The sequence below is a fragment of the Pseudoalteromonas sp. McH1-7 genome, assembly GCF_013366255.1.
GTDB lineage: Bacteria > Pseudomonadota > Gammaproteobacteria > Enterobacterales > Alteromonadaceae > Pseudoalteromonas > Pseudoalteromonas peptidolytica.
The window spans coordinates 57,672-115,342 of record NZ_JABWPQ010000019.1 but is presented as its reverse complement, the minus strand read 5'-3'; the positions used below and the strand labels follow the sequence as shown (position 1 = coordinate 115,342).

The 57,671-nt window shown below is 41.3% G+C and carries 57 protein-coding genes (2 of these 57 cut by a window edge); 43 read left to right on the top strand and 14 right to left on the bottom strand.

Annotated elements, in window-relative coordinates; genetic code table 11:
- The 4 genes from HUZ36_RS14425 to HUZ36_RS14410 all read left to right on the top strand — a co-directional run.
- Positions 1–577, top strand: partial view of a hypothetical protein gene (locus HUZ36_RS14425; protein ID WP_128731795.1) — the 3' portion only. 125 nt of this gene lie to the left of the window's left edge; 577 of the gene's 702 nt are visible here — the last part of the coding sequence; its start codon lies beyond the left edge, outside the window; it ends in the stop codon at positions 575–577.
- A gap of 1,391 nt (positions 578–1,968) precedes the next feature.
- Positions 1,969–3,066, top strand: a complete 1,098-nt coding sequence (locus HUZ36_RS14420) for a hypothetical protein (RefSeq protein WP_128731794.1) — start codon at positions 1,969–1,971, stop codon at positions 3,064–3,066.
- Between the two features lie 220 nt (positions 3,067–3,286).
- Positions 3,287–3,478, top strand: coding sequence for a hypothetical protein (locus HUZ36_RS14415; protein WP_176033213.1), 192 nt, complete (start codon positions 3,287–3,289; stop codon positions 3,476–3,478).
- Positions 3,479–4,063: 585 nt separating this feature from the next.
- A complete protein-coding gene (locus HUZ36_RS14410) occupies positions 4,064–4,651 on the top strand; it encodes a Fic/DOC family protein (protein ID WP_125251962.1) in 588 nt (195 codons plus the stop codon).
- A gap of 2,168 nt (positions 4,652–6,819) precedes the next feature.
- On the opposite strand, the gene HUZ36_RS14405 is transcribed toward HUZ36_RS14410, so the two are convergent.
- Both HUZ36_RS14405 and HUZ36_RS14400 read right to left on the bottom strand, forming a co-directional pair.
- Positions 6,820–8,241 carry a hypothetical protein gene (locus HUZ36_RS14405; RefSeq protein ID WP_176033212.1) on the bottom strand — a complete coding sequence of 474 codons (1,422 nt, stop codon included), beginning with the start codon at positions 8,239–8,241 and terminating at the stop codon, positions 6,820–6,822.
- A gap of 236 nt (positions 8,242–8,477) precedes the next feature.
- The gene (locus HUZ36_RS14400; RefSeq protein WP_176033211.1) at positions 8,478–10,085 is read right to left on the bottom strand and encodes a hypothetical protein; all 1,608 of its coding nucleotides are present in this window, start codon (positions 10,083–10,085) and stop codon (positions 8,478–8,480) included.
- A gap of 475 nt (positions 10,086–10,560) precedes the next feature.
- On the opposite strand from HUZ36_RS14400, the gene HUZ36_RS14395 reads away from it, so the two are divergent.
- The 16 genes from HUZ36_RS14395 (at position 10,561) to HUZ36_RS14320 (ending at position 24,526) form a co-directional block, all read left to right on the top strand.
- Positions 10,561–11,322 carry a hypothetical protein gene (locus HUZ36_RS14395; protein ID WP_128731790.1) on the top strand — a complete coding sequence of 254 codons (762 nt, stop codon included), beginning with the start codon at positions 10,561–10,563 and terminating at the stop codon, positions 11,320–11,322.
- Between the two features lie 7 nt (positions 11,323–11,329).
- On the top strand, positions 11,330–12,070 hold the full coding sequence (locus tag HUZ36_RS14390; RefSeq protein WP_176033210.1) for a hypothetical protein: 741 nt from the start codon (positions 11,330–11,332) through the stop codon (positions 12,068–12,070).
- 415 nt (positions 12,071–12,485) lie between these two features.
- Positions 12,486–13,028: a hypothetical protein gene (locus HUZ36_RS14385; RefSeq protein ID WP_147388907.1), complete on the top strand. Its 543-nt coding sequence runs from the start codon at positions 12,486–12,488 to the stop codon at positions 13,026–13,028.
- A gap of 11 nt (positions 13,029–13,039) precedes the next feature.
- The gene (locus tag HUZ36_RS14380; RefSeq protein WP_176033209.1) at positions 13,040–14,077 is read left to right on the top strand and encodes a hypothetical protein; all 1,038 of its coding nucleotides are present in this window, start codon (positions 13,040–13,042) and stop codon (positions 14,075–14,077) included.
- Between the two features lie 48 nt (positions 14,078–14,125).
- Entirely contained in the window at positions 14,126–15,193 is a 1,068-nt protein-coding gene (locus HUZ36_RS14375; RefSeq protein ID WP_176033208.1) for a hypothetical protein, read from the top strand.
- Positions 15,194–15,297: 104 nt separating this feature from the next.
- Positions 15,298–16,374, top strand: coding sequence for a discoidin domain-containing protein (locus HUZ36_RS14370; protein WP_176033207.1), 1,077 nt, complete (start codon positions 15,298–15,300; stop codon positions 16,372–16,374).
- 174 nt (positions 16,375–16,548) lie between these two features.
- A complete protein-coding gene (locus HUZ36_RS14365; protein WP_147388903.1) occupies positions 16,549–17,361 on the top strand; it encodes a hypothetical protein in 813 nt (270 codons plus the stop codon).
- 8 nt (positions 17,362–17,369) lie between these two features.
- The gene (locus tag HUZ36_RS14360) at positions 17,370–18,098 is read left to right on the top strand and encodes a hypothetical protein (RefSeq protein ID WP_147388902.1); all 729 of its coding nucleotides are present in this window, start codon (positions 17,370–17,372) and stop codon (positions 18,096–18,098) included.
- A gap of 32 nt (positions 18,099–18,130) precedes the next feature.
- A complete protein-coding gene (locus tag HUZ36_RS14355) occupies positions 18,131–18,931 on the top strand; it encodes a hypothetical protein (RefSeq protein ID WP_147388901.1) in 801 nt (266 codons plus the stop codon).
- 11 nt (positions 18,932–18,942) lie between these two features.
- Entirely contained in the window at positions 18,943–19,674 is a 732-nt protein-coding gene (locus HUZ36_RS14350; protein WP_128731781.1) for a hypothetical protein, read from the top strand.
- Positions 19,675–19,725: 51 nt separating this feature from the next.
- Positions 19,726–20,610, top strand: coding sequence for a hypothetical protein (locus HUZ36_RS14345; protein ID WP_176033206.1), 885 nt, complete (start codon positions 19,726–19,728; stop codon positions 20,608–20,610).
- 275 nt (positions 20,611–20,885) lie between these two features.
- Positions 20,886–21,257, top strand: coding sequence for a hypothetical protein (locus HUZ36_RS14340; protein ID WP_176033205.1), 372 nt, complete (start codon positions 20,886–20,888; stop codon positions 21,255–21,257).
- A 22-nt stretch (positions 21,258–21,279) separates the two neighbouring features.
- Positions 21,280–22,485 carry a hypothetical protein gene (locus HUZ36_RS14335; protein ID WP_176033204.1) on the top strand — a complete coding sequence of 402 codons (1,206 nt, stop codon included), beginning with the start codon at positions 21,280–21,282 and terminating at the stop codon, positions 22,483–22,485.
- A 358-nt stretch (positions 22,486–22,843) separates the two neighbouring features.
- A complete protein-coding gene (locus tag HUZ36_RS14330) occupies positions 22,844–23,665 on the top strand; it encodes a ProQ/FINO family protein (RefSeq protein WP_128731778.1) in 822 nt (273 codons plus the stop codon).
- 1 nt (position 23,666) lies between these two features.
- A complete protein-coding gene (locus tag HUZ36_RS14325) occupies positions 23,667–23,990 on the top strand; it encodes a hypothetical protein (protein ID WP_176033203.1) in 324 nt (107 codons plus the stop codon).
- 140 nt (positions 23,991–24,130) lie between these two features.
- Complete coding sequence (locus HUZ36_RS14320) at positions 24,131–24,526, top strand: hypothetical protein (RefSeq protein WP_176033202.1); 396 nt, start codon at positions 24,131–24,133, stop codon at positions 24,524–24,526.
- Positions 24,527–24,569: 43 nt separating this feature from the next.
- Here the strand turns inward: HUZ36_RS14320 and HUZ36_RS14315 are convergent, their stop codons facing one another.
- On the bottom strand, positions 24,570–26,462 hold the full coding sequence (locus tag HUZ36_RS14315) for a hypothetical protein (RefSeq protein ID WP_176033201.1): 1,893 nt from the start codon (positions 26,460–26,462) through the stop codon (positions 24,570–24,572).
- 485 nt (positions 26,463–26,947) lie between these two features.
- Between HUZ36_RS14315 and HUZ36_RS14310 the strand changes: the two genes are divergently transcribed.
- From HUZ36_RS14310 to HUZ36_RS14295, 4 genes are all read left to right on the top strand, one after another.
- A complete protein-coding gene (locus tag HUZ36_RS14310) occupies positions 26,948–28,723 on the top strand; it encodes a hypothetical protein (protein WP_176033200.1) in 1,776 nt (591 codons plus the stop codon).
- On the top strand, positions 28,723–29,433 hold the full coding sequence (locus tag HUZ36_RS14305) for a hypothetical protein (protein WP_176033199.1): 711 nt from the start codon (positions 28,723–28,725) through the stop codon (positions 29,431–29,433). Before HUZ36_RS14310 ends, HUZ36_RS14305 begins: the two co-directional genes overlap by 1 nt.
- Before the next feature lie 8 nt (positions 29,434–29,441).
- Positions 29,442–30,572 (top strand): hypothetical protein, encoded by a 1,131-nt coding sequence (locus HUZ36_RS14300; RefSeq protein WP_176033198.1) that lies wholly within the window; start codon positions 29,442–29,444, stop codon positions 30,570–30,572.
- An 81-nt stretch (positions 30,573–30,653) separates the two neighbouring features.
- Positions 30,654–32,015 (top strand): hypothetical protein, encoded by a 1,362-nt coding sequence (locus tag HUZ36_RS14295; protein ID WP_147388892.1) that lies wholly within the window; start codon positions 30,654–30,656, stop codon positions 32,013–32,015.
- Positions 32,016–32,354: 339 nt separating this feature from the next.
- On the opposite strand, the gene HUZ36_RS14290 is transcribed toward HUZ36_RS14295, so the two are convergent.
- Positions 32,355–33,452 carry a hypothetical protein gene (locus HUZ36_RS14290; RefSeq protein WP_176033197.1) on the bottom strand — a complete coding sequence of 366 codons (1,098 nt, stop codon included), beginning with the start codon at positions 33,450–33,452 and terminating at the stop codon, positions 32,355–32,357.
- Positions 33,453–33,735: 283 nt separating this feature from the next.
- On the opposite strand from HUZ36_RS14290, the gene HUZ36_RS14285 reads away from it, so the two are divergent.
- On the top strand, positions 33,736–34,095 hold the full coding sequence (locus tag HUZ36_RS14285; RefSeq protein ID WP_176033196.1) for a hypothetical protein: 360 nt from the start codon (positions 33,736–33,738) through the stop codon (positions 34,093–34,095).
- A 124-nt stretch (positions 34,096–34,219) separates the two neighbouring features.
- Positions 34,220–37,066, top strand: a complete 2,847-nt coding sequence (locus HUZ36_RS14280) for a DEAD/DEAH box helicase (RefSeq protein WP_176033195.1) — start codon at positions 34,220–34,222, stop codon at positions 37,064–37,066.
- An 84-nt stretch (positions 37,067–37,150) separates the two neighbouring features.
- On the opposite strand, the gene HUZ36_RS14275 is transcribed toward HUZ36_RS14280, so the two are convergent.
- Entirely contained in the window at positions 37,151–37,474 is a 324-nt protein-coding gene (locus HUZ36_RS14275) for a thioredoxin family protein (protein WP_125251935.1), read from the bottom strand.
- A 571-nt stretch (positions 37,475–38,045) separates the two neighbouring features.
- On the bottom strand, positions 38,046–38,597 hold the full coding sequence (locus HUZ36_RS14270) for a hypothetical protein (protein WP_128731803.1): 552 nt from the start codon (positions 38,595–38,597) through the stop codon (positions 38,046–38,048).
- Positions 38,598–39,551: 954 nt separating this feature from the next.
- On the opposite strand from HUZ36_RS14270, the gene HUZ36_RS14265 reads away from it, so the two are divergent.
- Positions 39,552–39,872 carry a hypothetical protein gene (locus tag HUZ36_RS14265; protein ID WP_176033194.1) on the top strand — a complete coding sequence of 107 codons (321 nt, stop codon included), beginning with the start codon at positions 39,552–39,554 and terminating at the stop codon, positions 39,870–39,872.
- 250 nt (positions 39,873–40,122) lie between these two features.
- Positions 40,123–40,410: an HU family DNA-binding protein gene (locus tag HUZ36_RS14260; protein WP_206644500.1), complete on the top strand. Its 288-nt coding sequence runs from the start codon at positions 40,123–40,125 to the stop codon at positions 40,408–40,410.
- 155 nt (positions 40,411–40,565) lie between these two features.
- Here HUZ36_RS14260 and secB read toward each other — a convergent pair whose 3' ends face one another.
- Positions 40,566–41,072: a protein-export chaperone SecB gene (secB, locus tag HUZ36_RS14255; protein ID WP_128731802.1), complete on the bottom strand. Its 507-nt coding sequence runs from the start codon at positions 41,070–41,072 to the stop codon at positions 40,566–40,568.
- Positions 41,073–41,124: 52 nt separating this feature from the next.
- A complete protein-coding gene (locus HUZ36_RS14250) occupies positions 41,125–41,391 on the bottom strand; it encodes a hypothetical protein (RefSeq protein WP_125251931.1) in 267 nt (88 codons plus the stop codon).
- 323 nt (positions 41,392–41,714) lie between these two features.
- Here HUZ36_RS14250 and HUZ36_RS14245 point away from each other — a divergent pair, with 323 nt between their 5' ends.
- Entirely contained in the window at positions 41,715–42,131 is a 417-nt protein-coding gene (locus HUZ36_RS14245; protein WP_125251930.1) for a hypothetical protein, read from the top strand.
- Between the two features lie 459 nt (positions 42,132–42,590).
- Positions 42,591–43,013: a hypothetical protein gene (locus HUZ36_RS14240; protein WP_128730220.1), complete on the top strand. Its 423-nt coding sequence runs from the start codon at positions 42,591–42,593 to the stop codon at positions 43,011–43,013.
- 479 nt (positions 43,014–43,492) lie between these two features.
- Here the strand turns inward: HUZ36_RS14240 and HUZ36_RS14235 are convergent, their stop codons facing one another.
- From HUZ36_RS14235 to HUZ36_RS14215, 5 genes are all read right to left on the bottom strand, one after another.
- Entirely contained in the window at positions 43,493–44,035 is a 543-nt protein-coding gene (locus HUZ36_RS14235) for a hypothetical protein (RefSeq protein ID WP_128730218.1), read from the bottom strand.
- 83 nt (positions 44,036–44,118) lie between these two features.
- The gene (locus HUZ36_RS14230) at positions 44,119–44,424 is read right to left on the bottom strand and encodes a hypothetical protein (protein WP_128730216.1); all 306 of its coding nucleotides are present in this window, start codon (positions 44,422–44,424) and stop codon (positions 44,119–44,121) included.
- Between the two features lie 9 nt (positions 44,425–44,433).
- Positions 44,434–44,847 carry a hypothetical protein gene (locus HUZ36_RS14225; RefSeq protein WP_176033193.1) on the bottom strand — a complete coding sequence of 138 codons (414 nt, stop codon included), beginning with the start codon at positions 44,845–44,847 and terminating at the stop codon, positions 44,434–44,436.
- 45 nt (positions 44,848–44,892) lie between these two features.
- Positions 44,893–45,252, bottom strand: coding sequence for a hypothetical protein (locus HUZ36_RS14220; protein WP_128730212.1), 360 nt, complete (start codon positions 45,250–45,252; stop codon positions 44,893–44,895).
- A complete protein-coding gene (locus HUZ36_RS14215) occupies positions 45,249–45,797 on the bottom strand; it encodes a glycoside hydrolase family 108 protein (RefSeq protein ID WP_176033192.1) in 549 nt (182 codons plus the stop codon). Before HUZ36_RS14215 ends, HUZ36_RS14220 begins: the two co-directional genes overlap by 4 nt.
- Positions 45,798–46,365: 568 nt before the next feature.
- Between HUZ36_RS14215 and HUZ36_RS14210 the strand changes: the two genes are divergently transcribed.
- The 6 genes from HUZ36_RS14210 (at position 46,366) to HUZ36_RS14185 (ending at position 52,159) form a co-directional block, all read left to right on the top strand.
- Positions 46,366–47,460, top strand: a complete 1,095-nt coding sequence (locus tag HUZ36_RS14210; RefSeq protein ID WP_161972718.1) for a ParA family protein — start codon at positions 46,366–46,368, stop codon at positions 47,458–47,460.
- Positions 47,461–47,478: 18 nt separating this feature from the next.
- Positions 47,479–49,092 (top strand): hypothetical protein, encoded by a 1,614-nt coding sequence (locus HUZ36_RS14205; protein ID WP_176033191.1) that lies wholly within the window; start codon positions 47,479–47,481, stop codon positions 49,090–49,092.
- The gene (locus HUZ36_RS14200; RefSeq protein WP_176033190.1) at positions 49,085–49,660 is read left to right on the top strand and encodes a YlcI/YnfO family protein; all 576 of its coding nucleotides are present in this window, start codon (positions 49,085–49,087) and stop codon (positions 49,658–49,660) included. The genes HUZ36_RS14205 and HUZ36_RS14200 overlap by 8 nt, the downstream gene beginning before the upstream one ends.
- Before the next feature lie 83 nt (positions 49,661–49,743).
- Positions 49,744–50,076: a hypothetical protein gene (locus HUZ36_RS14195; protein ID WP_176033189.1), complete on the top strand. Its 333-nt coding sequence runs from the start codon at positions 49,744–49,746 to the stop codon at positions 50,074–50,076.
- Between the two features lie 324 nt (positions 50,077–50,400).
- Positions 50,401–51,438 (top strand): hypothetical protein, encoded by a 1,038-nt coding sequence (locus HUZ36_RS14190; protein ID WP_128730726.1) that lies wholly within the window; start codon positions 50,401–50,403, stop codon positions 51,436–51,438.
- A 13-nt stretch (positions 51,439–51,451) separates the two neighbouring features.
- Positions 51,452–52,159, top strand: coding sequence for a hypothetical protein (locus HUZ36_RS14185; protein ID WP_176033188.1), 708 nt, complete (start codon positions 51,452–51,454; stop codon positions 52,157–52,159).
- A gap of 51 nt (positions 52,160–52,210) precedes the next feature.
- On the opposite strand, the gene HUZ36_RS14180 is transcribed toward HUZ36_RS14185, so the two are convergent.
- A complete protein-coding gene (locus HUZ36_RS14180) occupies positions 52,211–52,690 on the bottom strand; it encodes a hypothetical protein (protein WP_176033187.1) in 480 nt (159 codons plus the stop codon).
- A gap of 191 nt (positions 52,691–52,881) precedes the next feature.
- Here HUZ36_RS14180 and HUZ36_RS14175 point away from each other — a divergent pair, with 191 nt between their 5' ends.
- The 7 genes from HUZ36_RS14175 to HUZ36_RS14145 all read left to right on the top strand — a co-directional run.
- Entirely contained in the window at positions 52,882–53,364 is a 483-nt protein-coding gene (locus tag HUZ36_RS14175) for a hypothetical protein (RefSeq protein WP_176033186.1), read from the top strand.
- 73 nt (positions 53,365–53,437) lie between these two features.
- A complete protein-coding gene (locus tag HUZ36_RS14170) occupies positions 53,438–53,791 on the top strand; it encodes a hypothetical protein (protein WP_125251915.1) in 354 nt (117 codons plus the stop codon).
- Positions 53,792–53,879: 88 nt separating this feature from the next.
- A complete protein-coding gene (locus tag HUZ36_RS14165) occupies positions 53,880–54,134 on the top strand; it encodes an RNA chaperone Hfq (protein WP_125251914.1) in 255 nt (84 codons plus the stop codon).
- Complete coding sequence (locus HUZ36_RS14160) at positions 54,127–54,540, top strand: hypothetical protein (RefSeq protein WP_128730731.1); 414 nt, start codon at positions 54,127–54,129, stop codon at positions 54,538–54,540. The genes HUZ36_RS14165 and HUZ36_RS14160 overlap by 8 nt, the downstream gene beginning before the upstream one ends.
- 97 nt (positions 54,541–54,637) lie before the next feature.
- Complete coding sequence (locus HUZ36_RS14155; protein ID WP_125251912.1) at positions 54,638–55,201, top strand: hypothetical protein; 564 nt, start codon at positions 54,638–54,640, stop codon at positions 55,199–55,201.
- A gap of 163 nt (positions 55,202–55,364) precedes the next feature.
- Positions 55,365–56,684: a hypothetical protein gene (locus tag HUZ36_RS14150; RefSeq protein ID WP_176033185.1), complete on the top strand. Its 1,320-nt coding sequence runs from the start codon at positions 55,365–55,367 to the stop codon at positions 56,682–56,684.
- A 57-nt stretch (positions 56,685–56,741) separates the two neighbouring features.
- Positions 56,742–57,671, top strand: partial view of a hypothetical protein gene (locus tag HUZ36_RS14145; protein ID WP_147388878.1) — the 5' portion only. 387 nt of this gene lie beyond the right edge of the window; 930 of the gene's 1,317 nt are visible here — the first part of the coding sequence; the start codon lies at positions 56,742–56,744; the stop codon falls past the right edge of the window.

The window sequence follows — 57,671 nt, the reverse complement described above, 5'->3', positions numbered from 1 at the left end:
TTTTCATATTGAAAGCCAAGAGTTATTAATGTCTTTATATGACAAATGGTTTAGTTGGTTGCTCGACTTAGAATCTGAACTTAGCCAAGTTGATCAATGTGATGGCACAGTAAGGCAGCAGATAAAGATTGCCACAGAGCAACTCAAAAATACGCTACTGAGTGAATGGGAAGTAAAAACCAGCGCACAATATTTGCTGTGGCAACGAGTCTATTTCAATGCACTTGATGCGTTTGTCAGCCAGATCAGTGCAATCTCTCAGCCAGATCCCGAAACTGTCTTTTCTTACTGCGCCGAGCAATTGCTTGGATTCATGCAGCATACCCTATTAATAATGCACGAAATTGACACAATCATGAATCAGCCAAACAAGCGTCATTTCGTTTCACTAGACGATTATGGTTGCTCAGTGTATCGACAACAAGGCAAAGATCTTGTGAGTGCAAGGCTACAAGCATATCGACATAACATCGAAATCGATCAGCTTGGTGAGTGGGAGGTAAAACACTATAACAATATCGACGTACCTAATGATATGCATTGTCAATTACAAAGCATACTAGATCAACAGCCATAGCCATCATTTTGAAGTGTTAACGAAGAAGAAAAGTAAGCAATATAGGCTTGTGGATAAGCGATCATTTACCACTGATCCATGTGATTACCCACCACTGATTTATCAAAAAAATCAGTGGTAAAACAGCTGAAAAATTAAGCTTGCTGTGGATATTGACCACTGATCAATATGAAATTTATAAAAAAATCTGTGAATAAAGAACCTAATTCTGTGGAAAATTTGTGGAAATAAAATCAGATAAAAAACACAGCCACTGATTCTAATGATTGGTAACCACTGATCTGAAAGGATCGAAACCCCTGATCTTAATGATTCGAAATTCCTTAAAACCTTTTATAATATAATAACTTACTAACAACCTAACCTTAACTAACCAGATCTAACCTATAGATCTAAGTAAATATAAAGATCTTTAATCTATATTAACCACTAGAAATTCAAAGTTCCAAACTTGCTGTTTTTACAAAAAATAAGTTTAACAGTTGCGGTCAATAAAACGCCCTTCACTGCTTACTAAAAACGTACTGACGAACTAAAATTAATCAATAAGAACAGGGAAAGTCTAAAGTAGTTATTTTCAAATGTGAAAATCATCAATTAAAACATAAACTTAAAAGTTTAAATCAATAAAATAAGTGGTAGATAAGTAAATCACCTTAATCATCAAAATCAGAGGTTATGATTAGTGCTAACAAAGACTAATCAGTCAAATCAAGGGTCTAAGTTGATTTTACTGATCAGTAAAATCCATTTACTGCTCAAAATGGGGGATTTAAACGATCAATCAAATCAGTGTAATCATAAAAATCATAGGTGTTACACGATTTGAGTGATCAATAAAATGAGTACAATCATTAGAATCAGTGGTTGAGTTGATTCTAATGATCATAAAAATCAATAAAATCAGTGGTACGAAAACCTTTAAAAATCGCTGTAGTATCAAATAATCATTGGAATCATAGGTCAGCTGATAATGGTGAGTAATCAATGAAATCATAGCAATCATAAAAATCAGCGGTAAAGTCTAAATTCTATAGCTCAAGAACAACGAAAAGTTCACCACTAAAATTTTAACTGTATGATTATTAATGAAAAATTCACTTTGATATCATTGAACAGGAGAAACGCAACGTCATGCAAAATCTCACGGACCTCTGATCATAGTGATTATTTTTAACCTGAACCACTGATCCCTTTGATTATTTTTATAAAGATCCTAATTTTTGTTAAAATTAATATCTAGATAATACATTAATTATCAACCACTTATGTTGTATTAATCAGATAGATCAGAGGTTATGCCCGTCGCTTGCGAATATGACTTTTTTGCGGCAAACTCAGTCCAATATCCCTATGCGCTGTTCTAAACTAATCAAATGAGGATCATGATAATGTCAAGTAAAGAGATCACTCGAGATGATTTTATCAAAGCTGAGTCTGAAAAAACTGCCCTCTTCGGTATGGTTAACCAACGAACTGAAATTGACTATGCAAATGCAGTTGAGTTTTTAGCGTGTATCCCTCGTTTTTTGCGTAAAAAAAAGAATTGGGCAAGATTTTCAGAAGTCGACACCGCTGTCGTAAAATTTGAAACTACCCATGACAATATTGATTACGAAATCCAAATGTCACCAGCAACCATTGAGCGCAAAGGTAAAGATGGTGATACAGAAGAAGTTTTTATATGGCCTGGAGATAGGGAAGAAAAAGTTGAAGCAGCGATCATGCGTATAGCATCCGATGGTGGTTTACTTCAAGCAAATGGTCGATACCAAAGAGATGATAATAGACCGGTTTATGGGTGTTACTTCTCTGTACATAGAATACAAAAAGAGCTCGAAAAAATAGGCAAGAGCGCTCATCCTGATGATATTAAAGAAGCCATTGAAGTGATGAGTAAAAGTGCTTTGCAGATCAGAAGCTTGTCAGGTAATGGACAAGATGTTCAGGAGTTTAGCTCTGCAGTTTTTCCGCAAAAATATATCTCCGGCAAAGCCACTGGCCACAGGGACGATAAATGCTATGTAACATTTCATCCACTGCTCAATGCTGCAATTGAAGCGATGCGTTATCGTCCTTATCAATTTGCACAAGTAGAGATGCAAAAAGGACTATCTCGTTATATTCACATGAGACTGATGATGCGATTTACCTATGCTGCTGCGGGAAAAACATACTCCTTACGCGTGCGAAAGCTATTGAATGATTACGGAAAACTACCAGCCAGTGAAGTAATATCTCGTGCTCAACTAAATAACTGTGGTCGGGATGTTAACTCTGCATGCAATAAGCTAGTTGATTCTAAGGTGCTGCAAAAATTCACTAAAACAGCTATTCGTAAAGACGGGGAAATTGTTGATTACGAGATCACTTTTTATCCTCATGAGGAGTTTAATGCTGCTCAGTTACAAAATAATAAACTTAACAAAATGGTACAAGCGACTGGAAAAGTTCAATCTGAAACCGTGATTGAGCATAAAGAATTATAGTTATTGTACAATAACCAATTTCTGTATGAGCTCATCTTTTGCGTTCTGATCAAGGACTCACCTACCCTTTCTTGACTCACTAAATAGTAAAAATTAAAATGCGGTGCATGTTAGTTTGTCTTAAAGTGTGGTTCGACTTTACATTCTACCATGACGAAATGAGACTTAAGAGTAGTGGTGCACACTGCATTGATTGAAGATTACTTACAGGAGGGAGATTATGGGCGAGCAGTGTAAGAATATGAATTTAGTAGATTCGAATGCTGATCTACACAAAGGAACTACACTTCTTCGAAAAAACGCTAAAGACTGTGATAAAGTGAGCCAAGATGATAATGACTTTATTTCTTGGGTACTTGCTGATTTATCATTAGATGTTGATGTACCATCGCGTTATAAAATGAACCAATAAACTTAATTGATTATAAGTAAATAGTATGTGCTTGGGTTTTTAAATACCTGAGCTTACTGAGTTCAGCGACGGGCTATCTTTTAAAAAGGTGTTGCTTGTCGTAGTGGTTAAATTACCTCTTTTGCTACCCATTTTTATTCACCTACGGATCTCACTCTTTCCAGATATCGCAAAGAGTCTAAACAAACTAACTATTTCCCTGCTCTTTTGTTTAATTCAGATAACTTTCTTTCGCACTGAAAGAGTGTATGGCAAAAAGTCTTTCGATTGTGTCGTCATATTTATTTTAGCTGAGATGATAGCAAGCCAAGAAATGAAGTTATGCAGCTAGTCTTAACATGTGCCAAGTGACCTATCACCTCGCTTTAAGGGCATAGGTGCAAACCTTGGCATAACTATGTCGCTACGTTATACTTATACGGCTTTAGAAGGGGGAATTTATGGCTGTTACATCGGTAAAAAAAACAGAAAATGTGCGAACGTTCATACCTAAAATGAGCAACTTTGAAATTAGTTCTAAATACGAAGGACTGAGTTTTAAAAAGGAAGACTTAAGCAAGTCTATCGCTGATCTAAAAGCAAAGTATGCGAGATAAATATGGTGTTGCACAGGATAGCTACTGCTATCCTGGATCTGATGTACTAATTAATAAGCTTAATATTACGAATGCAGATGAGTTATCAGAGGCCGAGTTAGAATTTACCGCTTTTAGATATAGTGAATATTCATCTACCCTAAACTCTCTTGACGAGTTTAATTTAAATCACCTAAAACACCTCCATTGGTATTTATTTCAAGACGTGTACGCTTGGGCTGGTGAAATCAGAACAGTTGATATTTCCAAGGGAGATACCCGGTTTTGTACTTGTTCTCGTATCGACGTTGAAATAAAAAAGCAGTTCCAACAAGTTCAAGCATTGAATATACATGCAGCTAAAGCAGAAATTTTGGCTCAACTCGCGGACGTATACTGTGAATTAAACATTATTCATCCATTTAGAGAAGGGAATGGTAGAGCTCAGCGTTTCTTTTTCGAGGAACTATTATTCTTTCTAGATATGCCCGCTAATTGGCCCGACATATCAAAGGATGAATGGGTCAAAGCAAATATCGATGGCTATTATGGAAATTTAAATCCGTTACACCACATCCTCATACTCGCCACTCAATAGTTTATTTAATGTTGAAATAGCATAAGGTATGAATGAACTTGGTACTATGACTCAATTATTAGTATTTACTCATTCACCCCATACTTAAAAAATTTAGTATCATAAAGATTACCCTTAAAGTATCAACTGCCAACAATGTGTTTGGTGACGCTTAGGAGATAATACTTTTTGAGTCTGAGCTACTAGTTTAATGGTAAGTTATAAAACTCGTTTGATTAAGAGAGCTATTTTGAGGTGAGAAATCTTGTCAACAATGCCATTGCCGTGCTCAGTTATCGTCAATGTACTTGCACCCTTCTCTTCCTCTGGCTATCAATTCGAAATGACTTTACGTTGAGCTTGTTATAGTACTCACTATTTTAACTGTGTTAGTTGGTTTTTATCTAGTTTATGTTAACCTGATTGAAGCTGGTTTAGACAAGCTTAATAGACGTGCTTATATCATTAGTGCTTGTATTTTGAGAGAGCCACCCTACTTTGGCGTAATGCTTAGATCTTTGCTATGTACCCTACTCTCATCATTCTATGGAATTTCTATGTGCTTGGCGGTTGCTAATACCGGCTCAGTGGATAAGCAAAAGTGGTTCTATGAGGTCAATTTATTGTTCGTCTATATGAACTGTGTATCGTTGAAGTTCTACTTTATGGCTCGGTCGAGTATGGAACTAAATATTACTCATACGTACTATCAACGTACCTAGACTTAGGCTGAACTCTTTATTAAGAAAACGTACCAATGGTACATTTCCATTTCTTTAGTTCGTTTCTTTCGAGCACGCGGCTAACAACCATAGAAGGCTAACTACATAGATTTACCAATTAACTATAAAAAATTGGTGTACCATTGGTACACTTATTTTTGGAGTCAGTGCCAAATCCATTTAAATAGAGTTATCGTTTGAACGACGTCACCCTGTGTGTAGAAGTATACAAAGAAATCAGCAACGTACCATTGGTACACTCAATTTTAGTGTCAGTGTCAAACCTATTGAAATAATATTGGCTACTTAACGGCTTCATCCCATGTGTAGATGTTTACAGAGAAATAAGTAGCGTACCATTGGTACACACTATTCAGGCTTGCTATAAGTAGTGGGAAAATAAATAGATAAGCATGGATAACTTATCAAAATACACGATAAAAAGTTCGACATTGAGATCCATATCCCTTATAGTCTTCGCGGAGTTTTATACCTAAAAACTTGAAATAAGTTTGTAAGATAGTGAGTGACACCCGACGTTTTATGCGTCGGGTTTTGTTTATGGGGTCAGAATATTGCTATGCTTTTTGACATCGCGACACAGAATCAAGGTACTAAAAACCAATTTATAAATTCCCTCTTGATATATCATTTTTTAAAAAACAATGCTGTACCAATGGTACACTTTATTTTTAGAAACAGTTAAAACAAAGTAATGCTACCTCGTTTAATCAAGTTATTTATTTTAACGCGAGAAAACTTTTTGGCCGATAACACCTCTACCCCCCAAAGTACCTACATAGATAATGCAACGACAAGAACTAATATCTTAGAAAATGTAGATAATAATCTGGCTGTTTTACTATGCCTACACTTAACGAGTTTGTATGACTAAGTGACCGAGCTAAATAAACAAGTTTAAGTACTGGGTTAAGAACTAAGTGCATTTAGCAATACAAAGGGCGTATGCCAAAGATTAAAAAAACCATGGTTGGAATAGGCACAATCTTAGCCGTCACTTTTGACCGTGTTATTGATAAAACTTTTATAACGGCTGTTATTTATCTGCATAGCTCTGCTTAGTCGCTAAACAGTATACAGCGGAAGATAACCCCTAAGTTAACAGGGTAGAGTAAGTGGGTAAAAAATTTACGTAAGCGATTGCCATTTAACAAATCCGTAGTGGCTTCAGCCAATAAGATTGCAATGCAAAACTGGCAAAGCTACATATTGATGAGAGCCGCTCTATTAAAACCTGATAATACCAAGAGCCTGACTGAATATGCTTGATGAAGAGAGTTAGGGTTGTAATATGAGGAAAATGAGCATTTCGCTCGTAAAAGTCAACATGACTATTACAAAGCGATGAGTCACATTATGTGATGCGTAAGATGTGATAAAGTTTAGATTAGTAAGAGAGGGAGTTATAAGCCGTGTCAGCGCGACAGGCGCGCTGAATTAAATAGACTACTTTGATGTGAATCGGCCAAAAAGCGCTTGCTCTGTAATTGATGGTGTTCCTTTGCTGATGATCCAAATAGGGTCAATTCTTGCACCTAACTGGTCGTCTACTGTTCGGTCATTGATCCTTGCTCCAATGGTTCCGATATATCGAGCAAATTGACATTTATGAACTATCGCATCTATCGCACTATCAACAAAACGAATAGGCTCACTACGCTTGGAACCTCTTAAATCACCCATATCTAAGACCAGTACACCGCCTTCCTCGAGCATGTGCCAAGCATTAACAACAGCTTTAACTAAGAAGTGATCAATAAACGCATTTTCAGTTTTGTACCTTTTATATGCTTGACTCTCTTCATCAGTATATCTCTCATCGTGAAATGGAGGAGGGCAGAAATACAGTAAATCAGCTTTTTCTTCAAGTATTTCGTACTTAAACGATTCTGCTTGTGCATTATATAATTCAACTTTTTTACTGCGTTGCTTCAATTGTTTATGCATTAGATTACCAGCCTGAATAACTCTATTATCAGGATCAATACCAACAAAGCGTTTAGGGTAAGGGCTGGCTTCAAATCCCAGTAATCTATCTCCCCATCCCAAGCTCATATCGATCACTGATTTAGGTTTAAAGTAGTGAAAAATTGCTTTCGCTACTGCTGGCCTGTACTGTGCGGCAATATAACGTCTTGTGCCTAGCGCCTTGCGTATAACATGTCTGTCAATGAAGGGCGTATCTTGATCCAAAATGTGATTGAATACGGCACGTCTTGACTCTTGGTCATTCCAACTATCTGTAGCGGAGCCTACACGACTTCCTTTGCATGTAAAGCGGATTGCTTGAAAGTACGGATCTGTCGCTCTGCTACCGGTGTTATCAACATCAATGGTTAATAGTGAAATAGGATGCTGGTAGCTCATACGCGCGTGGTTATAATTAACATGAAGTAAACTGCCTGCATCGAGAGCTTTTAGCGCCTGAAAGTCATCCCAAGCTTGCTCTTTGCTAGTCATGCGGTAGGGCACATCTATATTATTTTTCTCAACCAGTTCATTGAGTAAAGATACAAGAGCGGGTCGCTTTAGTTTTCGTTTCAGTAAGCGCCATTCATCCTTACCTATATTGATATGATTGTCACTACCTAGATATTGTGGCATAAATGCTTGTTCAGTTGGTAACTGTGTTGTTACCTCGTCGTGCATTATTGAACCTTTTGTCCTGCGCCTGGAGATTTGTCTATTAGTGTGCTCTTGATTATTTATATCACTACGTTCACTGGATAAGTGACGGCGGCGAGGTCGACTTTGCACCTCATCAGTATTCAACGCACTTGTTTGATTCTCTTCTTGGTTTAAACGAAGAGAGCGACGTCGATGTCGTTTTTCCAGCGCTGAAGATCCTTGTTTATTATCATCACCCATAAAAACTCCAAGACTCAGTTTATTCGATATTTATAAGTTTAAACTTCAGGCTTTCTGTGTAAAAACGCAACGTATAGCAGACCTGAGAGTAGGGCGGTATCTTGCCACGGTAATGCCTAGGGTGCAATCGTTTAGGCATTTCACTTATGACCTTACTTATGGATCCTAAGGTACCTTTATTAATTTAAGAATAAATTAGCTTGAGAGTGATACAAAGGCCAACTAACTAAACACATTCAAATATCAGGTATCGGAATATCACAATGAACACTTAATAAGTTAATGGAGGATTGCTGTGCAGGCTCTTTCAAAACATTATTACCGCTTCGCGATTTAGGGGGGTTTATAAAGAACCCGAGCGAATGAGACGAATAGTGTTGAGCCTTGAGTAATTCTTTTAGTTGTATCGGACGTCTTTGCTGTACAGTCTTAATGACTTTATTCCAGTGTCTATAAATTGTAGCTCTGGAAATCTGGCAGTGGTTAAGCAGGACGTTGGGGGTAAGAGACGTTAAGGTGTAACCGGCTTTACATAACCTCAGCACTAATTCCACCAAGGTATTTAACGTAGTACTTGCTCTCGCTTTACTGACTTTTTTAGCGCTGATAGATTGGCGACGTTGTTGCTCTGCTGGACTCAACTTTTCTCGACTCTTTAGCTGCACACTTAAGGGGAGTTCTAATTCGTCGGTCAGTATGTCGTTGAGCCGTTTAAGTGTGTATCGGTATACTGTTTTTATTGAGCTTGATAGGTACGCGCTTAATTGCTGCCCAGTAAAGCCGATATACTTATCATTGATCTGAATAATCTTGTCCCATGCAGTTTGTGGAGGCATTATCCGACGATAAATATTGTACAAGTGGAATAGCGTTAAATCGCGTTTACCTTTAACCACTTGCCCGTGTCGGTGTAAGTACACCTCCCAATCTTTTGCCAGTTTAGCCAGTTTGTCAGCCGCGGGATCTCGCGCAATACTAGTACAAACCTTGGGAGTTCTTATATGATGCGCTTTCATTGCTTTAGAGGGCGGTGCGGTGGCAGCGTCCGTTGTAATTGGCGCTTTAAACCCTAGCTTTTTTCCTAGCATTTGTAAGCTTGTCACAGGTCCTCCTGTGAGATAGAGCACTTCTCGCGCGGTTTTGTTATGTTGGCTACCCGGCATACGCATTAATCTAGAAGGGTCGTTTGATGCCCCATGGTCGACTTTCCAGTCGTTGTAGCCTAATTTAATACGCCAGGTTTCAAGCTTTTTGCCTAACTTTGCGGCTATATCTTTCCAGCGTTTTAAGAGTGTGAAACGATGGGTTTTGTTCTGTACCAGCTCAGGCTGATCATAACGCCAGTACAGATGAACGCCACCTGAGCCTGTTAACACCCAGTTAGTTGGTGCTGGTAAATTCGATGCACCTAAACAGTCTGCAATTTGCTGATATATTTCCCATGATTGATTGGCTGTGAGTGGAGTATGACCTGCGGTATCAATTTCTAACCAATGAGCTGTCAGCCCTTTTATATTTTGTGTATTTCGCCAATCAAAAAACAAGTTGGGGGTTAGATAACATGCTGTTGTTTCTGTTTTATGTGTCGCTTGATACGCCCAAGCTAAATACTCTTGCCGTGAAATCCGCTTTTTTCTACGAGTCTCATAAGTTGGTTGCCCACATGGTTTGAGATCAGAAACTTTATTGTCAGACAGGCGTGCTCTAGCAAACCAGCGTAGCGCTTCCTCTTTACCAATATGCCAGTCTACGTCAAATTGCTTGTTGGACGATAGATAGTAGCGAGTTGCGCGCGCACTTGTGCCTGCGTAAACGGAGGCTACAAGAACCTTGTCACGTATCATGGATAAGACCTGTCTGTAAGATATTTAATATGCGATGAGCAAACTATCGCGTCTCTGTATTAAGGTCAGTATGCTATTCTTAATAGGCACTAAAAATCAAGAAGAAAAAGCCGTTTTTTAAGGACTTGTTGTATTTATGAGCGATGTATCGATTGCGCGCATAATTATTGTTCTAATTGTTAGTTTTTTATTATTGTACAATATTATTAAGCCGTACTAAATTATATCCCAAGCTAACACATCATACTGCTAATTTAGGTCGTTGCATCCCATCTCGTTGTGATTATTTATGAATAGGCTGTCATGTGTTTGTTTTTATTGTACAATAACTTTTCATTTGAGTGCATTACATTTGTTTATCGTAGAATTAAGTAGCACAAGTATGATGTGCTTATGTTAGTAACTAGGGTCTAGCATGACGCTATTAAATAACTTGTTGTGAACTGTTATTCAGATATAACGCCTAGGAGACTATATGGCTGATAGCTATGAGGTATCATCACTTTTACCTGATGACACGTTGCGCCAGATCTTACACGGTTGGGGGTGTCCAGCATTTGCAACGCCTTCGAATGCGAATGTAGCAAATACAGCACAAAGGCAGTATTTTGTACATTTATTTTGTGGCCGCATCCCTACTCAAAGTGAGGTTTTACACGGCACATTTATTGACAGAGTAGGAGATAGCCATCGCGATATGCCGCTTACGCTGGAGCAGCGCTATTTAGGTAGCTTTAACGTTGCGACGGCTGTTGGTGAGAGTGTCATAAATAAAAGTGTCAAATCGACAGGTCGTATATGGCCAGAGCAGGTATCTATCGCTTCAAGTTATACTGCCTTGTCACCGCTTCCCGTTGCATCAATGGCTACGCAGTCTTGGATGTTAGATTGGTCTTTTAAATCAACTAAAACGCTCGTGCTGTCAAATGGGAATCTCGGGTGGCTTAGCCAAGAAGCGCTGTCTGGAGGGTTAAATACCACTGGGGCGACTTGGTTTTATATTTCGGAGAGCGAAAACCGGCCTCGCTGGAAAACACGAGTTGTACAAAACCCACACTCATTGGATAACACTGCAGTGATAGAATCTTTGCATGTTGATATGCAAACCAGTGCGTTACCTCTAATTGTCGGAAATGTGGGTGCGATGGGCACTAACTCAGATCTTGAACTGATTTCAGGCGCGACCGGGTTTAATTCACATATCCGGATGGCTGGTTTACGTATAATCACAACTTAGGAGCACAATGATGGCGATAATGTTAAATCCCATGCTTGTCTACCAGTCAGAGTCGATGAATGAGGCGACGCAGGGCGCGTTTAAACAAAGTGATCCAAATATTGCATTGACACGACAATTAGAAAACAAGCCGGCCATACTGGTGATTACAGACGAGAATGATACGGTATTACTTACAACTGTAGGTGAAACCCATTGGAATATGTCTCAAGAAAGACAAGGAAATGAGCATGATTTAAGCGGGTTTTATTTTTATGAACAAATGTCAGAACAAGCTCAGCAGCCCGTGCTGAGCCAGTACAATACCCCCATTAAGCCCGTCCTTCCTACGCTTGTGTTTACGTCTAATGCGGTGTCCGCGGAGCGGATCCTAGCAAAAGGAGTCGCGACAAAATCCTATTTAGTTGTTGATAATAAAGAGTACTTTAGTAAAAAGGTGGCGCTGGGGTGGCATGATGCTCTATTCAACGAAGGGCAATTTAATCGAGTGCTAAGCGACTTACCTACCTTGGAACTGAGCATTGGAGAGATAAGTGCGTATACAGACGTAAGACTCACCGAGCTTGAACTTGACCCTGATAGCCACACAGTACATGTTGCGGGCAAAGCGCTCCATATTTGTTTTAGAAATTTGTTGGGTGACTGGACGCAAACAAATACAGAGCTTAAAGCGTTGTTGTCTACCATAGCTGAGCTGGGTGTTGACCAATCAAGCATTGATGCGCAATTGGCTGATACTGATCTGTAATATCAGTTAAGCATTTTTAAAGAGTAATACCAATTTGACTTAATACTTGCTCAATTTGAAGGAGTAAATCTGACGCTAACAGCGTTAAAAGTTTCTTATTTAGAACAACTAAATAGCAAAATTTTGCCTGGTTATCGACAAGGTTTTCTCGCCCCCAAATAGACTACTTAATTAAGAAAATTGGTATAAACCTGGCGATAGCCGCGTTAAAAGTTTCTCATTTAGCGCAGCTCAATAACGGAATTTTTGCTTTATCTACATAGATCTAAATCTTTTGTCGACAGCAGATTTCGGTAGCGGTGCTACCAAAAAAGCCTTCTTGGCTCAAAACAAACCTAGTAGTTAGGCGGGTATGTATAGAATGACATTTAGGGCTGAGGGTAAAGGCCAGTAGCACTATTTTTAGGGGAATACGGTGATAACAAACTACTCAACGGTTTTAAAAACTTTGTTGTTTTTAAATCACTCCAAACGCAGATTGATGCTTTTTTCAGGGGCATTACCAGCTTTTGACATGGGACTATCAGAAGAGGATATGTTGCAGGTTTTAAAAGCACGTAGCAGTGATTTCATCGCGACGTATGAGTTAATTCCAATTTTATCTGGTAAATCTCTGTCTTACACCGATTCGGTAGAGTACGGAACGCCTAATTGGAACAAATCTGCATTAGTTACAAACCTTTTATACAGCCAAGCTAATGATGAAGCGTCATTATCTCACAAAGTGGCTAGCAAGCTTTATAGTGCGAGCGAACCGTTGCCAATACCAACATGGTTTGCTGTTCTTGAGGGTGACTGGGAGCAGGTGGAAAATGTAACCGGTGGCATCGAGTTTTTAGGCTCAGTTGGTGTCGGCGATACTGTTTCTAGCAAGGACTTGCTGGTGATAACTGAGAGTTCTGATCAAGGGCAGGCGCCAGATCCTGTCAATATGTTACCTGTAAGAGTCCCCTTATAAGGAGTATATTCATGACCGCTGCCCACTACTGGATTAGCAGCCAAATGCTAGTCAACTGTCTCAGTGAATATCTGCCAACATTTAAAGACTCAAGCTGGTCTAGTGACCACAATGAAGGCGCGTTGTTTTTGCTCGATAGCAGAGAACCTGAAGCGCTTGCAGCATATTTACGCCATCAAAATGGGCTAAGTAAAACGCAGGTTAATAATATGCTCACGCAACCATCGAAACCAATGGGCTGGCGTGATCGCGCACAAATAGCTATCGATGGTTCTGGTGGCATTACGTTTTCTTGGCCTGATGCACAGCGCTACCTTTGCTACCCTCCGCAATTGGAAGAAGGGGAGGTTAAGTCATTTGCTTTTTTAATGAGTAATACTAGTGATAGGGCTACGTTAGATAGCCAGCTGAGCGTTCGAACACATATTTTTTTCGTGGGTTCAGTTGGTACGAAAGGAAGTGGTGCCGAGCTGGAAATTGAAAAGGTCGATGAATATAAAAATGGTCGACCCTTGTATGTACCAGATAATAAAGTAACTACACCATTTAATATTTATAACGCGCATATTGACCGTCTGAATGCGCCACAGCCGCTGTCTTTAATTGGAACAAATGGTATTCGTGTGGCTAATTGCTCAACAAATCCAAGTAGCAATTATTGGCGTCCATTTAAGGTTGGAGGTGTTTGGGGGACTACGGCGGCCTCTGGTGGCAGCTATGTTAAAGTTGATTTCAAAGAGCCACAAAAAGAAATTACAGGCTTGTTTGTTGAAGGTCAGCTTAATTGGCGTTATCGCTTACCTAGGATAATCAAGGTCTTTTATACATTGGCCGATGGCGTTGAGCGAACAGGTCCCACATTTGATAATACAGGTTCAAATGGCATTGTTACCCTTACATTCCCAGACCCCCTAAAAGGCGTGGTCAGCATGCGATTTGAACTGATCGAATCACTTGCTAAAGACAGAGTCTATAACCGTTGGTCAGGTCGTTACAACTACTACTATCACATCGCGATAGAGCAAATGGTTGTACTAGGTTGTGTTTAGCACGAACTTGGTTGCCTATTTCCGTGTTATACCAAGAATGGAGAGATTATGGTATCCACACATTATTGGATAAATAAGCGCAAACTAGGAGCTGATTTAGCTTCATACTTACCTACTTTTACAGGTACGGCTTGGGGAGGTACCTCAGATCAGGGGGCGCTCTTTTGTCTCGATGCTAGGCCTGTTGAAGCACTAGCGGATGAGTTGAGGTTAGAAAATGGTCTTAATGCGGCTCAAATCAATGCTATGTTAGTATCTGGGTATAAGCCTGTATCGTACAGGCAGATGCCTGAATTGGTCGTCAGTGACGACGGTAAAATATCATTTATTTGGCCACAAGAAACGAACCAAGCGATTTATCCACTACAGTTAGAAGCGGGGCCCGTTCAGTCATTTATTTTACTGCTGACAAGGGTAGACCCGTATGCTTCGGTTGACCCCAACTTAAGTGCCAGGGCTTACGTATTTTTTGCAGGCACAGTCGGTGGCAAAGACTCTGGCGCCGATTTGGAGCTTGAGGAAATCTCTGAATATGAGGTAGGAGGCGCGCTTTTTATGGAGAATAATAGCATTGATATGCCATTTTTCATCCATCAGCCCCATGCCGATAAAAGTACTCATCCACAGGCATTATCTTTACCTGGTACTAATGGTATGACTACCAGAGATTATCAAGGTGTAAATAATTCGGGGCCATTGTATAGTGGAGCGCAGCGTGGTGTATCAACACCACCTTATTCTGCGTTTCAAAGAAGTTTGTGGCTTTCAAGTGCTTTAAATGGTCATTTGCAAGTTAACTTTGAAACCATTCAGCGCTCTATTTCTGGAGTGTATATTGCGGGACAGATAGGGCGACGTAACCGTTGTCCAAAAAAGATAGAGTTTATTTGTATTGATGCTCAGGGCGTATGGCACAGTGCCCATACATTTGTCATTCAAGGTACACGAGGTATTGAAACTCTATATTTACCAGAGCCGGTAAAAAATGTGAAAGGTGTGCGCCTGAAGTTTAATGATGTATTGAATCCTGATTCACATAAAAACCGTTACGGGCCTGGACGAATTTTCACCCGTACAATCGGTATCAGTGATATTCGTGTTCTGGGTGTTGTATAAGGTTTTGTCATGTTTACTAATCCATTGTTGTAGCGGGTTAAGGTCATGAATACAGAGGCTCTGGTGCGTTTTGCGCTCGTTGAATATGTAAAGGAGATCTGGTGGTGTCCCAACATTATTGGGTTAATAAAAAAAAGCTAGCGACAGACTTAAATGCAAACTTACCAACGTTTGATAAAACACTTTGGCATAATGACCTGAGCCAAGGTGCGTTGTTTTGTTTAGATTCTCGACCAGTTGAAGAGCTTGTAGCGTACTTGAGGCTTAATAACGGCCTTAGTAAAAATGACATCAATTTGATGTTGAGTGCAGGGCACAAACCTGCTGCTTATCGAGATATGCCACGGCTTGAGGTCAATGACGAAGGTATTATGTCATTTAGATGGCCACAGGAAACAGAAGGAGGTGTTTTTCCCTTGTATCTGCACACTGGCGAACTACGATCATTTGTATTCGTGATGACCCAACTAGATGGTGTCGCATCTGTTGATGCCAATTTAAGTGTGAGGGGATACGTATTTTTTGTAGGAACAGTTGGAAAGAAAGGCTCGGGCGCTGATCTCGAAATTGAACACATTGAAGATTTTGCAATGGGTCGGGGGCTTTTTCTTGAGCAGCATCAAGTTCCATTGCCATTTTATATTCACCAACCGCATCAAGATGTGTGTGAAAAGCCACAGCAACTGTCTCTACCCAGTACCAACGGATTAGTTTCGAGCGATTTCACTGGGTTTCGTAACGCGGGTCCACCCTATAGTGGCGCACGTTTTTGGACATACACTTTGCCTTTTCATGCTTTTCAAAGTGGTGGTTTGTGGCTTTCCGACCAAGTGAATGGCACGAGTTACCTGCAAGTTGACTTTAAAACGTTACAACGTACCGTGGTTGGGTTACATATTTCAGGCGAAACGCAAAGACGCAATCGTTGCCCCAAGCAAATTGAGTTTTTATACTCTGATGCAGCTGGTAATTGGTCTAGTGCACACACATTTGTTATCGAAGGCGTAAGCGGTGTGGAAACCCTTTATCTACCAACGCCTATTCACAATGTTAAAAGTATTCGCCTTCAGTTTACAGGTGTACTCGCACCTGATTGGCATAGGAATTGGTACGGCACTTACGATATTATTTACACGTACACCACCGGCGTGAACGATGTACATATTTTAGGTATTGTATAATAGTAAGTTGTAGTTTAGTGGTATGTTGAGTGTAATTTACATTGTACAATACTGGTTGGTGTATATTTTAGTGCATCAGCACGTTTACTTAGACTTGAAATTTTATGATGTATGGCTAGAAACAGTCCACCGAACATAGCTTGCATTGATGAGACACAGTTATTAGGAGATCAGATGAGTGATCAAGGTGCACCAAGGTTAGAGACCTTATTAAATAAGCAAGATCTACAAGAGATATTACATGGTTGGGGGAGTCCTACTTACTATTTGGGAATGCACAAATATGGTAGCTCACTGGCCTCTCGGTACTTTATTCATGCGTTTACCGGGCGAGTGCCAACGCCTGCTGAAATGTACTACGGAACATTTATTAATAAAACTGGAGATCTTGTGTCTAATACCCCTCACGATTTAGCTGATGCCTATCTAGGCTGGATTGGTATTCGAACCGATTTATCAGCTGACGCGCATTATTATAGAGCAGGTGGTAACGCTGATACTGAACCTTCTCCCGGTCAGGCAACTATTGACGCTGAAGTCAGTGGGCGAGTATTTCCCGAGGGAATATCACTGGTAAAAGGATATACACATTATATTCGATTGCCAGTGAAAGAGCACCATGATACGTCTATGATGATGAGTGTAACGTTTAGTCCTAGCGCAAAAAAACATTGGCATGGGGGCAATAAAGCTGCGTTAAAGACAGCTCATGATGAGGGGCGGCTTGTACATGGGTTCAAGCCCACCTGGTTTTATATTTCTGAAAACTTAGATTTCCCTGCTAGAGATACGCAAAAAGTGATGGATCGTGATAATCAACATATTGCGACAATTAATTCGTTGCAAAGTACCCACTTTTCTAGGTTAGGGGTCTTGTATGGCCGTTTTGGTTCTGTGGGTAGTGGTGCCGAAATTGAACTTTCAGATGGATATGAAAACAATATCTACTCTGCAACTTTAGTATCGTTGAAAATTAAAAGTAACTAGGAGCTACTATGTCATTGGTTATTCACCCGGTTGTATTGATAGCTGCTGAAAACAGAACTCGCTATGCTCAGCTTTCAATCCATGAATCTTCAAGAGATATTCATCTGACACGAAAGATTGAATATAAACCTGCGCTACTTATTGTTGTGGATGCGCAGAATAACGTTTTAGCATCTACGGTTGGTACGACTTATTGGTCAACAAAGGAACGTTCAAACCTTTCTCCTAGTCAGCATGGTGTTAACTTCACATATCGTACATCCAACGCTGATGCTGTTACTGCTTTTTCACAAACAGTGAATTTGCAACCGCTTACCCCTGCGCTGAGGTTTACGCCATATCAGGATTTCGATGTAGCACTTAGAAATTCGGGCACCATAGCGAATGCCTATTTGATTACCGATAGAAATGAACAATATAGCAGAATAGATATAGAAACCTGGCCTAGTGAGATGTGGCGTGGTGATGAACCGTTTGACGTAACAACCAGTGGTTATAAATACTTAGAGTTAACGGTTGGTACTGAGCAGTCGGATGCCACGTTGCGATTTTCCTCTTTAGACGTTGATCAAAACGATCAAGTCATAAAGTTGATTGAGCCCCATATCAATGTGTATTTCACTAACTTTTTACGTGATTGGTCCAATGCTAAAGCGGAGCTAGAAGCGCGATTAAATAGTATTGAATCGGTAAGCACGACGCAAAGCCCACAAGAGATGTTGGACGCAGGCCTTTAGCCTCACATAGTAATTAAATTTTTGGAGAATATATGTCTACATTAAATACACTGATTAATGATGAGGCGGTTAAAGAAATTGTACATCGTTGGGGCAGCCCTGCATACATTGACACGTCTTCAGAAAACAAAGGTGCACGTAATTATTACTTGCATGGTTTTGTAGGTAGAGTGCCTACCCCAGCAGAATTACTTTACGGCACCTTCGCGATGAAAGAAGGTGATGTCGTTACTGCGGATGCAACTGAAAAATATGGTTTCTCTCTTGACCTTCACTTTCCTCACCTCGGGTCTATTGAATTGTCCTGTGACCATACTGACAACCATTCTCGAGCTGTATTTGGTCAGTCGGTTCGAGCTAGCGGCTTGATACTGCCGGAGGGAGTGCGGTTGGAGTCAGCGATTGAAGGTATGCAAACGCTGCCACCTTTGGAAGGAGTAACGACATCGTGGATGATGGACTTTTCTTTTGACGGGCAGAAGGAATATACCTGGAATGCGGGTAATCGCAATGGTGTTATACAGGCCGGTAGAGAGAACAAACTTACATCTGGTGATCTGCCCACGTGGTTTATGATCAGCGAATCAAGTTCTTTACCAACAATGCAAAGCTACAAAGTGTATGCGCCAAAGAGTGCCACAAATCCTGATGGCACAAAAGTAACAGGCTATGTTTCACACATGTTTTATGATTATCAACCTGAAAGAAGACCGATTATAGTTGGTACAATTGGCCTGGTTGGTAGCGGTGCCGATTTGCAAATAGAGCTGCCAAGACGGGGTTATGAATTTGAAACTATTACGCCACTTTCACTGCGCATCATGATGCAATAGGAGTATTTTGTATGTCACTTATTATCCTACCACATATCTTGGCTGCATCTGAGCAGCCACAGTATGCTACCCAGTCTCAGTTCAAAGATACTTCAGAAGATCTTAAAAGAATGCGGATTGTTGAAGGTAAACCCGCGTTATTGGTGGTGTTAGATGCAGATAAGCAGGTATTAGCATCGAGTGTGGGGTATACCCAATGGTCTTCGGGCCGACCTCAACTGCCTTTAGCTGAATTCGGCGTATCATATACATATCGAAAGGCCGCTGATAAGGGAGATCCAGCTACGAACTTTGATACAGAAGAGAGGCGTTTGCCTATTATGCCGGCACTGCGCTTTAACCCCACCTCTAAATTTGCAATTGATATTCGCAACAGTGGTACCGCAGCACAGGCATTTATCATCGTTGATCAAGACGAAGTGCGTAGCAAGACAGACATTACGGATTGGCCTAATGAAATCTGGGATGGCTCTGCACCGCTGGATGTAGCGCAGCTAACTTATAAATATTTTGATATGGCGGTTGGCTTACACGATTCACAGGCTCCGTTGCAGTTAACACGATTGGATATGAGCAAAAGTGATGTGAATTTACCTCTAGTGAGTAAATTTATCGATGTTTACTTCACCAATATGTTTCATGATTGGTCAGATGCAAAAGCACAAATGGAAGCGGCACTTAACCGCCTTTCCTCTGTGGATACACTCAAAAGCGGTGCTGAAATAGAGGCTTTGGGAGAGTGATTGTGATGGTAGGCATTACCTACCATTTGCGTCTGACGGCTAGGAGACATTATGCACGTTACTTTACGATACAAAGGGATCACGTTACGCGACAGTTGGAACGGTGAGGAGAAGCCAGTTTCTCGCTACCGACAACATTGGGTGAAGGCAAAACAGCACACTACAGAGTTTATTGGCTATCCACAAGAACAGCTATTGTTTTTTGGCGATGCTAATTATTCAGATCTGGTAGTCAAAACTGCGCATACGGCCAGGTGGAGTGTGCTAACTAATTATACTGGTGAACTTCAAGAGCCGGTTTTAGTTGGCAGCTTTCAGTCGCCCAAAGTTAGCTATATATTTATTCACACAACGGTTAATTTAGATCCGTTACTGTTAAATACTACGTCTATTAAACCTGAATATGTGTTTTTTGACTCCATTGCCAATAGGGATGCACTTTTATATAACACCGCACATATAAAACCAGAGTATCTGTGTAATCTATCTCAGGTTCAGGAAGCTGCGCTTCTCCATGGTACGCATAGAATACAGCCTAAAGTGCTTATCAGTCACGCCCAGGTAGCTTCTGAAGCGCTCTTAACAAGTACCGGTTTACCTGAGCAAAACAAAGTTGCTGTTGCTGCTGTAGAAAGAAGGGCGATTGCTCTACAGCCTTTGCGATTTACTACTAAGGGTAACTTACTGCTGGCTCGATTTGGTTACCATACTGAGTATTTCAATCAAGCAAGCATGGAGTCTGCTCCCTATATTACTTCGCGTGGTATGGATACGCGCTCAATATTTGCAGATGGCTCAGTAGCTGGGCATATGATTCAGTCTCTTGGCATGGATGCGCGTGCATTATCGCGTTTAGACGAAATTAACGCAGCGGCTACGCTTATCAGCCAAGGAGTTGATTCAAGGGCTCTAGCTAAGGGTTACCAAGCAATTTAGACAGAGAGATACACTTTCTCAATATCTGTTGTACAATAGCCGCAGCGAATGTAGACTGCGGCTTTTTTGTTGCCGTAATTGATTAGACTGCGATACTGGCATACTCCAAACCTAGGGTTATCCGTTTATCGATGAGTTTTGAGGCATTAGACGCCAGTATCAGCTTACTGGTTATGCTAGCAAGTATATTAATTACTAGCACGTTAAGTACAGTGGTGAGAGTGTTGGTTGCCTATTCGGCGCCTTTACACAGGCTATGATAAAAGGAGTGATGAATGAAAAGCACTGAATTTAAACGCCATAGAATAGAGCACACGAATAATGACTTGGTGTTAGTCAAAGGGTTTCCCAGCCGTGAACAACTAACAGATTGGCTGTGCAATACTGCTGCGACAGTGTATTGCTTATTCCCAAGTCAGTTTCAAAGTGAACAAGCTCAGCTTCAGCTGCGCACCCACGTTAGGAATGAAGTCGAAAAACTCAATGTTGCGAGTGTGCGCTGTGTAGCGTTGACGATAGCAGATGACTCGGTTGGGACGAGTTTAGAACAATTCGATTTTGAAGCTGCTTGTGATTATGTCATTGAGATGCTGACACCTATTCAGCCGCAATCTAGCCAGCCGATGACTATCCCTTCTTTTGAGTAGTACTCAGTAAAACACGGAGAATATGATGATTTTTATAACTATTTTGGCTTTTACTGCGCTGTTGATCGCAGGGAATGCGGCGTACTTTTCTATCTTAGGTTTAGCCGCGATGTTTTCTGCCAGCTATTGGCCAGTGGTATTTATGGGGGCAAGCCTTGAATTAGGTAAACTCGTTGCTGCATCTTATGTTTATCGCGCGTGGGATGACGTTAGCAGAGCCATGAAAGGGTATCTTGTGAGTGCGATCTTGGTGCTTATGGCCATCACTTCATTAGGAATATTTGGTTTTCTATCACAAGGTTATGGAGATTCACTCAAGCAACTGAACGAAATAGAGTTGCTTGTCGAGCAAAAACAGATTGAACTTACCATCGTTCGTGAGGATATTGAGCGTATACATACGGAAATAGGAAATGTACCGAATACCTATGTGACCAAAAGAATTGAATTGCAGCGAGAACGTCGACCTGAACTGGAAGTGTTAGCAGAACGAGAGAGCCGCTTGATTGAGGTGTTAACTCAATTAAACAAACGCATACTTGAAGCCAAGTCACATGTAGGTCCGATATTGTATGTGGCTGATATGTTTAACATCGATAAAGACGAAGCGGTGAAGTATTTTATTTTTGCCATTATTATCGTGTTTGATCCTTTAGCTGTGATTTTAACATTGGCAACCAACGGTGCATTAGCGCAAAAACAGAATGAATCGAAACACAAAAAGTCGGAGAGGGAGCAAAACGAAGTGCAACAGAGTAGTACAAGCGAGCCTACTACCTCTGATCCTTCAACTAAAACTGTGAATGAACAAATCGCTCCAGTATCTCAAAAGCGAGCGCCAGATATTCCGACGCAGGTCCGACAGATGGCAAAGCAACAAGCGCCTAGCATTCAGCAAATGGATGCCGCATTAGCACAAGCCCAAGGCAAATCGGGTAGCTTGCAAATAAATAATCAAACAAAAGAGCAGCCTAACCTAACATCAATACAACGAAACGATAAAGATATCGTTGTACTGGGGGGGGCTAAAGTGCACAAAGCTGTTATTGAGGATATGGAGCTTTCGGATCAGGAAGTTATCATGGGGCTAGTGCAAGGGGTATCGGTTGGTGCGCTTGCATCACGGCTAGGGTTAAATGAAAGTGCTTTTAAGAGCCGAGCAAACCACCTGGTTGATAGGTTGAAGTCCTCTGGCTATCAGATCAATACGGACCATTTGTTTGTCTAAATGTGTTAGGTGGCCAACATCGATGATGCTTTTGAGACATGACACAGAGAGGTAGGGAGTTTAGTTGTACAATATTAGACTACCGAGCAGTAAAAAATAGATTGGGCTTTAGCAAATGCTTTACAGTGCACTCGAATAACCGTATCCTTGTACCCAAGTTGCTATATTGTACAACTTAAATCAAACATGAGACTTGAGATATCGCAGCGGCTATTTTGCTGTGAACATAATGAGATAAGAACAATGCACTATTGTATTTTTGCTTTAAATGACAAGCGCATCGTAAATAAAGGACTGATAGCGCAATGCGTATATACGTGCCTGCTTAATTTTGCTAAAAACGTTTGAGGGAGGCAAGATGGAAAACCGATTGCCACCTAGTCAAACCAAGCAAATACCAGCTGACGACATCACTGCTAGACTGAGCAGTCAAAAAGCAGTCATGCTAAATGCGCGAAAGCAATTACAAAAACACTTATCTAAGGTGTACCCCCAACACTTTGGTAAAGATCCTCGGCCTTGGTCATTGGCTTTACATGCGCAATTATTGCGTAAACTTGAAGGGGAGTTTTCAGCGCAGGTGATCAGAGACACGTTGGCATATGTGGCGCGCTCAAAAAGATATTTAACATGTTGCGTTTTGTGGGGCGTTGGCGCTGCTCGGGTTGACTTGCATGGTAAGCGAGATGGGAAAATCACGCGCCGAGAAATGATTTATACTCTTAATCAACTTGTTGGATTGACTAAGCAGCATAACGCGTTGCAAAGTGAACGCTATGCACAATGGTTAGAGCGTGAAATAGTGCTTGGGATTATGCGAGCAGAGCTTACTCGTAGCGATCTTACCCGTGCTAAGATCCGCAACAAATATGCTAGCTACTTGTTTCGGGTCGCGAAAGAAGATAGCGCCGCACAGACATACGAATTGCTGGCTGAAAATGGGCGAGATCTATGTGAGCGTATTGCTCCGCGGCCCTATTTATCTGACTCACTAGTCAAAGTTCACGCAGCTATCAATGACAAGCCCAAGCGACTATCAAAACCGAATATTGGCAAGTCAAAAGGGGGGCTTAAGAAAACAGTGGGCAAACCTACGATACTGATTAAGCGTAAGCGTCGATCTACGACCTTAGCACCAGAGATGATAATTCCAGTCGGTCAAAAAGTAGAGACTAAATAAGATGAATACTGATAATTTTTGCACGTCATTTTATCAATATGGCGATAGCATTGGCATGTATCAATCGACATGCTGTGATGTTACTAATATAAGCTTCAATTTACCCCTGGATCAACACAATGACTCGCTAACACAGCTGAAATTGGTAAGTGATTTGTTTAGTCCGCCACAAACCCCTTCTCAAGATAAAGAGCCTGAGTCGTCACTACACTTTACTTATTTTGAAAAAATAGTCGGTTACTGGCAAGGGGACTATCACCATTTTCTATGTGCTACTCAGCTTAATGACCGTAGTAGCGATTTATATTTTTCAGACTATAGCTAAGTAACGATAAGACCAGCTCCGTAGTGTGGGGTACCACTAAACAGCGATTGAGAGGCTAGGAGCTCAGTCAACAAAAAGTGTACTTTATCCACTTTACGTCCAAATATGTGGCGGAATTAGTGTCGTTAATTAGGACTTTTGTGGACATTTTACTAAGTTCCCCTGTTAACTATCGGCAATATGAAGAGCCTAAATTTTGGGTTGAGTCATTACACACGAACTTTGAAACTTTGGCTGCGGCCACTTCCTTGCCTGTTGCAAGTTTGCGAAGAAAAGATAGAGTAAGAAGCCCTAAAGTGCAAAACCGTTTACGTGACATACACGCTATCTTAAACATCGTCTCGCCCTGTGTGAAGCTGTTTTTAGCTGGTAAGACAATGATCTGTTTATCTCTCATAGTGGCCTTTTTGTCGCGTCGATGGGCTAAATCGTCCGGAACCAGAGGTCTTTTTTCAGTAGATCTCGGAGTTGGTAAAATATTGCACTATGCACCAGTAGCTCGCTATTGGAAGTCGATTCAACGCAATTATCGCTAAAACGCCCTGTAAAAAACTTTTATTTATCAAAAAGTTATGTTCACTATAAACCAAGCTGCTTCAGTTTGATGGTATTTGTTTCATGGTCGTTTTTACCATAGACCTTAATCACTACTGCCACGCTATCCATCAGTTTGGTTGCTGCCATGCCATAATCACCGGTTTTATCGAGAACAAAGGTGGCCATAAAATGTCTCAAGGCGTGGGGGTTTATGCCATTTTCAATAAACCGCTCTGGCCAAAGTGCTTTGGCGGTCTTAGCTGTCCACTGTTGGATCACTTTGGCAAGTGCCTTACGTGTGTATGGCGCACCGCGGTCGCGCGTTTTGCTGTCTCTGGTTTGTATAAATACCGCATCACTCATGGTTGGCCAGGCCAATTGCGTCCTTATGGCTGCTAATCGATTTAGCAGTTTGATTGTAAATGGATCTTCTATTTTAGCCTCAACCATAGTGACTTCAAGACTACGGCGATTTTTGAGCCAATTGCGGGGAACTTTTAAATAATATGTGCCTGCATCTTTATACAAAACGGGTGTTTTCGCTTGAGCTGCAAAAGGTGCATCAAGCCATTGCATAGCGCACCAGTTTGAAATGCGTAATGGAGTTTTTATGCTAAGTGATAACCACACTGCCACCTGTAAAGGCAGTAACTGTCGTGCAGGTTCTGTTATTTTATCAGCAAACTCTACCATGGCTTCAATCATTAACTGTAATTCTGCCATACTCTGTGATAAGTCTGCATCCGGCCTATCGAGTAACCAGTGAATATTTCGACTGCCACTGCTTTGCTTATCATGTCGCCTTTCATTGATTTTATGTTTTGTATCTCTGATCCAAGTACCAATTTGTCGATGTAAATATATGGATTGACTCAGCCAGTCGTCGAGGCCATCAAATTGCTCCGTGCTATGGCCATCGTAGAGTATCCAGGTACACTTCGGAGCATGATACCTAGTTAAATAACCTGAGTTTGCCTCACATAGGCCATATAGCGGCGTAAGAAAAGCTAATAGCGTGTTATACACTTCACTTCGAAAACATGCGTGTGTGTAACCCTCAAGGAGTTCAACACAAGTAAGCATGCTAAGATCAAGCTGCTGAACTTCAATATCATGTGAGGTCACAACCCACCGGAAGAAACGTAAGACTTGAGCGCAAAAGTTTTCAGCGCTGCTGTTGATGCCATCAGGGGTTGTTGTCCACCGCCCTGCGCCTTGTAGGGGAAGCGCTTCGCGCTTTCTCATCGCAAAGCTAGCTTGTGAAAGCGGCGGCGCGACTAACTTATTTTTGAAATCTAGCAGGGCGTTAATTTGTAACTGCAAGTGTGCTGGTAAGGGGTCGATTTCGGGTTGTTGTTTTGGTAACGGTACCTTTGGTTTAATGTGCTTGCTTAGCGAGCGCTGCTTATTGATGCGAGCGCACTGTGTGAGCGTGCCCATATCCAATCCAAAGAGCGTTTCTAATTTTGCCAGAGCTACAACATGCTGTGCCCTTGGCTGCGCGTCGTGACTCGTCCAGCGTTTTATTGTCCCAATTGGAATACCACTGTACTCATTGATTAACGTATGTAGTTGTCCTTTGTTTTTTTTAGGCCAATATTTAGCGGCATAGTGCATTAAACGTTGCCCCGTATTGGCTTGTTCATCTAATACGTGTGGATTAATGTGTTGTTTGTATGTGGTTGCCAGTTGAGTGAGGCGGCTGCGATAAGTTGTGATTGAATTTTTAGTAAAGGCATGGGCTTGTAAATGCGCGGACAACCTCGCTTTAAGTGATGCTAAAGTCTTTGCACAGAGGCAGGCTTTGATAATTGTTTGCTCATCAATGAGCATATCATGGCGTAATAGGTTCAAAGTCGATAGCAGATTCAATGCTCTTCGGTCACCCCGTGAGCTGAGTTTGCTTTTGAACGATTGATATTCTTTTAACGCCATGAGAGCAACTTATACTTTTATACAATAATGATAAGTGTAGCTTGGGCTACAATCACTAATCAAGCATAACACACTGCGGCGCAGGTATTTTGTCGACAGATAAGGAGGATTTTACCATTGTACAATAGTTGGGATTTCGCTGTACGTCGTATCCATATTAATAGAAAAGCCGCTTTGAATGTATGGCTCGCATATACATACGGTGACACGTTGCTTGCGTAAATTTAGACTGATACCGAGAGAGAATATAAGGTTGTACAGCTAACCTATGTGCATTGTTTTATTTCATGTATTGTAACTGCCTGCCTTATAGTGCTTTGCGTTCAGCACTAAAATAAAACTAGATTGGAAGCTCTCTTGCAACTTGTTGTACAGCATCAGTCTTGATAAACTAGAACCAACCATTTCATTGTACAATTGTAGTTGTAACTTACCTTGTACAATTATATGAACTAATGAGACGTGAATTTAGGGCGGTACCCTTAGTGAATACTAATCTGTATGACACAAAGCAGGCTGTTGAGTTTGATAAATTAACTGAGTCTTCGACTCATCACCGTGAAGCAAATTTTGCTAAACAGTCATTATTTGGCTTTCAGGCTGCTGTAAAAGAAGAAATAGAACAACGAATTGCTGCAAGTAATACCGATGGCGCAGCAGCATTGGCAATGGTGAGTACCTTTACTAAAGCTGCGAGCACCAAGCGTGACTACAGCCGTACAGTTGAAGAGCTATCCACTTATTACCTCGTTGATGCAATGCACTCACTGATATGTGATGAAGTATTGGTGGCCGACCCCGAGCATGGTTGTATCGTAAATCTCCATAGTAGCAACAAGGATGTTGAAGCTGCTTTGAGCGCGTTACAAAAAGAGATTAATCTTGATCAACTTTGTGAAGATGTGACTCCAGATCTGCTAAAGTATGGCGACTACACACTACGTCTTATTGCTGATGCCAATGGCGTGAGCGAAGTGATCGATGATGTTACACAAAATGATGTAGTGGCATTATATCGTCATGGAATGCCAGCCAAATTCTTAGTTCGAGAACAAGAGCGTATCCGTATCACACCCGCAAATTCTCACCTGCATTTTGCTCTTGGGCGAAATAAACTTCGTGTCGACCTGGGCGATGAATTGGGAGTATCGGTGCGAGATAAGCAGCACCTTGCCACCAAAATGCTACCTAACTATGTGCGAGTGGGTAAACCGCTGCTTTTTGGTGTACAGTCAAAACTAAAGGAGCTTCAACTACTTGAAGCGCTGGTGCCGGCAAGTAAGTTGCATCAATTAAGTACTCGGTCTTTGGTTGGGGTGTCGATCCCAAGCGCCACGGAGCCTAAAGAAGCCTTTAACATCGCCAGACGTTATGAAAGTTTATTGAATCAGAAAACCACGTTTAACGGTGAGGCGCAGTCACTGACAACGGTGGGAGATATTATGGCCACCGCAGGGAAAGCAAAAGTGTTACCTGTGTTTGGTGATAGGGGGACGCTGCAGGGAATGGATGTACCGGACACCGTAAATATTGATGATTTACTCGCGTGTATCCGTGATATTAGAGCAGCAGTATGCGCGTCGATAGGAGTGCCGATTGAATTACTCTTTGGTGGTGAAACCTTACAATCTCAAGGAGAGTTTGAAAAACGTCATACGCGTTACTTACGAAAGGTAAAATCAATTCAAGGTGCCTTGGCAAATGGTTTAAAACAACTTGCAATGACGCACTTAGCGAAAAAAGGCATTCAGTGTTCTGTACAAGAGATCCAAGTTCATTTCAGCCGTCAGGGAGTGGGCTTAGAGGCGCTTGATCAGCTCGAGTCAACAGAACAGGTATTGTTCTCTGTATCAAATTTACTGGCGTTTATGCAGGATCTGGATGATTCGGCACATTTTCAAGATAAAGTTGATTTCAAAGCCGTATTCGAGTGGATCAGGCGTCAATTAAATATGGTTGGTGTGCTAGACCCGTTTTTGGTTACTAGAGAAACCGATGAGCCCCATAGTGTTGTGCTCGATAAACCCGTAAAAAAAGCGGCTTCAGGGGCCAAGAAGCAACCCGTAGAAGCAAAAAAAAATCTCCAGCCTAAACGCAAGCCATTAGAAGCATTGCATATGGATGAAGCTTCGCTAAGGCAGTTAGTAGACACCGCTGTTCAGCAATTATCACAAAGCAAAACAGCAAATAATGCTGAGCCAATACAAAGTGAAACATCAGTGAAACGCGACGCTAGAGTGAAAATGAGTAATGAGAAGTGATGAGGTTTGCAAAGCCTGCTGAGCGGGTACTGTTATTGTGCGAAGTGGGTCAGCTTGACTTGATTGATGAGGATGGGAGGGCGCCAGAACAGATCCCCGAAGATGTTTTGGATGCTTTTATTGAGCGAAGAAATCGCTTAGTTTATGGCGCCAGTGACTTTGCTAGAAGTGAGTGCATAGCGCATGGCTCAGTTGTAAATAATGCGATGCTGATGCGTGTTGCTAGCCGATTTCATGGTCGTACGGCTGGAAAACGAATGCACAAAATTTTGGGACGACATTTAGCTGTTCGGATCTGCGGGCAGGATGAAAAAAGCCTGCTAATTGTTCGGGAGCGTTTGTTAAATGCAGTGTCGTCCCTACGCAGCTTGCTATACACTGGGAATGAGGAGTACCAGACGTTAAGTCACCACATAGAGTGGCAGCAGGTGACGGATATCGCCATCCCAATGCTGCTCAATATTGAGCAGAAATGGTTGCAAATAGACAGCTTATCAACAAAGGGTGAAGCTAACTTACCCTTGCAAGAAGACGAACTATGTATTTTGCTAGCTTTAGTCCATCCGGTTGAGCTAGGAAAAGCGTTCAACAAAGCCAACTGTACAGTGGATGCTGTGCAGTGGTTGCAAGATTCACAGCACCATTTGTACAACAATGATTCTAAGCAAGACATTGTACAACGACTGCGTGAAAAATTAGAGTTTAAATGAGGCAGCGCATGACAGAGCGTACACTATTTATCGACGCGTTCGATACGTCTAATGTGATCTACCAGATCAGTGAAGCGTCTGAACATACACAAGGTTTGCAAGAAACATCACAGGTAGATGGAGTAGGCATATTGGCGCGTGTTGTAGGGCCATTTTTTCTAGTCGATGGTACATCTCGCAATGGCCGTTTTTATACGCGTGAATTATGGCGTACTGCTATCGAGCGCAGCCAAGCTAAAATATCATCAGGAACTATGTTGGGCACAATCGGCCATACGCAGGCACTTGATGATCAGGCTCTATTGGAAGGAAGGGCATCGCATCGGATCTCTAAATTATGGATTGATGAGAAAAACAGCATAGGAATGGGTGAAATCTTAGTGTTAAATACCCCAGCTGGTCGAGTACTGAACGCCTATCTTCGAGGCGGTGTGCAATTTCCTGTATCTAGTCGGGGTTATGGAGGCTATACGCCATACAAACGAGACAATGCCCCGGTGATAGATGAAACCAGCTTTGTACTTGAAACCTTTGATTTCGTGCAAGAGCCAGGTGTTGCTCAAGCTATTCCCTCGTTGGTCGAATCGCTCGATGATGAGGCCACAAAATTACATCAGTCCATTCTTGAGCTGGCCAATACCAGCATTCAAACGAGTGTGGATGAAAAGAATGAGACCCCGTTAAAGACTAACCCCGTTAAGGATACTGTAATGAGTGAGAGTGCATCTACTATTGCGGCTCTAGCGAAACAGAAAAGCCACGTTGAAGAGAGTCTGGCAAAAGCTTATGCCGAACATGCGACACTGCGTAGCAAAAATGATTCGCTAAATGAGCAGGCAAAAACACAGGCTGAGCATATTGAGTTACTGGAACAAACACTGGCGGAAGTTCGCCAGCTCAACTCGAGTATGATGGCGCAGTTAGAAGACTATAAAAAGCTAGGTAGCGTATGTGAAGTTCAAGCAGCGTTAAGCAAAATAGGTGGGCAATACTCGACTGCACGAACACGAGTAGGCTCTTTGTCTGAGCAGTTATATGCAAACTTTTCCGTCAATTATGAAGACAGCGTAGTGCTGTCAGATAGCCAAGATAATACAGGCACAAGTCGATTAAGCTCGTTGTTTGAGTCGACACAGTAATACAGCTTACTCCTAATATGAATGCTCGTTATATCCAACGAGTGCTGTTGATAGTTTTTTATGAATTTTGAGGACATTACCATGTTACAAGAAACCGTAACGGGCCAAGCAATTGAGCGCAAAGCAGATCACTACTTCACGAAATACAAGCCTTTTGTCGAAGCATTAGAAAGAAACTCTTTATTGAGTAAAGTGCGTGCAATTAATACAACGGATGTCTATGCGTTGGGTAAGCAACTTGAAAACTTCCAAGTGTATAAGCGGCTTTGTGAAGAAGATGGCACATTATCTCAGTTGGGTAAGATCCCAGATGTTGCACTGGATGTGCTTACTGTCGCCTACGGTACTTCACCTTTATCTGCTATTGCGTCAATTCAACCAATTGATGAAGAACAAGGCACCATTTACTTCAAGAATATTGTATCCGGCGACTCACAGCTTAACTCAGGTGATTTATTATCAGGTGTGTCTGCAACGTCAAATGTGATGGGTGAAGCACTTGGTCAAACCCAAGCAGGTGAGAGCGACTACAGCTTCTCGCTAAAAAATGCGCCTGTGCAAGTAGGTTCTGTACGTGTTGAAATCGCAGAGTTGAATTTAGTTGCGCAAGACAATGGGTTAGGTCAGTTAATTGGTTTCGATATTCAAGGCACCATTGATTACGTCAATGGTACGGTTACTTTATCGACAAAGCATGCGCCAGAGGCGGAGCATACCATTACCGCTGCATATAGTGGTGATTATGACGCGGCAGATGACATTCCAAAAGTAGGGATGAAGTTTGCATCTAAAACGGTTCAAGCACGTTTATGGGCGTTAAAAGACACGATTGGTTTACAGCAGTCCTATGCTTTACGCCGCCGTTTTGGCATGGTAGCCGAAGATGAAATTGCACAAGACCTCGTCGCTGCCATTAACTCAGAGCAAATGAATACGGCTACGCGCATGTTATTAGCTAAAGCGCAGGGGGAGGTGACATTTAAGAAAAATGCACCCAGTGGTATTAGTTATAATGATCACAAACAAGGGTTTAAAGATGCTATTGCGCAAGCTGAAGCGACTATTTTAAATAATGCAGGCAGAGGCACTATTTCGGCAATGGTTGCGGGACGTAATGTCTGTGCATTGGCAGCAACTTTACCTGGCTTTACTAAGCTTTCTGACGGCGCTGCTGTAGGTCCACACATTTTCGGTATTTTAGATGGTATCTTAATTGTACGTGTGCCTAATCAACAGGTGATGGATGCTGATACGGCAGTCTGTGTTTATAAAGGTAAGTCAAATTTTGAAAGTGCATTGGTTAGCGCGCCTTATATGCCACTTGTTGTTACATCGGCACTTCCGCATGGTGTTAACCCGCTGGTTAACCAAAGAGCGGCTGCAGTATGGTCTGCAATTGATGTGCTTGTACCAAGTTTTATTACCAAGATCCGCTTAGTATAAGCTCGCGATACACATACTTCATAAGGTCGCATGTGTTGCGGCCTTTTTTGTTTTTACGCATTTGCTTTATTTAAGCGAATTTAAAAGTTGGTGAATGAGATAAGAAAATAATGGCGCTAACTAAAAACAAACCCGCACATAGTTGATAAGGCGGGTTGCTCAAATATAATGCAATTTGCGGCAAAAAATCTACATACCTATTATCCAAAATAACCGCATTACTTTAGATAAACCATCATGGTCTGTACCCTGATGTTAACAGTATTTTATGTTTATTATCAATGGTTTTATTGCTAAATATGTAAAAATTACTCTGTATATATTAATGATAAATTTAATCTAAGTTCTGCGCTTAACGGGTTTAAATTCCAATTCACTTAATAGTGCATCAATACGCTTGGCATCTTCTATACTGAGGTTTTCATCGTATTGAGATATTTTAACCATTGAGTCATATGAATTTGCCAGTTCCTCGTCTACAAGACCCATATCACCCATATACAAGAGCATTTTACGAGCATCTGATATTTTAGCTGGTAATGCTGAAGCCGCATATTTTATACCCAGCAAATCTAACACAGCCATGATTTGAGCTTTTGATGCTTGCTCGTTTAAAACCAGCATATGGCGTACTATCCGGATCATTGCACCGTGACCTTTTTCAGCGCGTGCTATTTTACGGATCTTTTTCTTAGTTGTGGTAGGTGTGTACGCTGTGAACTCCGTGTCATTAGACGCTTCGCTGACCGCTGTTTTTTCTTCCACTGTAGTTTGTATTAGCGCATGTTGCTCGGCGGCATCTGTCATTGGCACGTCAACATAGCTTTTAACTATGTAGGCATTTTGAATATCCGAAATCGCATCGGGTGTTAGATCACTGTTGTTACTGAGTGGATCGGTTTCTGTTGGTATTGATTCGTCAACAATATCGATAGGTTTTTCGCGGCTTTGCTGGCCAAACATAGAGGAAAGAAAAGCGTCGGTATCTGGCATTAGAAAGGGGGATGCCTGCTGCGCTAATGTTTTTAATAGCTCCGGTATTGGTAAATCATCTAGAGCAATCAATGTCTCTGACAATGAAGGCAGCGGGTTGTCAATTGTCGCTTGTGCTTTGCTTGGGAATTTCTCAAACTTTTTGTGATATTGGCGGGGCATTTTTTCCCATTGCACCTCGGTATCGAAAACGCTGGAGGCGGATTCTGCCCAAGTTGTGAGTTTATCAAGGTCTTTGCGTTTTTTATCAGACCCCTGTGCTTGTTTTGTTAGCTCGATGATTTGCTCTTCTGAGGTGGCAAACCAAAACGCATAATGAAGCTTAGCGGCAACAAGTAAGGCTGTATCGTTGGGCTTAAGTTGTGAAAGTCCGCTGTGCATTGCGGGTAAGAGGTCGTGAGCTATCGCTAATATCCCGTTAAACTCAGCTGCTGATTGCGTCATGTTGTCACCTTTATGTAAGCATGATGGTTTTTTTAAAGTGAAGGTTGAAGCAAGCCAAAATGACTGCACAACAGTAACTTTCAGTTCATTGTACAATAAAAGTCATTTTAGGCAACTTTTAAAAAAGGAGGTATCGATAAGTGATGATATTTTGTCAAAAATGTTTGAATAACAGCCAATGTGATAGCTTTGTATTCCCTAATGCGTGACATTCTAACACGCTTAGCATACGATTATACAATTCGTGTAATGGTGCGCGGCAGGCTTTTTGAATGGAGCGAGTATGAATTTAGAAAATGCAAATTATATCGTTATGCCCAATACGTCGGCTGTACTCGTTTTGCCTGTAAATGGGGGAGAAACAGCAAGGTTTGTGGAAGTTGAAACAAAAGCTGCTCGCTACTTTTCCAAGGATAACTGGTTGTTTGATGCAGCGTCATTTCTTGAACAACACTCTCTAGCACAAAGGCTTAGTAAATTGGCGACATTCAAGGGCATTGCTACTGAAAAGTTTGAGGGTATATTAGAGAATGTGCTGGCATCAATTATACCAGGAGCTGAAGTTAACTATATGGTTTTTATAGAAAACGAGCATTTGCTTATTGCACATACGGATAGCGTGATCCAAAACCACTTAGTTTAATAGACTTTCTAAATATCTTATAAATACAGGTGATTATTGCATAATCCAGCCTTTAACGGTGCGATAGCCATTACTGTGGGAGCGTTATTTCTCATTGCATAATGAGTAAGTGATCTGAGGTACTATGTTAAATGATATGCTTGACTGGGCCCGAAATCGTTGGGGTTACGTAGGACTGGCATTAGATTCAGACGGGTTTGTCGTCATTAAAACGGTAGATGGCCGATGTGAACGTTGGTTATGTACAGGTATTAATGCGCATTTTGATTTCGTCGAGCAAGCGGTTCAGTTAGTTATATTTGACTCGGTGTCTAATCTCACATATCGAGAGTATCAGGTTGCATGGCGTTCTGAACATGCCGTTCGTTGTCTAGATAGTGCTGCAGACGAGCAAGACAAAGATATTGGCGAATTAGACTATTGCCCAAAATGCTACGCCCACAAAATGGTGCAGTTTTCTCAGGGTCGAGCCATGAAGTTATGTAGTAATTATGCAGTGTGTTCAGGGAAGTCAAAAACCAATGGTAGAATTTATCCACTAGAGCACCTTAATGCTGATCAGCAGCTCTTTTTATTGTCTCATGGCAATGATGATTTAGGTTATCCCGCAGGCGCAATTCGTGCGTCTATGACGCGCAAATTGGGTCTAACTACGGGCGAAGAGTTGTCGCAGTCAACGGTAGGGTTGTCCCTCGTTGAAGATCATGACCTTATCAAAACGTCTGAATTTACTTTACTTAATTACCCGTTTAGTCACTTTAACCGAGTGCAATCGACGCTGCTTAAAAATCAGATACATACGAAAAACGTGAACTTGGTACTGGGCACTGCAACCAGTAGTGGTAAAACGGTGTGTGCCGAGTTATGTATGGCGCATACATTAGCCAAAGGAGAAGTGGTTGTGTATGTGTCTCCGCTTCGCTCATTAACCCAAGAAAAATACGATGACTGGTCACACACATTCGGTGCTCAATACAAGATAGCGATATTGACGGGAGACTACGCCTTATCACCAGATAAAAACGATGAAATAAATCAAGCGGATATCTTGTGTATCACCTCTGAAATGCTGGACTCTCGGACTAGAAAGTATGGCAGTGAGCGTAGTGCTTGGATCGACAGGGTTGGCTTATTGGTGGTTGATGAGTCTCACATTATTGGCACGGAACGTGGCCATGCTGTAGAAGCTGGTTTGATGCGTTTTACTCAGTTTAATCAAGCGAAAGTTCTATTTATGTCTGCTACGATGCCCAATGTGGAGCAGTTTGCACAGTGGCTAAGTGTATTAAATGGTTTGCAAAGTGAGATTATTAATTCTCCTTGGCGGCCAACTCCCCTTACTTGGCATTTTCCGCGCTATGTAGACAATGGTAATTACAAACAAAGTAGAGACAGTCGCATCAATGAAGCGCTCAAGAAAGTGACAGATGCCGAAAAGTCAGATGAGAAATATCTTCTTTTTGTCCATGATAAGGCAACCGGCGCAGAGCTATTAAGAAAGGTCAGGGCGCAGGGTATTGACGCTGAGTTTCATAGTGCCGATTTGAAAGTAAATGTCAGACAACAAATTGAAAAAGAATTTAAAGATCCGCACGGAAAACTACGAGTTTTAGTATCCACCTCAACCCTTGCATGGGGGTGTAATGTGCCAGCACAAAATGTTGTAATTGTGGGCACAACTCGAGGTTTGTCTCCAGTGGAAATAGAAGATATTTTACAAATGGCTGGCCGTGCAGGGCGCAGCCTTCCAGCAGATTACTTTGTTGTTGCTCCTGATGGAAATAGTTACGCCCAGTCTAGTTTGGATAGATTGTCGTTAAGAATATTAGATAGTGTTGCTGAGTTAGATATGTCCACTGCGGGGTCGGTAATAGATATCCGCCACGCAGGTAATCAACAAGATATCAAAGCCGTGAACAATGAAGCGCGCCTTCAGAGAAGAAAGCGTAAAGTGAACATGCGACAGGTCAAAGACCACCAAAAGGTTATCCTGGCTCAAAGCGTCGAAGAAGCCAAGGCGTGGATTGCACACAATGATCCCCAGTATCTAGCACGCTATCATGGGCACTGTTATCTTATTTGTGCGCAGCCAAAAGTTTGGGAACATCGTATACAGCAAGCTAAGCCTGTCCATAGTCAACTGGTCAATGAAGCTACCCTCGGCTTTCATATTCTCGCTGAAGTAGATGCGGGTACGATTCATAATCAACTAGATTTGGTTAACTGGTTTGACCGTTCTTTAGCGAAACTGCAAGGCTTGGTTGAGCAAAAAGTGGTTGAGAGCGTCTTGGGAGATTTACTGCGTACACAGATGCTCAAAGGACATGACGAACAGTACGAAATAACTGAGATTGGCAAAGTTTCATCGCGTTGGTACTACAAGCCAGAGGATGTTTTTCATTGGCATACGGCGTTACGATTTGTAGACCATGCTCAGATTTGGGATAACGATGATGCGTTGGCCTGGGCTATCGCTGGGGCTCCTTCTTATAACACAGACTACATTCAACGTAGTCAGGCGAAGCTAGTCGATGAGTATATGAAGCGTTTGCAACGGGTGGTACCATTTGCGTCGGAAATGGCATTGCCAGCGGATATGGCGACATACCTCAGTGGCAAAACGGTGCAATACCAAAAGATAAACAGTTTTAAATATGACCTTTCACGTGTCTTTCAAGCCTTAAGACAAATCGCTAAAGCCTGTGCTATCTCGCGTCCTGATGGATATTGGCATATGTTAGAAACCCGATTTAGATATGGCACAACGGCTGATTCCGCGAAGCTGCTTTGTGTTGAGGAAGTGGGGGTGATGAATATCCGCAAGCTTGTGAAAGCGGGAATTGTAAGCTTAGACGATTTTATTGATGTAGAGCGACGATCTGAGGTTACACGGATTTTGGGTCATAAAAAGTTAGAGACCGCACTGGCTTCGGCGAGAAAGATCATACGAAGCCAATATGGCGTAGAGTAATGTGCTTGCAAGGAGGCTACGGTTAGTAACGTAGAAGCCTGCACAGATAATGCAGTTTGAAAGTGACACATCAACTGGACTTGCTCAGCGATGGATCTCTTTTGCGATCCGCTGCATCAGTTTTGGTTTGATCACTGCACCAATGTTTTTCTCGATAACATTGCCATTGAGCATAAAGTGCAGAGTTGGTATCACATCAACGCTCGCATTCTTTAACGCATCGCCACATTCGTCAATATTCACTTTCACAATAGTAAGATGTTGCGTCAATGTGTCGGGCAGCGCCTCTAGTGCGAGTCCCAACTGTTTACAAGGGCCACACCAAGGCGCATAGTAGGCAACCAATGTGTAACCTTGATTGATTAGCGTATGGACATTTTCATTCGTTGCATATTGTATGTTACTCATTACAAGCCTCCAATTCAGTCATTAATTTTTGCATATTTGTGGCTGAATTTAATACTCATTATCTTTTAATACTTGCCCAATCTGAAGGCGTTACTTCCAAGAACCTGCTATTGCTGCATAAGTTAACCTTTCCTACAGGAGGCAGAGGCCTTAGCGAGAGCAGGACGCGCAAGCCGTGTTATCGCCAAAACTATATCTGGCTAGATAACCTAAGCTAGGCTCAATAAGTTGTCTTCTCACAGCGGTTACCCTTTACTACTGCGCTAAATTTGTTTGCATTAGGCTATCTATTGATGCACAAATTTGCTTCGTATTAAGACATAACTTATGGCTTGCGTGATATTATGCCTATTGAGCTTAGGTATTTTCGTTGAGTAACCCACTTGTTACCCCGAGTTCAGACTAAATAAATAAAACCACTTCGCGAATATACCTATATTTTAATAAGCAATCTAGTATATGAATAATACAAGCATATTGTACAATATGGGAACTGGATTTTGGTGACTTGAGAAGAGTAAGAAGGTGGGCAAGAGGTTGATATCGTTTCTTGCCCTTAAAAAAGGTTACATTAAACAGCTTCACGAAGACTGATTACGACTTCATCCTTTTCAGAGACAAAATAGAGCTTTTCAGCTTCTTCAGTTAGTGCCGATTTTTCAAAAATAGCTTCGAGTAATGGCAGAAAGTGTGCATTAATGATGTCAGGATCTAGACTTAAAATCATTTCAAAAAGTCCGCCATCGTTTTTGTTTTGTTCATTTGCTTTTTGTAACAGCGCTATCATTGAAGTCATTACTTTTGCTTTAGGAAGTAATTGCTTACAGGAGACTGGTGTTTTGCTTGCGACAAACTTTTTACCCTCAATGGAAGGCTGTGTAGAGGTTTTGAGTAAATCCATAAGTGAAGACTGTGCCTCTTCAATGCGAGCGTCTAACAGGTCACGAGCAGCAGTTAAAGCCCCAACTTGGTCAATAGCCGAGCCAACTTTAGCCTGTCTTAACTTGGCATTATTTCCGCTTACATTTGCAAGTTTGATGGTAGGAGCTTGGGCGATAGCTTTGGCGCTAGCCGAAGAGCCATCGATATTACTTTTCTCGTGCACAACTCTCTTAAATTTCATAAATTAGCCTCACTGTTAGCCCCGATTTGATAACAGCCTAGAAAGATTAAGACTGACAAAAACTAAACTTTAATTTAAAAGTTTTATCATAACTTTTTGATATAGCTCTAAAATATTAATACCAATGCTCATTTAATTAGCAACTAGCTGTGATTTGTACCTAATTCACTAGCGAGTCTTCCTGATACACTATTTATTGCATTTGCATTCGATGTAAATCACTGCAATGCAACCCATTACGCTATATCCTAGACAAATCTATACGTTACGACGCTGACTGTCAAATCAAAATAGTAAATTTTGGCCTCCGAAGTCCTGTTTTGGTGCGCTTTCTCGTTTGCTTGGTTGCAGCAATTGCCCAACATGAAATTATGCTGAATATGTTCGTAAGTATTGAAAATAAAGAATTTGTTGTACAACAATTTTCATTATAAGCAGTGTTGTCGCCGTTGTTCATTTAGTCATTAAAAGTGGTATTTCAGCCAACTGTATTAGATCACTCTTTGATAAATTCAGTTGACTAATCGTAGGTGGTTGATAATTGTACAACTTGCTTGTTGCTTTAAGGTGCCTGTACTATGTTGCAATGTTTCTATTCTTGTTACAATTGATTATTGACAAGGGGGATTAAAGCTTGGATACTCCTGCACACTAATTAGATTTCTTGTAACATGCGGAGTATATTCGTTTCCGATGTACATTAAATGAGACATATAAAGACACCATAAGATTTACGCTAATTGTTACATAGCACATTTGCAATGTGAGAGAGAATAGTAAATGCTCTTACAGCATGTGACTCTGCAATATGATGATTTTAAAGCGTATATTTTAAAGGTGATATAAGTGCTTTAAGTAGACCCAACCGAAAAGCTACTCCTGCTTAAGGAGTGGCTTTTTATTTAAATAACTACAGGCATATAGCTCAAAAATTTAGAATCTAGGATGGTACTTATGGATACGCAGATCCAAAAAATATGCGCTAGCTTGGCGCAGGGAGATCCCGCTTCATTGATAAAAGGACTTGTCATTGGTTATGATGAGCAAGGACAGTTGAGATTATATAATGCTGATATGAGCGCAGAAGAAATTGTAATTGCAGTTGAAATGGCAAAAGCCCGAGCTCTGGGGCTAATATCAAACAAAGAACTACCCAGTGCGGTTGCTAACTGCTTGGCTTCAAGAGAGTTTGTAGGTGAAGAGCACGCTTTTTCATCTTGTGATAGTGCTTGCAGTCAGCGACGTCAACGTCGAACTTCTAATTTAGAAAGCTAGATGTTACTTAGTCGGTTATAAAGTAGGTTTTCGTTTTTGCGCTGCGAGTGTTTAAGCGCACCGTGGTACAATAGAGAAAATCATATAACTGCCCTCTACCAATTTAGTGACGTTAATCTGTTATCGAATCGATAGAATTAAATTGTACAATATCTATCAAATTATAATGCAAATGTGACAATATAATATCTACTACCTCTTCATGATTTGGTTGTTAACTGAGACATGTAGATATTTAGGGGTATTTAAGATGGCAATTTCAAAGACAGAGTTGGCTGATCATGTGGCTGACGCAATGAAAATTAGTAAAACGGACGCTCGTGGTTGTGTGAATGCGGTGATTGATGCGTTTTGTGACGCTCTGCAAGCAGGGCAAGATGTGCGAGTGCAAGGATTTGGAACACTAAAGGTAGTTCAACGCAATGCGCGTTTAGGGAGAAACCCCTCAACAAAAGAGCCTGTTCCTATTGATGCGTGCAACACTGTACAGTTCAAAGTGAGTCAACGACTCAAAGAGCTTCTACCGAATGTAAAATAGTCTATGTTGACAGGCTTTTTGCCTGACTATATGGCGGAATTTATCTTGGCGGTAGCAGGGCGCTGTTATCGGCAAGGTTTTCTCGCTTGAAAGTAGAAAGCTTAACTAAGCTAATTTGAATTAGAAAAGCCGACTGAGCGTCGGCTTTTTACTAGCTAGATGACCTCGACCTCATCGTCAGTGTCGTTTGTTTCACTCCCTTGACTCTCTTGATCTGCGCTTTTTATTGCATCATCAAGTAGTGCATCAAAGTCGACAGGCGCCAGAAGTAGCTGGGGAAAGCCACCATGTAACACTTGAGAGGAAATGTGATTTCGTGCAAACGGATAGAGCTGAGCTGGGCAGTATGACCCTACTAATGCCATGATCTCTGTTTCCTCATAGCCCTCAATTTCAAAGATCCCTGCCTGCTCTACAGTGGTATTAAATAATTGTGTATCACTATTCGTGGCTTTAGCTTTGCACTTCACAGTGAGTACAACCTCATAAGTGGTATCGCTTATCCTATTTGCTTCAGTATTTAAATCAACGCTAATAGAGGGTTTCCACTCATCTAAAAATACAGCCGGTGCATTGGGTGCATCGAAAGTTGATTTTTTATGGTAAATTTTTTGTAGTTCGAATGACTGCTCAACGGCAGTTGTATTGTCTTTATTAGTCATGTCACATGTCTCATTAATTTACACGCAAAATAAATGCGTATTATGGGAAATTTTATATCGCTTGCTCTTCAATATAGATCAATAACAGCATGGCAATCTCTCGTAACGCTGTAAGCTCTTCAGATATAGCAAGTCTGTGCTCTTTTTCAACAAGATCTCGACACAGCGATGGTGCTGTGAGCTCACCTATTACTTGCTCTGCCTCGGCTGTAGCAAGCTCTTGCTTTGCTACTTGTAGCAAGGTAGCTTGGATCGAATCGGCCATCACTTTAGCATAGATTGAACCATGTTTCATCAGAGGTTCGAACTGTTCGTTCATTTTTACTTCCAAACACGGAAGGTGTTTTTTTTTGCTCAAATTCATTATTTTTAGCCAATTTATCTGAGAACGCTAGTACTGAAACCTCAATGCACTACAAGCTCAAAGAATGCGAACTCAAGTTTTTCAAAGGTGATAATAGCGCTACTATATTATTGTACAATTGAAATGTGAAGACATTTAAGTCATCATGCGAATGAGACAAATATAAACTCTACATATTGCTATTTCTTTCTGGCTCACATTATGAAGTGGCTGGTTGCATATCAAGTATGTGTAATAGTTTGATTTTATTGTATTAATGGAGAAATCAAAGAATGAGTATGAATTTACCCCGCTGTCCGTATTGTAGCAATCCTAGCATTGTTGGTGAGATAGCAGGCAAGCTTGCGGCGGTATGTACGCAATGTAATAACGGATATGCTATTGTAGCAGATGACTTCGCTAGCCTGACACAACGAGCGTTTCAAATGGCAACAAAAGGACAAGTTGAACAAGCGATAGGTGTTGTACAACAACACTTAAATAAACATGTTGACGAAAGAAGCTCGGCATTGCGTGAAGCGGAAAATGAACTTCCTGAAGATAAGCGTAAGCTGACAAAAGAGCAGCAAAAGAAGGCTGCAGAATTGGAGTCTCAACGCATTCTTCTTGCAGGGATTTTGCAAGGCGGCCAGCTATACAAAGAGCTGCTAGGAAAAGCACTTGGTATTGTGAAAGAAGAGAATAAAGCCGTCTAATTGGTGGCTGCTTTAGTGCTGGGGTCCCTGGCACTACTCAATATTCCTCCCCGTTATAAGTAAGCATGCTGCTCAAAGGGTGAGCGTCAGCGGATTTATTGGCTTTGCTAAAAACAGTTGCGGCCCAAGCAAATAAACTCTATCCTAATAACACCATGCGGTGTTTTATAGAAATGCGCCGAAAATTAAGTATTTGACATGTGTGTGTTTTGACAAGTATTGCTAGGTTGTTTTGACTTATGCAGTAATACAGCTGCTTCACCTTGCTCTGGGCTCGTACTATTATTCTAGGACAGTGATTTAGGTAATGTCATGATTCAATTAATAAAATAAAAAATTGTCTTGTTTTTTTCTTAGCCCTGATGGGTTTGAAAAGGCGTAAGATAACGGATTTAAAACGCACGAAATAATTGGTTTACGATAACGTAAGCCGAGTAAATGAAACAGGACTTGTATTGTATGTATAATGATATTGCTCCGAGTAAAAGAAGCCCTAACGAGTTGCAAGAACACAATGGGCAGCCGTGTTTTAAAGGAAATACAGTGGCTCCTGAATACCTTACTTCTCTGTTGTCATTCTTCTATGAGTTGGGGGCGCAGCACTCCCGGGAAGAGCAGCGTATTCAGCTTGCCGACTTTAGAAATGAATTAATTATCGCTGAAGATACCATAGAAGAGTTAAGAGTTTCGCTTGATCTGTCGCGTCAACAAAGAGACTCTGCACAAGATTGCCTTGACATAAGCCGTTTATCTATTCAGCAGTCATTACTCATGATGGAGCGTTTACTATTAGAATTAGAAGCGAGGCAAGATCTGGATGAGGCTTATTTTTTCCGTAGAGAATTAAAAAAGATATCTACACATCTGTCTCAACGTATATAGTATTGTACAACTACGCTGTTAAATGAGCATCTGTTATAGTGAAGCGTCATTACGGTATAAACTGGCTCAAATTTTCAAAAGTTTGGAACAGTACATAAGTAAGTGGGATCCTTTTTAAAAAATAAGTCTGACTATCAACTTTTATAAATAAAATATTGATTTGGTTGGTTTTAAATATTCTTTCATCTGATTTTAGATCATAAATTAGTTGCTTAATTTATAGATATGGAACTTACAAAGCGATCCAAATTGAGCTGTTTTAGCTATTTTGAACACTTTCATACAAAAACCAGGTGCTTATAACCGATCTGAATCTGATCTTTGCTAAAGTAAGCTTGCTGCTCGGTACTCAAAAGTAGCCTGATTTTAATGTACAATAAAAATTTCAGTGTACAGATCTGAAGTTGGTCTGCTTAATCTAGCTTTGCTGTCTCTGAAAAAGAGGCCTGATTAGTGGCCTCTTAATGAGTTTCGTTATTTTATCTTTCAGCGATGTAACTAATGCGCACTTTGTCGCCGATTTGAGGCGCTGTTACAAAAGTCGCCTTTTTGGTGGCTTCGTCAATCGTAACCGAGTCTTCAAATACAGCAAGACCATTCACAAATACTTGTGCAGATCCAACCCGAGGTGATTTTGCAATATCAAAAGACACTACTGCACCATCTACTTGAGCGGATAGATCTTCCGCAGAAACAATATCCTGAGCCATGATACGCGATGTATCATCTTCTATGGCCTTAATACGGTTATCTTGTGTGGTTAAAGCTGTCGTTACAGTTGCTGCAAAGTCGGCGTCATTTCCCAGAGCATCAGCTAATTCTTTAAGTGTATCAAGCGCTTCAGGTGCACTATTAATGAGATCAGACACTTTAGAGTCTACGTAGGAAATACTCGCTTTTACGGTACTAAGTGAAGCAATATCATCAGCAAATTTTACTAAGTTTGCTTCAAAGCCTGGGTCGACTAGCTCACGACTAATTGTTGCAGGCATAATTTGTGAGTTTGCGCGTAACTTACTCATTGGATGAGTCTCCTTAATGGGTTAATGTATTTCTCATCTCAAGCTCATACGCGATTCCAGAGACAGCGTTATACTCACTGTTATCAGTTGAGTAATTTGGCTGACAATTGAATTTTATCACCGTCATAAATTGTGACAGCTGGGTCAATCAACAGGATGCTTTTGCTATCTTGTGTAGCGATACTGTATTGACTTTCTTTATCCAAGAGCAAGCCATTCAATGTTACCAAAACATGTTTAGTACTGTCGATTTGTCCGTTTAGTGCAATGTGAATGGGTTGTCCATCAGGCTCGGAAATTGTGTATGACTGCTGAATTTCCGTGCTTGACCCTCCGCTACTGCTTTGATCTGGTTGGTAAAACTGTTGTGAAACTGAAGTGCTGTACATTTTAAGCCCTTACTTTAAAACAGATACTGCATTATCACTATTGGCTGCTACCCACAGTGCGAACGAATCAGTTTCTTCATGAGCATCAGCAAGCTCGATTGATAGTTTAACCTTGACTTCATTGCTACCAACCGGAATAGGAAACCTATATTGACCTGATTGTACAATATTTATCTCCATCGGCACAATGCTGTTATTGACGAGCTGACACATATCGAACGGTGTGTCTTGTGCTATGTTTGGGTCTTGCATAGCGATTTTGATGCGCCCTGTTGCCTGCAAATTTTTTTTATTAAAGTCGACGTACACAAGCAGTTCGCTTTTCCCAAATGTTGGGGTGACAACATGTAGCGTGTGGTCACCAATTTGGTTCGATACTGATTGATACTGTCCATTTTCCTGGGGAATGTTTACTGTGATCATTCTGTCGCTCCACTCTCATTTTCACTGAATTTTGCCGAGCTTCGCTCAGCGCTTGGTTGGGTAAAGTGCCTGTGTAGGATGAGTCCATTCACATGGCATAAGTATTTGCTTTTTACTCAGCCGGATGAGGCTGATGTGGGATGGATATATAATTTCATCTGTTTCAATACAAACGAAGTGAGTGCCATTACGATGCGGCATACACTGATGGAGTACTCGGCCATCAATACATTGAATATCATGTAAAAGTTCTACACAGCTTTCAAAAGCATCACTATGAAAGTTTATCCAGTTAAATAAATAGAATGCGAATGGAGAATGCGTTGCTATTAAATCTTCAAATATCTCCGTAGGATCTTGGGTATCGTAGTGTGTGAGTTTGGCGGTGATATATTGTTGATTCATAAAGCCTCCTCAGCAAAGCCTACCTGTTGTGACAGGTATTGTTGTAGTTTAAATTGACGGCGAAACCAGCCTTTTGCATATTTACCATTGCTCGGTCTACGTGCGATGATCTCGGCATATTGCTTGGCTCTTAAGCTTTGGTACTCAATGAATAAATTGTCTCCTTGGACTCTGTTTGCCTGTTTTAACGCTCTAAGTGTGTTAGGCCCAATAATGCCATCTACATCGGTCTTGATCGCTTGTTGTAATAGTTTTATAGCACTTCTCACCCCCATGTTTACGGCGGTATCAAAAACTAAAACCGCCATTTTTTCAGGCATTAAGTGGGCTTTACAGGCTTCAAAGTAATCTCTTTGGTATATCTCTTTCGCTTGTGCTTTGGTCAGTGCCGCTATATCCAAATTAGGATAGGCATTTTGAGAAATCCCGTATTTTGTTTTACCGCCACTGTCGTCAGGGTCGTCGACAAAGCCACCTTCAAACTCTAAAAGTAAACGAAAGGCTGACTCAAAAACGTGTTGATGCTGCCGTAAGTGATCTGACATGTTAACTCCTTAACCAAACACCGTTAGTACCTTCAATTGAGCTGTTTTGGTATAACGGGCAATACTATACGAATGGCACTTTAAAAAGGCGCCACAACAGGGTCTCAATCACTACTCACTATTAAGTTGTTATCAACTTCAGTCTCTTATATTGTCTATTGTACCTTGAACGGCACATTGAGTGCAGCAAAGAAATTACTTTAAGTGACAGTGAAAATAATGTTAAGGCAATACTGTCACGGCATCGTTGCCTGCTTGATTGTTCGAATTATGTACTGATACTTATCTGTAAGTAAGTACTTCCTCTTTATATTGATATCACTTTTGTTGTTAGCTGGTACTTACATTTGTTTGTGAGTGAATACAAACTTATTGGTTGCTGTTTTTTGTGTTTATAAAAAGTGATTGCATAATCAATTGTTGCACTCACTTTTTATATGGCGTAAGCTATAAGTCATTGTCGTACAGGCGTTCTCGACTCAAAAAGTAAAGTGCGCGCAACTCAATAATCCGCTAAGGAACCGAAAATGAAAAAAATAATGGCTGTAAAATTCGCATGGAGGTTTTTATGAGTTTATCTGCAAGAAGCTTCAGGCTAGCCCAAATTCCGGTCGATAGTCGGGCTAAGATTGTTTCTGTTGCAAATCGCAAAGGTGGTGTGGGTAAGACCACCTTGGTGAGTTACTTAGGGGAAGGTATTGCGCTTTGGGCTGGTAAACGCGTCCTTCTTATAGATACTGATAAACAGTGCAATCTAAGTGGTGCTTATGGCGTTATTGAGTCGACCACAGTTGATGCGGCGCACGCATTTGCAGGTTCTGCGCTCAGAGCCATTCATCAGCCCATAATTCACCCTGAGTATTATGATGAAGATGGTAATCCAATGCCTTTTGCTGCTCGCAGTAGCTCATCAGAGATCATGAAAGAAGACAGGCAATATGTGTGTCAGTACGGCACATATATCCAGCATGACTCTCCTCATTTAGGCACTGTGAATAAATTGGGGGGGATGCTAGATATTGTACCTGGTGATAGTGAGGCACTCAGTCATATCCACACTCATGCAGAAAAATACCCGGCAAGAACACTTTATGAGCGGTGGGAGTCTTGGTTGATTGATTGCGACATCCTCAATTGTTACGACCTGATCATTTTTGATACCCCACCACTGGATGCGGAATTAAACGAGGCGCTGTATCAACTATCGGATCATGTGATTGTGCCAGTAAACCCATCCAGAGATACGCTTGGCTCATGCAACACCGTCACTATGTCTTGCCTTGCGGCAAATAATAGTGATGGTCGCATGCGCCTAGTGACGACAATTGTTAATCCATTAAATTCAGGGAAGTTGAGTAAACGAGAAGAAATTTTATTAGAGCCAATTTTCAATTACCCTGCGTTTGGTTGCTTTCCAAAAAATGAGGTATTTCCTCGTAGTCGGTTAATTCAGGAACGTCGTGATATTTCTGTGCCCCCTTATATAGACCCGGAAAGCTTTGAAAAGCTCAGCGCTGAAGAGAAACGAGCTGTAAAGCCGCCAATGTCATCGCTTATTTGGAATAAAAAATCAGATCCTTCGAGAAAAAAGCTGTTTTCAATAATTGATAAGTTACATCAACGCATTTTTGGTGAGCCTCTTCCTCCTGAGGATGATAATTAAGCTTTTAGGTAATTCGCTATGACAAGTAAAAAACAATCAAAACTCGGTCACTTGCTTCAAACCAAAGGAGCACGAGACAAAGCTGCCGAAAGAACGGCGCAAGCACTTTCACAGGAAATGGGTGCGGTTAACGCGATGTATTTGCAGCAACAGCAACGATCTTATAAATCTGTGAACTCGAACGAGCAAGGGCAATCAGGCGCAACCGTAGAAAAAACAATCTATAAAGTGCCGGTCATTGAGCAGTTGTCTCAAGTGAAAAAAATGTTTGAAGAGAACGGTGGTGAATCTTTCGATGTAGAAATACCGTTGAGTTTGATTAAACCCAGAGCAGACAATCATCGCTTAAACGGTACATTAAAGTTATCTTTTGATACTTATATGGAATTGCTGCCTTCATGCCCTGATAACTGGCAAGAGCTAGATGCGGCTGAGTATGTAGAATCGTTTTGGGCTTCACCGCTGGCAATGTTAGTAGCTAAAGGTAAGTTGCACGGCAAAGAGTTAAGCGACGCAATGACGGGTGTGCAGGACTTATTTAAAACTGCGGTGAGCTTAAAAACAAAAGGCCAGCGTAAGTCTATTGATGGCTTTTTAGCTTACGACGAATTTGGCGCTGCGTCACATGTGGTGATCATTGATGGTGAGCGGCGTCTGCGTGCTGCCCATTTATACGGACGCGAGACGCTAAGACTACGTCTGGCTGTAAATGAACGTGCTGCTGATGGCCTATCTCAAGATGCCTCAGATCTAGACGTTGAGCTGGCCACTCTCGCAACTTCATACGAAGCGAATAGTTCGTCGGTATCTTTATCTTTGGCAGATACATTCAGGCATTATCACACACATTACAGGGTGCTATGTCAAAAAGTGGGTAAAGATGTTGCCGATGCAATGTCTACAAACACAGCAAAAGTCGCGATGAAGCTGACTTCTGAGTCAAAACCACAAGTTGCACGTTTTTTAAAGTTGGTGCGACACCCGCAAAGCGAGCTGCTGTTAGAGATCTGCTCCGTGCATAAGCCGGGTCGTGAATCTTTAATAAAAGTGGCGAATGACGCTGTAGCATATGCACAGCAGCATGGTATTAGTTGTGACCCTGTTCATGTTTATGCCTTCTCGGTTGCGGATGAAAAGATTGATTTTTCTATCGATGAGGTGCCTCAAGCGCTTGTGGATGAAGTGATGGCACTCGTTAATCAAGTTACGGGTAAGCATGTCATTAAAAAGAGCGAAGATGTTACACGTCAACAAGTGGCACAACAGTCAGAGGGCGATAAAAAAGAAACAGTTAAGAAGCTGAAGAAGTTAGGCTTTCCAACACCTGAGTCGGATAACGCGTTACGAGACAGACAGCTAAAAATGCTGATTGCGGTTTGCGCGCGGATAGACCCTACACTGGAACAAACAGGCGAGCTACTGGAATCAATGGCTGCATCTAAAGGTTCAAAAGAAGATATAGATACATACCGTCAAGGCTTATTAAATATCGTCAGTCAGTCTATGCAGCATTTAGACAACCTAGATATGTCGGGCGAGGATTTATCTGGTTTGATCCGTAAAGCGCGCACTGAAGGGGTTAACTGGTCTGAATTATTCCAAGGCCAGAAAGAGGAGCGTAAGCATGGTTAATGATCGTAGCTCAAGTAAACTTGCTATGCTGGTGACGCCTAAGCCAAAACTTGACTCAGTGAGTGACGGCTCCGATCGCATTAATGCTAGGTTTCCTAACAAAATGATTGAATTGATGGATGCGGCAGCGCAGCAAAAAGGAGTATCACGCAGCCGCTGGGTATCTGAAGCAATTATTGAATTCAAACGTATCCATTTGGATACGCACCTTGAGTTTTTGCAAGAGATCGACGACAAGGCGGAGCAAGAAAAAGAGCGTCTGGCGATTTATCAAAACTTGGCGCGCATGACACTGGAAACCAAAATATCTACCGTAGGTGGACGCTCATTATCGATTAGGATGATCCAACAATCTATTCCAGCGCTAAGTGCTTTTCAAGAGCTACTACGCGTTATTGACTTGGCCGACAATACGCCGATTGAGTCGGATGATGTACCCAGCACACTCTCTTTAGCACCTGTCAGAGACAAACTAAGAACAATTTTGGGTCATATGGTAATTTGGGAGCGCTTGATGAAAGAAAGTGATTTGTCTACGTTGATTGGCTCCCCGTTAAATCAACAATAGCCATTGTTGGTTTTTGCTGCTTAGTCCTTTTCTGCTTACCTTTCATTTGCTATTGTACAATAGTAAATGAAAGGAGCACCTCAATGAACATACAGCACTCTGTCGTAACAATTTCGGTTACAGACTTGAATACATCCATTAAACGCTTATCAAAAGCGCTTATCCGTCAGCGCTGGAAAAGTGCATATAATGTGGCGGATATGATAAGAGATAGACTGTTTAATGATGAAGCACTACGCGAAATGACGCAGTTAGAGAGAAATATATCACCTGAAAAGTTTACAGTTACACTTAATATTCAAGGCCCTAAAAATAAAGTGGCAGAAGTAGTCGCTTTCGCGAAGGTAACGGCTGATCAAGCCGGCTTAGTTATTAATACCGATCTAGATCTTACCCGTGTAAAGCTATTTAGCTAGCCTGAACTTGAGTAATCATTGATCCTTTAGCAGTTGTTACCCCTTACTGCTGCGTTAAATTTGCCATGTATTAAGAAATAACCTCTGGCTAGAGTGATGTTACGTCTTTTGAGCTTAGGTATTGTTGTTGATTAACTCACTTTTTACTCAGAGTTCGGGTTAAGCTAAAATATTTAACGCGTTTGATTTAGATGTGCATTCGGTTTATATCCCTACCTTTTATTATTGTACAATATTTTTGATGTGATATATTGCGACTGCCCTTTACTGGCAGGTAACTGGGTTTAGCTATGAGACACTAAATTAGACTTAAGGAAATTTTTAATGAAAGCGATAATAACGATTATCACGTTTCTGCTGAGCGCATTTCCTGTGCTGGCCGACACGTCCTTTTTTGCAAGAGACCTTGATTGGGGGACTACCAAAGTAAAAGATAGGGTAGCCAGTGCAATAGAGGAGTTTAAGGCCCATTCATCAAGTAGCACTGTTTCTAATGGTCTAGAGAGTTTTATAAACGGACAAGCAGCTGCTGGAAAAAAATTAACATTTAGCAATGGCGTATCTGCAACGTTAACGGGTGAGGCATCATTTATAGCCACATCGCATGCACCTTCCGGTTCAATGACCATCTACATGGAGGATATCGAGCTTACTTTCGATGCCCCTATTAAATCGTTTGCATTTCAAGCTGTTGACTTAGATGTTGGGAGTGCGAATTTACAAATTCAGTTTGATTATCAGGATGGCGGTGTAGCACACTATGCTTTGCCAGATGCTGTCGATGTAAATAATAACTTAGTTTTTTGGGGCGTTCATTCATCAAAGCCCGTTAAAAAAGTGACTATTTCACGTACCAGCGTGGGTGATGTGGTTTACCTAGATGACTTTATGGTAATTTCTGAGCAATCTTTTCGAGATCCCACTTCATTTAAAAACCCACAACTTACCAGAGTAGGTATATGCGCTGCAGATCGTATTGATTATACCGACGAGTTTGGTGCAACCAAATTGAAATCCGATCTAGGCCAGGTGCAATGTATTGGACGTCTTAGGGCAAATAAACTTGAAGTGTTCACAAACACTTATTCTGCTGACCGGTTTTTAGGTGAGATCGCGTCTGATAGATGTTTTATTCGTAGCGAATATACAAATGTACATTTGATACGCAGTACCCCACACTGGGAGCATGAAGAGATTGATGGTAAAAAAATTTCTACCATGACAATCAGATATACACATAGTGGTCAATTTCCACACCAACCATATGGCTATGCGAGAAGTATTTGTCAATTTAAAAACCCAGCTCAAGACAATATTATGCTTCTAGGCAGTTATGCAACTACTTACGCAGATAAATTTTAAGGGGAGTAATATTATGTTAAATGATCGATTAGCCATATATATACTGTGTGCTTTTACCACTTTTACCGCCTATGCTTCTCTTTATCCTGAACACCCAAGTACACCATCCCCTCGCGGGTTCTGTACTATCACAGGTTCGGTCTACGCTGGGACAGAAGTTGGTGAATATGGTGGGTTGTGGTCAACTGTGACATATAATAATTACACACCAGCACGTGAATATGGCATTGGGCAACCTGCTATTGCTTCGCCAGATGTTGCAAATACCCCGACACAAGTAATTTGTAAATTGCCAGTATCTATTTCAAAAAGCTCCTACCCAGATTCTCCAGGAGAGATTTACATCGGTGCTGGTTGGTTTGCTGGCCGAGTTGGTGATATCAGCTCACTTGTTTCATGTGATGTTGTTGCCCGTAGAAAAGGTCAAGAGGTATACAGAGAAACACTGGATATTAGCAATGAGATAGACCCAAGCTATCGTGGCTATGACAATGGCTATGCGTATAATATTACAAGGGTTAAACCATGGCTACCCGATAATGAGTCCTCAGGTGTGGTACTAAAGCAATATGGTGCGAAAGTTACGTCGCAAGCATTTAGAGACGTGGTATCGAATAAAGAAGCGCAAGTTGATCATATTTACTTTGATTGCACTGTAGATAATGACTACAGCCAAGCGGACGCCATTACTATTAACTTATTGCCTGCCTATCTATATTAATTTGTTCCAGTAAAGGTGACTTGTTGTCACCTTTTGCCCCCTTTATTACAGCTATTGTGCTTTTACTTCATCTGTTACATGATAAGTAAAGCCCTGAGGATCATTCATATAACATTTGTACTCATTTAAAAGGTTACGCAAATGAGTATAGTTTTGTGCAAACAGTTTTTTGCGGGTGCTGAGGTTTATACTCGGTAAATGAATGGGCATGCCGTTTTCTTTACTCAGGGTTGCCCACCCCAAAGGGGTTAAATTGAGCATACCTTTTATATTCAAACTATCATGTTCAATAAATACCGCTATGGCTTGTTGTCCCAGTGGGGGTGAGCTAGGGTAACTTTCAAAAAAGCTCGTAATTTGCGGATACTCGTTGATATGCAGCTTGCGATTAAGGCAAATGGTTTGTGTAAGAGGCACATTAATGATATCCCTTATCCCAGCAGGCTTAACTCCATCAGCGAACGCGATAAGTTCATATGTATGCTTCATTTTAGTGCGGCTGATCGCCCCAAGTATTTGTACATGCTCCATAATATAGGTTCTCAAGTCTCATTTAGATTAAACGACTCTTATTCTAACTGCGAAGTAGGCGGTTAGCTACTTTCTTCTTTTTTAGTCACGCATCATGCACAATTTATATTGTACAATATAAATTGTATCGCGTTGTAATTGTGATAATTATAAGGCATATTGCTATCAAGATGAGACTAGGTTGAAAAAAGATGACATGTACAACTGATGCGGTATTGGTGTATTTAGATGTTGAGTGTGAGGATGCTGCACAGCGAGTACGTAAATTTTGTGAGTCGTTAGGTATAGATGAATCGGAGCCAAATTCGCAGTTAAGGGCTGCACAACTGGCTGAATATGAAATAAAAAAATCCATAGCTAAAATAAAAAACAAATCTCGACCTGGTGTAAGAGACAAAGAAAAGCTCAGCTCTTTGAATAACGAGCTGGTGCATTTGCTATATGCGATGCCTGAAAGGATCAGTGCGCTGGCACTCGAGCGAATTATAGAACAATTTATTGTGGAGATTATTCATATTCATCCCATTGCGGACGACACTTGTATTATTGCGCTATGTATGAAAAGACTTAGAGAAAACTATTTAGGCAAGTATGATGGTCGCCTTGCCTATACTATTGTACAACAAATTATTGATTGTCTGCATGCGTCAAGTGGCCGCATCATGTTCCAGTAGTATAATGTTGCTGAGGGCGGATTAGAAAGATAAAAAGTATGATGTGTTAACTTAGTTAAATAAGGATAAAAACATGTGGTTTCAAGCTCTTACAGCCGCAGGCGGTTGGATTTTCGAAATATTTAAAGGCAAACAGGATATTGTTAAACAAGCTGCACACGCTAAAGCGCAGCGCGTAATAAGTTGGGAAGAAGCGATGGCTAATGGTGCGGCCACCAGTTGGAAAGATGAATGGTTTACTGTTTTGTTAAGTGTTCCTTTTATTATGTGTTTTATTCCACAACTTGCGCCATACGCTCATCAAGGCTTTATTCAATTAGAGCAGACCCCCGAATTTTACCGCTATATGTTCGGCCTAGCTGTAGGAGCCTCGTTTGGATTTAGAGGCTTTGATAAATTTGTAAGAACGAGAAACATACGTAATTGACGTTTGTCAGCGTGAACAAGTTCATTTTTGTGTCGCAAATATAAAGCGAAGTGGCACTAGTAGTAATCAGTAAACTGGAGTTAAGTCGATGTCTAATAAAGAGTTGGTGTTTCCCAATGGTGAGCCTTTTGACCTGTGGGGAGAGCACTTAATACAGTTCCTTTTAAAAGGGGCGAAAGTGCGTGTGTATTTAGTCAATGGTATCTGTCTTAATGGCAAAGTCCGTCGGTTTGATAAAGGTAGTGTGCTACTTTCCTCGCATAATAAAGAGCCCATGCTGATTAATCGAGAAAGTGTTGCAACGATTGCCCATGACGATCACAAAGTAGCCACCTGTGAATAGTCGTGATCAAGGGATTGTGACCATTGACCCTGAGTTCTGGCGACCAAGTGATACAGAGCTAAAAAGGATGGAACAAGAGCAGTTGTTGGTAGTTTCAGATCACGAGGGTGAACCTGTTTATCATTTCAAATGTGTCAGAAGTGGGGCGTGTTGCCGAACGAACCTGTGTGGTAGAGGTGAAATGAACACCGAAACCAATCAATGTACCCACCTAATTTTAGATGAAACGCTACAAGAGGGCGTAAATCTCTATCGCTGTAACCTCTACTCATTGTACAATAATAAAAATGATGGGTCTGCGATGCAATTTGGTAAAGGTTGTTGTGCACCTTGGAGCGAAGCGAGAGCTAAAGTGATTGAACAATATCGTTTAAGACAGCTTGCCATCACTTCGGTAACCAGTTAGCCGTGGTTACATGTGTGAGATAGGTAGAAGGTAAGGTTCTACTTTGCGTTTGAGAACGTTGAGATGTTTATTTAGCTCAACGAAAAGGAAGCGCAAGATGACACAAAAACACATATCTCACCAAAACGAGCTCGGTACAAACCGAGATGATATAGTTAAAGAGCAGCAACGTCTGCGCTTTACCAATGAGCTGTTAGCAGAGGAAGTTCGACTAGCAAAGGACGCTTTGTCTACGGCGCTGGATAAGCTCGGACTAAACTGGTCTCCAAGATCAAGAGACTACAGTGTTTTACATGACATTCTGGGTACACTGCCTCTGGCAAGCTACGAGCAAGCGTTAACCGCAAGTGAAAGTCAGCGTATTGAATTACTCAATAGGCATGTAAAACTGAAACAATCGTTCGAAGAGCAAAGCCGAGAAAAAAATGATTTGCTGATAGCATTCACCTATGCACACCAAGAGGCGTGTTATTTATGTGAATATCATCACAGACTAGCTTTGATCGTCGAAACTGAGTTGGGTAATGCCTGCTGGTTTTTACAAGCAGAAACCAAAAGTGCATTTGCTCACTTAGCATATAAAAAAGCGCCAAACTCAACGCTTGAAAACAGTCAAAGAGTCGCTGCATTAATTATGCTGGCAACTTCATCACATCAGTGAGCCGACGTTTTTAGGATGGATTGTGCGCTCTTAAAGCATGCAGTTAGGTTGGTTTTACCTTAATTGCAACTGTGAGAATATTGAACTAACAAACGCGTTGTTGGTACATAAATGAGTCTGTGAGATTGAGCCTTACAATCCTGCACCTATAGGAGATGCTAACATGGCATTTGATATTACTACTGTATTGCAAAACACAGTGACGTTTACGTCGCAACCTAACAACCATGGTATCTATAGTCTTTCACTGACACTAGAGAACCAAGATATTGCAGGCGACTACTTATTCGATGCAATTAAAGCATACGCAAGTGAAAATAACATATCTCTCAAAGAGGACATTCGTAACTCATACCTAAAAGTGTACTTGAAACACTCGTATGCTAGCGGCGAGCTTACAAAAGATGATCTCGATACCGCAGATTATACAGCGCAAGTCGCTCTGAAAGATTTGCATCAAGCGCAAGAAGGGAGTGAAAAGTACGAGCCTATTACAATTGGCGGCTTGCCAGCAAATGCGCGTTTTAAATGCGCATTTGAACTTGTACTGAATGGCGAGCTGCAAGGAGAGTTTCTATTAGCGCCAAGCTCTGAAATGCAACTAGGGGGCTCGAATGTAGCGGAGCCAGAAAATGTCGTTTTATCAATCACAGAAACGGCTAAAAGTGTCGAAGTAAAAGTCAGTAACGTTTCAGCTGAGGACAACACGCACTTTTTACTTGAAGTAGTTGACGACACTAAGAGTGCAATGCCAGAAGTGCCTTATGAGCAAAGCGTGGTATTTTCTGGAGAATTTGAATTTCAAGCAGACAGTGAACCAACCTTTATGTTTACTGTTGGTGAAAACAACATGCGCAGTTATGTAAATTACTCTGTCCACTTAAGAACGATAGAGAAAGTGGATAATGCGCCCAACTCAGCTTCAGCTTCGGTAAAAGTAGACGCTCAATCTTTTGAACTTCCTTGGCTTGCTGGTTTTGTCGACACGACGGTCATCAAAGGCAAGCAAATTGAAGATGCGCTTGTGAGTAAGATAGCAACTAAGCTAACAGCCAATAAAGATGCCCGCAAAGCACTGCGTACCGCGTTAAATAGTGGCGCATATTCACTCGTTGCATCGCAGATGTACGACCTGACTCGTGATGTGGCGGTCGAAGAATTTGAAAGTGCAAAAGATACCTTTAACGAAGTAAGGACGAAGTTACGTCGTATTGCTCTATACAGTGATATTGACCCTGATTACAGCGAAGTTTTGGACTTGAGCGGTTCTACCGGAGATACCGAATTTGATACCTATGATGTCTTTATGTTTGTGACCAAACAGGGTTTCACCAACGGTATCGAAACCCGTTACTTTACTTGGCTTGGTAAAGCTTTTTACTTAGGCCCAATTGTTGAAGGTGGCGTTATTTCAGACAAAAAATTCCAAGTGTCAGTGCGTGGCGATGTGTATCGTGACCGTGCTGAGCTTATTTTCTCATAACCTGCTTTACAATCTGCTGGGCGTTTATACGCCCAGTTATTATAGAGGTGATCTCCTATGACTTTTGATCTATTGTCGTTTTTAAACGCTACTAACAATGTAGTCACGACGGCACAAACACAAGCGGCAGCCGATGGGCTAATGCGCCACGCCATTGCACTGGTTGGCGCGCAAGATCACATCTCGTTGCGAGATGCGTTAAAAGACCAAGCCAGTTTACCGAATACCTACTTGTCTATTTATGTTGCAGCCAAAGATGAATTAGATGGTAACTCAGTTTCATTCGATCAAACATATGCGCAAGGTAACTTAAATCCATACAAATTTAATGGTACTCAGCTAGCGTATAAAGTCACTTATCAAGCTGAGGACCGTTTTCAATACAAAGATTTATTTGTCGATGGTTTGCTCTCTGGTACTGACTATTACTATGGTATAGAACTTGTTGTTGACGGAGTATTGCAAACAGGTTGGCTTCAAGGTGCTTTTACTACTCATGGGACAGCCTATTCAGCCCCAACACTGAGTGACATTGCCTTTTCAAATCCTAGTGACCCATACCGGTTAATTTATGACATTGAAAGTGTCAATATGGCTGGAAAAGACAACTTGTCAGTGCGCTTCGAAGTAATAAACTCCGTATTAACAAATACAGGGCCACGTGAATACATCGTTGAACGAGATGAGTTTTTTGGCCCTAACGGTGAAAGGTTCGCAATTGAAGATTTGCCTGGTTCAATTTATCAACGCTATGTTGAGTATGATATACAAATACGCTTTGTTTCAAAAACGGATTCTCCAGTTGGTGTGTCTGCGCCATTGAAATTAGCACAAAACATACAAATCCCATGGTTAGATCATTTTGTCGATACGGTTATATTAGACGGCGGCGGTATAGATCAAGAAATCTTAGAGGATGCTGCTAAGCGTATTGCTGAGTTAACACCAGCACAAAGAGATGCACTTTTGGCGCAACTCAGCGAAGGT

What these genes read in the sequence shown, in the direction of transcription:
- HUZ36_RS14230 (WP_128730216.1), bottom strand. Translation starts at nt 44,424, where the DNA reads ATGTACAGCACTTCAGTTTCACAACAGTTTTACCAACCAGATCAAAGC.
- HUZ36_RS14280 (WP_176033195.1), top strand. Translation starts at nt 34,220, where the DNA reads ATGTTAAATGATATGCTTGACTGGGCCCGAAATCGTTGGGGTTACGTA.
- HUZ36_RS14185 (WP_176033188.1), top strand. Translation starts at nt 51,452, where the DNA reads ATGTTAAATGATCGATTAGCCATATATATACTGTGTGCTTTTACCACT.
- HUZ36_RS14375 (WP_176033208.1), top strand. Translation starts at nt 14,126, where the DNA reads ATGGTATCCACACATTATTGGATAAATAAGCGCAAACTAGGAGCTGAT.
- HUZ36_RS14350 (WP_128731781.1), top strand. Translation starts at nt 18,943, where the DNA reads ATGTCACTTATTATCCTACCACATATCTTGGCTGCATCTGAGCAGCCA.
- HUZ36_RS14225 (WP_176033193.1), bottom strand. Translation starts at nt 44,847, where the DNA reads ATGATCACAGTAAACATTCCCCAGGAAAATGGACAGTATCAATCAGTA.
- HUZ36_RS14175 (WP_176033186.1), top strand. Translation starts at nt 52,882, where the DNA reads ATGACATGTACAACTGATGCGGTATTGGTGTATTTAGATGTTGAGTGT.
- HUZ36_RS14265 (WP_176033194.1), top strand. Translation starts at nt 39,552, where the DNA reads ATGGATACGCAGATCCAAAAAATATGCGCTAGCTTGGCGCAGGGAGAT.
- HUZ36_RS14395 (WP_128731790.1), top strand. Translation starts at nt 10,561, where the DNA reads ATGGCTGATAGCTATGAGGTATCATCACTTTTACCTGATGACACGTTG.
- HUZ36_RS14415 (WP_176033213.1), top strand. Translation starts at nt 3,287, where the DNA reads ATGGGCGAGCAGTGTAAGAATATGAATTTAGTAGATTCGAATGCTGAT.
- HUZ36_RS14330 (WP_128731778.1), top strand. Translation starts at nt 22,844, where the DNA reads ATGGAAAACCGATTGCCACCTAGTCAAACCAAGCAAATACCAGCTGAC.
- HUZ36_RS14235 (WP_128730218.1), bottom strand. Translation starts at nt 44,035, where the DNA reads ATGAGTAAGTTACGCGCAAACTCACAAATTATGCCTGCAACAATTAGT.
- HUZ36_RS14245 (WP_125251930.1), top strand. Translation starts at nt 41,715, where the DNA reads ATGAATTTACCCCGCTGTCCGTATTGTAGCAATCCTAGCATTGTTGGT.
- HUZ36_RS14405 (WP_176033212.1), bottom strand. Translation starts at nt 8,241, where the DNA reads ATGGGTGATGATAATAAACAAGGATCTTCAGCGCTGGAAAAACGACAT.
- HUZ36_RS14260 (WP_206644500.1), top strand. Translation starts at nt 40,123, where the DNA reads ATGGCAATTTCAAAGACAGAGTTGGCTGATCATGTGGCTGACGCAATG.
- HUZ36_RS14275 (WP_125251935.1), bottom strand. Translation starts at nt 37,474, where the DNA reads ATGAGTAACATACAATATGCAACGAATGAAAATGTCCATACGCTAATC.
- HUZ36_RS14195 (WP_176033189.1), top strand. Translation starts at nt 49,744, where the DNA reads ATGAACATACAGCACTCTGTCGTAACAATTTCGGTTACAGACTTGAAT.
- HUZ36_RS14400 (WP_176033211.1), bottom strand. Translation starts at nt 10,085, where the DNA reads ATGATACGTGACAAGGTTCTTGTAGCCTCCGTTTACGCAGGCACAAGT.
- HUZ36_RS14200 (WP_176033190.1), top strand. Translation starts at nt 49,085, where the DNA reads ATGGTTAATGATCGTAGCTCAAGTAAACTTGCTATGCTGGTGACGCCT.
- HUZ36_RS14345 (WP_176033206.1), top strand. Translation starts at nt 19,726, where the DNA reads ATGCACGTTACTTTACGATACAAAGGGATCACGTTACGCGACAGTTGG.
- HUZ36_RS14205 (WP_176033191.1), top strand. Translation starts at nt 47,479, where the DNA reads ATGACAAGTAAAAAACAATCAAAACTCGGTCACTTGCTTCAAACCAAA.
- HUZ36_RS14180 (WP_176033187.1), bottom strand. Translation starts at nt 52,690, where the DNA reads ATGGAGCATGTACAAATACTTGGGGCGATCAGCCGCACTAAAATGAAG.
- HUZ36_RS14390 (WP_176033210.1), top strand. Translation starts at nt 11,330, where the DNA reads ATGATGGCGATAATGTTAAATCCCATGCTTGTCTACCAGTCAGAGTCG.
- HUZ36_RS14220 (WP_128730212.1), bottom strand. Translation starts at nt 45,252, where the DNA reads ATGAATCAACAATATATCACCGCCAAACTCACACACTACGATACCCAA.
- HUZ36_RS14340 (WP_176033205.1), top strand. Translation starts at nt 20,886, where the DNA reads ATGAAAAGCACTGAATTTAAACGCCATAGAATAGAGCACACGAATAAT.
- HUZ36_RS14365 (WP_147388903.1), top strand. Translation starts at nt 16,549, where the DNA reads ATGAGTGATCAAGGTGCACCAAGGTTAGAGACCTTATTAAATAAGCAA.
- HUZ36_RS14335 (WP_176033204.1), top strand. Translation starts at nt 21,280, where the DNA reads ATGATGATTTTTATAACTATTTTGGCTTTTACTGCGCTGTTGATCGCA.
- HUZ36_RS14325 (WP_176033203.1), top strand. Translation starts at nt 23,667, where the DNA reads ATGAATACTGATAATTTTTGCACGTCATTTTATCAATATGGCGATAGC.
- HUZ36_RS14295 (WP_147388892.1), top strand. Translation starts at nt 30,654, where the DNA reads ATGTTACAAGAAACCGTAACGGGCCAAGCAATTGAGCGCAAAGCAGAT.
- secB (WP_128731802.1), bottom strand. Translation starts at nt 41,072, where the DNA reads ATGACTAATAAAGACAATACAACTGCCGTTGAGCAGTCATTCGAACTA.
- HUZ36_RS14360 (WP_147388902.1), top strand. Translation starts at nt 17,370, where the DNA reads ATGTCATTGGTTATTCACCCGGTTGTATTGATAGCTGCTGAAAACAGA.
- HUZ36_RS14355 (WP_147388901.1), top strand. Translation starts at nt 18,131, where the DNA reads ATGTCTACATTAAATACACTGATTAATGATGAGGCGGTTAAAGAAATT.
- HUZ36_RS14305 (WP_176033199.1), top strand. Translation starts at nt 28,723, where the DNA reads ATGAGGTTTGCAAAGCCTGCTGAGCGGGTACTGTTATTGTGCGAAGTG.
- HUZ36_RS14240 (WP_128730220.1), top strand. Translation starts at nt 42,591, where the DNA reads ATGTATAATGATATTGCTCCGAGTAAAAGAAGCCCTAACGAGTTGCAA.
- HUZ36_RS14380 (WP_176033209.1), top strand. Translation starts at nt 13,040, where the DNA reads ATGACCGCTGCCCACTACTGGATTAGCAGCCAAATGCTAGTCAACTGT.
- HUZ36_RS14410 (WP_125251962.1), top strand. Translation starts at nt 4,064, where the DNA reads ATGCGAGATAAATATGGTGTTGCACAGGATAGCTACTGCTATCCTGGA.
- HUZ36_RS14190 (WP_128730726.1), top strand. Translation starts at nt 50,401, where the DNA reads ATGAAAGCGATAATAACGATTATCACGTTTCTGCTGAGCGCATTTCCT.
- HUZ36_RS14300 (WP_176033198.1), top strand. Translation starts at nt 29,442, where the DNA reads ATGACAGAGCGTACACTATTTATCGACGCGTTCGATACGTCTAATGTG.
- HUZ36_RS14215 (WP_176033192.1), bottom strand. Translation starts at nt 45,797, where the DNA reads ATGTCAGATCACTTACGGCAGCATCAACACGTTTTTGAGTCAGCCTTT.
- HUZ36_RS14170 (WP_125251915.1), top strand. Translation starts at nt 53,438, where the DNA reads ATGTGGTTTCAAGCTCTTACAGCCGCAGGCGGTTGGATTTTCGAAATA.
- HUZ36_RS14250 (WP_125251931.1), bottom strand. Translation starts at nt 41,391, where the DNA reads ATGAACGAACAGTTCGAACCTCTGATGAAACATGGTTCAATCTATGCT.
- HUZ36_RS14285 (WP_176033196.1), top strand. Translation starts at nt 33,736, where the DNA reads ATGAATTTAGAAAATGCAAATTATATCGTTATGCCCAATACGTCGGCT.
- HUZ36_RS14165 (WP_125251914.1), top strand. Translation starts at nt 53,880, where the DNA reads ATGTCTAATAAAGAGTTGGTGTTTCCCAATGGTGAGCCTTTTGACCTG.
- HUZ36_RS14315 (WP_176033201.1), bottom strand. Translation starts at nt 26,462, where the DNA reads ATGGCGTTAAAAGAATATCAATCGTTCAAAAGCAAACTCAGCTCACGG.
- HUZ36_RS14420 (WP_128731794.1), top strand. Translation starts at nt 1,969, where the DNA reads ATGTCAAGTAAAGAGATCACTCGAGATGATTTTATCAAAGCTGAGTCT.
- HUZ36_RS14155 (WP_125251912.1), top strand. Translation starts at nt 54,638, where the DNA reads ATGACACAAAAACACATATCTCACCAAAACGAGCTCGGTACAAACCGA.
- HUZ36_RS14290 (WP_176033197.1), bottom strand. Translation starts at nt 33,452, where the DNA reads ATGACGCAATCAGCAGCTGAGTTTAACGGGATATTAGCGATAGCTCAC.
- HUZ36_RS14210 (WP_161972718.1), top strand. Translation starts at nt 46,366, where the DNA reads ATGAGTTTATCTGCAAGAAGCTTCAGGCTAGCCCAAATTCCGGTCGAT.
- HUZ36_RS14270 (WP_128731803.1), bottom strand. Translation starts at nt 38,597, where the DNA reads ATGAAATTTAAGAGAGTTGTGCACGAGAAAAGTAATATCGATGGCTCT.
- HUZ36_RS14150 (WP_176033185.1), top strand. Translation starts at nt 55,365, where the DNA reads ATGGCATTTGATATTACTACTGTATTGCAAAACACAGTGACGTTTACG.